The 54,549-nt window shown below is 56.5% G+C and carries 69 protein-coding genes, 1 pseudogene and 1 other annotated feature; of the genes and pseudogenes, 1 reads left to right on the forward strand and 69 read right to left on the reverse strand.

The annotated features are described in order from the left end of the window. From RWM61_RS06635 to RWM61_RS06950, 64 genes and pseudogenes are all read right to left on the reverse strand, one after another. Window positions 1–259, reverse strand: a pseudogene (locus RWM61_RS06635) (MRP family ATP-binding protein); the annotation flags it as partial. Window positions 260–352: 93 nt separating this feature from the next. Beyond that, window positions 353–1,117, reverse strand: a complete 765-nt coding sequence (gene cwlD / locus RWM61_RS06640) for an N-acetylmuramoyl-L-alanine amidase CwlD (protein ID WP_313998751.1) — start codon at window positions 1,115–1,117, stop codon at window positions 353–355. 101 nt (window positions 1,118–1,218) lie between these two features. Further along, window positions 1,219–2,382 (reverse strand): sulfate adenylyltransferase, encoded by a 1,164-nt coding sequence (sat, locus tag RWM61_RS06645; protein ID WP_313998753.1) that lies wholly within the window; start codon window positions 2,380–2,382, stop codon window positions 1,219–1,221. Window positions 2,383–2,430: 48 nt separating this feature from the next. Continuing rightward, window positions 2,431–3,123: a phosphoadenylyl-sulfate reductase gene (locus RWM61_RS06650; protein ID WP_313998755.1), complete on the reverse strand. Its 693-nt coding sequence runs from the start codon at window positions 3,121–3,123 to the stop codon at window positions 2,431–2,433. Between the two features lie 223 nt (window positions 3,124–3,346). Continuing rightward, window positions 3,347–3,739, reverse strand: a complete 393-nt coding sequence (rpsI, locus tag RWM61_RS06655) for a 30S ribosomal protein S9 (RefSeq protein ID WP_036580115.1) — start codon at window positions 3,737–3,739, stop codon at window positions 3,347–3,349. An 18-nt stretch (window positions 3,740–3,757) separates the two neighbouring features. Continuing rightward, the gene (gene rplM / locus RWM61_RS06660; protein ID WP_313998760.1) at window positions 3,758–4,195 is read right to left on the reverse strand and encodes a 50S ribosomal protein L13; all 438 of its coding nucleotides are present in this window, start codon (window positions 4,193–4,195) and stop codon (window positions 3,758–3,760) included. 315 nt (window positions 4,196–4,510) lie between these two features. After that, a complete protein-coding gene (gene truA / locus RWM61_RS06665) occupies window positions 4,511–5,299 on the reverse strand; it encodes a tRNA pseudouridine(38-40) synthase TruA (RefSeq protein ID WP_313998762.1) in 789 nt (262 codons plus the stop codon). Window positions 5,300–5,529: 230 nt separating this feature from the next. Beyond that, complete coding sequence (gene rplQ, locus RWM61_RS06670) at window positions 5,530–5,895, reverse strand: 50S ribosomal protein L17 (RefSeq protein WP_087570332.1); 366 nt, start codon at window positions 5,893–5,895, stop codon at window positions 5,530–5,532. A 57-nt stretch (window positions 5,896–5,952) separates the two neighbouring features. Continuing rightward, the gene (locus RWM61_RS06675) at window positions 5,953–6,897 is read right to left on the reverse strand and encodes a DNA-directed RNA polymerase subunit alpha (RefSeq protein WP_036580109.1); all 945 of its coding nucleotides are present in this window, start codon (window positions 6,895–6,897) and stop codon (window positions 5,953–5,955) included. 161 nt (window positions 6,898–7,058) lie between these two features. Further along, window positions 7,059–7,454 (reverse strand): 30S ribosomal protein S11, encoded by a 396-nt coding sequence (gene rpsK, locus RWM61_RS06680; protein WP_313998767.1) that lies wholly within the window; start codon window positions 7,452–7,454, stop codon window positions 7,059–7,061. A 19-nt stretch (window positions 7,455–7,473) separates the two neighbouring features. Further along, entirely contained in the window at window positions 7,474–7,842 is a 369-nt protein-coding gene (rpsM, locus tag RWM61_RS06685) for a 30S ribosomal protein S13 (protein ID WP_313998770.1), read from the reverse strand. Window positions 7,843–7,865: 23 nt separating this feature from the next. After that, the gene (gene rpmJ, locus RWM61_RS06690) at window positions 7,866–7,979 is read right to left on the reverse strand and encodes a 50S ribosomal protein L36 (protein WP_003333770.1); all 114 of its coding nucleotides are present in this window, start codon (window positions 7,977–7,979) and stop codon (window positions 7,866–7,868) included. 42 nt (window positions 7,980–8,021) lie between these two features. Continuing rightward, entirely contained in the window at window positions 8,022–8,237 is a 216-nt protein-coding gene (gene infA, locus RWM61_RS06695) for a translation initiation factor IF-1 (RefSeq protein WP_035121186.1), read from the reverse strand. 2 nt (window positions 8,238–8,239) lie between these two features. Beyond that, window positions 8,240–8,521, reverse strand: coding sequence for a KOW domain-containing RNA-binding protein (locus RWM61_RS06700; RefSeq protein WP_313998784.1), 282 nt, complete (start codon window positions 8,519–8,521; stop codon window positions 8,240–8,242). 16 nt (window positions 8,522–8,537) lie between these two features. After that, a complete protein-coding gene (gene map / locus RWM61_RS06705) occupies window positions 8,538–9,293 on the reverse strand; it encodes a type I methionyl aminopeptidase (protein ID WP_313998786.1) in 756 nt (251 codons plus the stop codon). Next, window positions 9,290–9,943 (reverse strand): adenylate kinase, encoded by a 654-nt coding sequence (locus RWM61_RS06710; protein ID WP_313998788.1) that lies wholly within the window; start codon window positions 9,941–9,943, stop codon window positions 9,290–9,292. Before RWM61_RS06710 ends, map begins: the two co-directional genes overlap by 4 nt. Window positions 9,944–10,031: 88 nt before the next feature. Continuing rightward, window positions 10,032–11,327 (reverse strand): preprotein translocase subunit SecY, encoded by a 1,296-nt coding sequence (gene secY / locus RWM61_RS06715; protein WP_313998790.1) that lies wholly within the window; start codon window positions 11,325–11,327, stop codon window positions 10,032–10,034. After that, window positions 11,328–11,768, reverse strand: coding sequence for a 50S ribosomal protein L15 (gene rplO, locus RWM61_RS06720; RefSeq protein ID WP_313998792.1), 441 nt, complete (start codon window positions 11,766–11,768; stop codon window positions 11,328–11,330). A gap of 50 nt (window positions 11,769–11,818) precedes the next feature. Then, on the reverse strand, window positions 11,819–12,004 hold the full coding sequence (rpmD, locus tag RWM61_RS06725) for a 50S ribosomal protein L30 (RefSeq protein WP_313998795.1): 186 nt from the start codon (window positions 12,002–12,004) through the stop codon (window positions 11,819–11,821). 13 nt (window positions 12,005–12,017) lie between these two features. Then, a complete protein-coding gene (gene rpsE, locus RWM61_RS06730; protein ID WP_313998797.1) occupies window positions 12,018–12,515 on the reverse strand; it encodes a 30S ribosomal protein S5 in 498 nt (165 codons plus the stop codon). A 30-nt stretch (window positions 12,516–12,545) separates the two neighbouring features. Then, complete coding sequence (gene rplR, locus RWM61_RS06735) at window positions 12,546–12,914, reverse strand: 50S ribosomal protein L18 (protein WP_313998800.1); 369 nt, start codon at window positions 12,912–12,914, stop codon at window positions 12,546–12,548. A 91-nt stretch (window positions 12,915–13,005) separates the two neighbouring features. Then, a complete protein-coding gene (rplF, locus tag RWM61_RS06740; RefSeq protein WP_313998802.1) occupies window positions 13,006–13,548 on the reverse strand; it encodes a 50S ribosomal protein L6 in 543 nt (180 codons plus the stop codon). Window positions 13,549–13,578: 30 nt separating this feature from the next. Then, entirely contained in the window at window positions 13,579–13,977 is a 399-nt protein-coding gene (gene rpsH, locus RWM61_RS06745) for a 30S ribosomal protein S8 (RefSeq protein WP_313998804.1), read from the reverse strand. A 31-nt stretch (window positions 13,978–14,008) separates the two neighbouring features. After that, entirely contained in the window at window positions 14,009–14,194 is a 186-nt protein-coding gene (locus tag RWM61_RS06750) for a type Z 30S ribosomal protein S14 (RefSeq protein ID WP_013312154.1), read from the reverse strand. 25 nt (window positions 14,195–14,219) lie between these two features. Further along, entirely contained in the window at window positions 14,220–14,762 is a 543-nt protein-coding gene (gene rplE, locus RWM61_RS06755) for a 50S ribosomal protein L5 (protein WP_313998807.1), read from the reverse strand. Between the two features lie 31 nt (window positions 14,763–14,793). Next, window positions 14,794–15,147, reverse strand: coding sequence for a 50S ribosomal protein L24 (gene rplX, locus RWM61_RS06760; protein WP_313998809.1), 354 nt, complete (start codon window positions 15,145–15,147; stop codon window positions 14,794–14,796). A gap of 115 nt (window positions 15,148–15,262) precedes the next feature. Beyond that, a complete protein-coding gene (rplN, locus tag RWM61_RS06765) occupies window positions 15,263–15,631 on the reverse strand; it encodes a 50S ribosomal protein L14 (RefSeq protein ID WP_036580063.1) in 369 nt (122 codons plus the stop codon). A gap of 43 nt (window positions 15,632–15,674) precedes the next feature. Then, the gene (gene rpsQ, locus RWM61_RS06770; protein ID WP_313998812.1) at window positions 15,675–15,938 is read right to left on the reverse strand and encodes a 30S ribosomal protein S17; all 264 of its coding nucleotides are present in this window, start codon (window positions 15,936–15,938) and stop codon (window positions 15,675–15,677) included. A gap of 53 nt (window positions 15,939–15,991) precedes the next feature. Then, the gene (rpmC, locus tag RWM61_RS06775) at window positions 15,992–16,192 is read right to left on the reverse strand and encodes a 50S ribosomal protein L29 (protein ID WP_313998814.1); all 201 of its coding nucleotides are present in this window, start codon (window positions 16,190–16,192) and stop codon (window positions 15,992–15,994) included. Continuing rightward, window positions 16,182–16,616, reverse strand: a complete 435-nt coding sequence (gene rplP, locus RWM61_RS06780; RefSeq protein ID WP_313998816.1) for a 50S ribosomal protein L16 — start codon at window positions 16,614–16,616, stop codon at window positions 16,182–16,184. Before rplP ends, rpmC begins: the two co-directional genes overlap by 11 nt. 2 nt (window positions 16,617–16,618) lie before the next feature. Further along, the gene (rpsC, locus tag RWM61_RS06785; RefSeq protein WP_313998818.1) at window positions 16,619–17,284 is read right to left on the reverse strand and encodes a 30S ribosomal protein S3; all 666 of its coding nucleotides are present in this window, start codon (window positions 17,282–17,284) and stop codon (window positions 16,619–16,621) included. Between the two features lie 13 nt (window positions 17,285–17,297). Then, entirely contained in the window at window positions 17,298–17,633 is a 336-nt protein-coding gene (rplV, locus tag RWM61_RS06790; RefSeq protein ID WP_313998820.1) for a 50S ribosomal protein L22, read from the reverse strand. A gap of 46 nt (window positions 17,634–17,679) precedes the next feature. Further along, a complete protein-coding gene (gene rpsS / locus RWM61_RS06795) occupies window positions 17,680–17,961 on the reverse strand; it encodes a 30S ribosomal protein S19 (protein WP_313998822.1) in 282 nt (93 codons plus the stop codon). 54 nt (window positions 17,962–18,015) lie between these two features. Further along, window positions 18,016–18,846: a 50S ribosomal protein L2 gene (gene rplB / locus RWM61_RS06800; RefSeq protein WP_313998824.1), complete on the reverse strand. Its 831-nt coding sequence runs from the start codon at window positions 18,844–18,846 to the stop codon at window positions 18,016–18,018. Window positions 18,847–18,863: 17 nt separating this feature from the next. Further along, the gene (gene rplW, locus RWM61_RS06805; protein ID WP_313998827.1) at window positions 18,864–19,157 is read right to left on the reverse strand and encodes a 50S ribosomal protein L23; all 294 of its coding nucleotides are present in this window, start codon (window positions 19,155–19,157) and stop codon (window positions 18,864–18,866) included. Continuing rightward, window positions 19,157–19,780: a 50S ribosomal protein L4 gene (gene rplD / locus RWM61_RS06810; RefSeq protein WP_313998829.1), complete on the reverse strand. Its 624-nt coding sequence runs from the start codon at window positions 19,778–19,780 to the stop codon at window positions 19,157–19,159. Before rplD ends, rplW begins: the two co-directional genes overlap by 1 nt. A 26-nt stretch (window positions 19,781–19,806) precedes the next feature. Then, entirely contained in the window at window positions 19,807–20,430 is a 624-nt protein-coding gene (rplC, locus tag RWM61_RS06815; RefSeq protein WP_313998831.1) for a 50S ribosomal protein L3, read from the reverse strand. A gap of 43 nt (window positions 20,431–20,473) precedes the next feature. Then, on the reverse strand, window positions 20,474–20,782 hold the full coding sequence (gene rpsJ / locus RWM61_RS06820) for a 30S ribosomal protein S10 (RefSeq protein WP_006212922.1): 309 nt from the start codon (window positions 20,780–20,782) through the stop codon (window positions 20,474–20,476). A 436-nt stretch (window positions 20,783–21,218) separates the two neighbouring features. After that, window positions 21,219–21,449 (reverse strand): hypothetical protein, encoded by a 231-nt coding sequence (locus RWM61_RS06825; RefSeq protein ID WP_313998836.1) that lies wholly within the window; start codon window positions 21,447–21,449, stop codon window positions 21,219–21,221. A 735-nt stretch (window positions 21,450–22,184) separates the two neighbouring features. Beyond that, window positions 22,185–23,375 (reverse strand): elongation factor Tu, encoded by a 1,191-nt coding sequence (gene tuf / locus RWM61_RS06830; protein ID WP_313998838.1) that lies wholly within the window; start codon window positions 23,373–23,375, stop codon window positions 22,185–22,187. Window positions 23,376–23,496: 121 nt separating this feature from the next. Then, window positions 23,497–25,572 carry an elongation factor G gene (gene fusA, locus RWM61_RS06835; protein ID WP_313998840.1) on the reverse strand — a complete coding sequence of 692 codons (2,076 nt, stop codon included), beginning with the start codon at window positions 25,570–25,572 and terminating at the stop codon, window positions 23,497–23,499. Window positions 25,573–25,600: 28 nt separating this feature from the next. Continuing rightward, window positions 25,601–26,071 (reverse strand): 30S ribosomal protein S7, encoded by a 471-nt coding sequence (gene rpsG, locus RWM61_RS06840; protein ID WP_313998842.1) that lies wholly within the window; start codon window positions 26,069–26,071, stop codon window positions 25,601–25,603. Between the two features lie 44 nt (window positions 26,072–26,115). Next, the gene (gene rpsL / locus RWM61_RS06845; RefSeq protein ID WP_313998844.1) at window positions 26,116–26,538 is read right to left on the reverse strand and encodes a 30S ribosomal protein S12; all 423 of its coding nucleotides are present in this window, start codon (window positions 26,536–26,538) and stop codon (window positions 26,116–26,118) included. Window positions 26,539–26,676: 138 nt separating this feature from the next. After that, entirely contained in the window at window positions 26,677–26,907 is a 231-nt protein-coding gene (locus RWM61_RS06850; protein ID WP_313998846.1) for a ribosomal L7Ae/L30e/S12e/Gadd45 family protein, read from the reverse strand. Between the two features lie 279 nt (window positions 26,908–27,186). Next, a complete protein-coding gene (rpoC, locus tag RWM61_RS06855) occupies window positions 27,187–30,804 on the reverse strand; it encodes a DNA-directed RNA polymerase subunit beta' (protein ID WP_313998848.1) in 3,618 nt (1,205 codons plus the stop codon). A gap of 121 nt (window positions 30,805–30,925) precedes the next feature. Next, entirely contained in the window at window positions 30,926–34,471 is a 3,546-nt protein-coding gene (rpoB, locus tag RWM61_RS06860; RefSeq protein WP_313998850.1) for a DNA-directed RNA polymerase subunit beta, read from the reverse strand. A gap of 586 nt (window positions 34,472–35,057) precedes the next feature. Continuing rightward, window positions 35,058–35,675 (reverse strand): class I SAM-dependent methyltransferase, encoded by a 618-nt coding sequence (locus tag RWM61_RS06865; RefSeq protein WP_313998852.1) that lies wholly within the window; start codon window positions 35,673–35,675, stop codon window positions 35,058–35,060. 96 nt (window positions 35,676–35,771) lie between these two features. Continuing rightward, the gene (gene rplL / locus RWM61_RS06870; RefSeq protein WP_313998854.1) at window positions 35,772–36,137 is read right to left on the reverse strand and encodes a 50S ribosomal protein L7/L12; all 366 of its coding nucleotides are present in this window, start codon (window positions 36,135–36,137) and stop codon (window positions 35,772–35,774) included. 65 nt (window positions 36,138–36,202) lie between these two features. Beyond that, window positions 36,203–36,706 (reverse strand): 50S ribosomal protein L10, encoded by a 504-nt coding sequence (rplJ, locus tag RWM61_RS06875; protein WP_313998856.1) that lies wholly within the window; start codon window positions 36,704–36,706, stop codon window positions 36,203–36,205. A gap of 59 nt (window positions 36,707–36,765) precedes the next feature. Beyond that, window positions 36,766–36,925: a sequence feature (ribosomal protein L10 leader region), on the reverse strand. Between the two features lie 14 nt (window positions 36,926–36,939). Next, a complete protein-coding gene (gene rplA, locus RWM61_RS06880; protein WP_313998859.1) occupies window positions 36,940–37,632 on the reverse strand; it encodes a 50S ribosomal protein L1 in 693 nt (230 codons plus the stop codon). Between the two features lie 119 nt (window positions 37,633–37,751). Continuing rightward, window positions 37,752–38,177 (reverse strand): 50S ribosomal protein L11, encoded by a 426-nt coding sequence (gene rplK, locus RWM61_RS06885; protein WP_313998861.1) that lies wholly within the window; start codon window positions 38,175–38,177, stop codon window positions 37,752–37,754. Window positions 38,178–38,299: 122 nt separating this feature from the next. After that, the gene (gene nusG, locus RWM61_RS06890; RefSeq protein ID WP_313998863.1) at window positions 38,300–38,833 is read right to left on the reverse strand and encodes a transcription termination/antitermination protein NusG; all 534 of its coding nucleotides are present in this window, start codon (window positions 38,831–38,833) and stop codon (window positions 38,300–38,302) included. A 22-nt stretch (window positions 38,834–38,855) separates the two neighbouring features. Then, window positions 38,856–39,065, reverse strand: a complete 210-nt coding sequence (gene secE / locus RWM61_RS06895) for a preprotein translocase subunit SecE (RefSeq protein ID WP_313998865.1) — start codon at window positions 39,063–39,065, stop codon at window positions 38,856–38,858. A 14-nt stretch (window positions 39,066–39,079) separates the two neighbouring features. Beyond that, window positions 39,080–39,229 (reverse strand): 50S ribosomal protein L33, encoded by a 150-nt coding sequence (rpmG, locus tag RWM61_RS06900; protein WP_081666981.1) that lies wholly within the window; start codon window positions 39,227–39,229, stop codon window positions 39,080–39,082. A gap of 494 nt (window positions 39,230–39,723) precedes the next feature. Then, a complete protein-coding gene (gene sigH / locus RWM61_RS06905) occupies window positions 39,724–40,374 on the reverse strand; it encodes an RNA polymerase sporulation sigma factor SigH (protein ID WP_313998869.1) in 651 nt (216 codons plus the stop codon). A 120-nt stretch (window positions 40,375–40,494) separates the two neighbouring features. Beyond that, complete coding sequence (locus RWM61_RS06910; protein WP_313998871.1) at window positions 40,495–41,025, reverse strand: NYN domain-containing protein; 531 nt, start codon at window positions 41,023–41,025, stop codon at window positions 40,495–40,497. A gap of 1 nt (window position 41,026) precedes the next feature. After that, complete coding sequence (gene rlmB / locus RWM61_RS06915; protein ID WP_313998873.1) at window positions 41,027–41,851, reverse strand: 23S rRNA (guanosine(2251)-2'-O)-methyltransferase RlmB; 825 nt, start codon at window positions 41,849–41,851, stop codon at window positions 41,027–41,029. Further along, window positions 41,844–42,314: a ribonuclease III domain-containing protein gene (locus RWM61_RS06920; RefSeq protein ID WP_313998874.1), complete on the reverse strand. Its 471-nt coding sequence runs from the start codon at window positions 42,312–42,314 to the stop codon at window positions 41,844–41,846. The genes rlmB and RWM61_RS06920 overlap by 8 nt, the downstream gene beginning before the upstream one ends. Next, window positions 42,311–43,765, reverse strand: coding sequence for a cysteine--tRNA ligase (gene cysS, locus RWM61_RS06925; RefSeq protein ID WP_313998922.1), 1,455 nt, complete (start codon window positions 43,763–43,765; stop codon window positions 42,311–42,313). Before cysS ends, RWM61_RS06920 begins: the two co-directional genes overlap by 4 nt. Then, window positions 43,759–44,436, reverse strand: a complete 678-nt coding sequence (gene cysE, locus RWM61_RS06930; RefSeq protein WP_313998876.1) for a serine O-acetyltransferase — start codon at window positions 44,434–44,436, stop codon at window positions 43,759–43,761. Before cysE ends, cysS begins: the two co-directional genes overlap by 7 nt. A gap of 496 nt (window positions 44,437–44,932) precedes the next feature. Then, window positions 44,933–46,396 (reverse strand): glutamate--tRNA ligase, encoded by a 1,464-nt coding sequence (gene gltX / locus RWM61_RS06935; RefSeq protein ID WP_313998878.1) that lies wholly within the window; start codon window positions 46,394–46,396, stop codon window positions 44,933–44,935. A gap of 29 nt (window positions 46,397–46,425) precedes the next feature. Then, complete coding sequence (gene ispF, locus RWM61_RS06940; RefSeq protein ID WP_313998880.1) at window positions 46,426–46,908, reverse strand: 2-C-methyl-D-erythritol 2,4-cyclodiphosphate synthase; 483 nt, start codon at window positions 46,906–46,908, stop codon at window positions 46,426–46,428. Window positions 46,909–46,928: 20 nt separating this feature from the next. Further along, entirely contained in the window at window positions 46,929–47,672 is a 744-nt protein-coding gene (gene ispD / locus RWM61_RS06945) for a 2-C-methyl-D-erythritol 4-phosphate cytidylyltransferase (protein ID WP_313998882.1), read from the reverse strand. Window positions 47,673–47,881: 209 nt separating this feature from the next. Then, window positions 47,882–48,979 carry a PIN/TRAM domain-containing protein gene (locus RWM61_RS06950; protein WP_313998884.1) on the reverse strand — a complete coding sequence of 366 codons (1,098 nt, stop codon included), beginning with the start codon at window positions 48,977–48,979 and terminating at the stop codon, window positions 47,882–47,884. Between the two features lie 158 nt (window positions 48,980–49,137). Here RWM61_RS06950 and RWM61_RS06955 point away from each other — a divergent pair, with 158 nt between their 5' ends. Then, window positions 49,138–49,533: a DUF1573 domain-containing protein gene (locus RWM61_RS06955; protein WP_313998886.1), complete on the forward strand. Its 396-nt coding sequence runs from the start codon at window positions 49,138–49,140 to the stop codon at window positions 49,531–49,533. Window positions 49,534–49,626: 93 nt separating this feature from the next. Here the strand turns inward: RWM61_RS06955 and pssA are convergent, their stop codons facing one another. From pssA to RWM61_RS06980, 5 genes are all read right to left on the reverse strand, one after another. After that, window positions 49,627–50,364: a CDP-diacylglycerol--serine O-phosphatidyltransferase gene (gene pssA / locus RWM61_RS06960; RefSeq protein WP_313998888.1), complete on the reverse strand. Its 738-nt coding sequence runs from the start codon at window positions 50,362–50,364 to the stop codon at window positions 49,627–49,629. A gap of 118 nt (window positions 50,365–50,482) precedes the next feature. Then, the gene (disA, locus tag RWM61_RS06965) at window positions 50,483–51,559 is read right to left on the reverse strand and encodes a DNA integrity scanning diadenylate cyclase DisA (protein WP_313998890.1); all 1,077 of its coding nucleotides are present in this window, start codon (window positions 51,557–51,559) and stop codon (window positions 50,483–50,485) included. A gap of 12 nt (window positions 51,560–51,571) precedes the next feature. Next, window positions 51,572–52,939 (reverse strand): DNA repair protein RadA, encoded by a 1,368-nt coding sequence (gene radA / locus RWM61_RS06970; protein ID WP_313998892.1) that lies wholly within the window; start codon window positions 52,937–52,939, stop codon window positions 51,572–51,574. A gap of 301 nt (window positions 52,940–53,240) precedes the next feature. After that, window positions 53,241–53,753, reverse strand: coding sequence for a hypothetical protein (locus tag RWM61_RS06975; protein ID WP_313998894.1), 513 nt, complete (start codon window positions 53,751–53,753; stop codon window positions 53,241–53,243). A gap of 17 nt (window positions 53,754–53,770) precedes the next feature. After that, window positions 53,771–54,289: a hypothetical protein gene (locus RWM61_RS06980; protein WP_313998896.1), complete on the reverse strand. Its 519-nt coding sequence runs from the start codon at window positions 54,287–54,289 to the stop codon at window positions 53,771–53,773. Window positions 54,290–54,549 lie beyond the last annotated feature (260 nt).

Here is a 54,549-nt window from a genome sequence, read left to right on the forward strand (position 1 = left end):
CTGCCCCTGGCGCCGCCTGCGCGCCGTCGGCGGGCCGAAACCGCAGATGCACGGTTTCGGCTCCGCCCCGCATGAGCGCGGCGCGCAGCGCTTCCACGAGCCGGGCATCCTGCTGCCCGCTCGGGGTCAGGACCGTCATCGACACCTGACGGTCCTTCACAACGACGTCCCGGACCTGCACTCCGTCCGCGCCCGCCGACTCTCCGGACGACCCTTTCAACCGGCCGACCGCCTCCACCACTTGTTCACGCGTTAGCATAACCGCTCCACACCTCGTATCCGCTCGGGCGGTCATAGGGGCCGCCCGGTTGCTATGTATTTCTCGATCGCTTTATTATACCATATTGTCCGCTCAGGAGATATTCGGCCCCGGCAGCTTCTCTCCCGTAAAATAGCGCAATATGCCTTGGTAGATGGACGCCGCCACCTGACGCTGGTATTCCGTATCCGCCAGCAGCTGGGCCTCTCCCGGATTCGAGAGGAATCCGACTTCCACCAGCGCGGTAGGAATATTTTCGATTGCCTTCAGCATATAGACCGTGTTTACCTGATTGGCTGCACGTTTGGTATTCTCAAGATTGCGCTTGATTTCCTCCTGAATGAGCGAGGCGAGCAGCAGATTATCCGGATGGTTCGGGTAATAGAACGTTTGGGCCCCGGACCAGCGCGGCGACGGAATGCTGTTCATATGGATGCTCAGCACGACATCCGGAGCTTGCTGCCGTATATTGTCCACCCGCCGGAGCAAATCTTCCGTTTTCCGCCGGCTGAGCGCCTTCGTCCCTTCTTCCGCCAAATCCCGGTCATCCTCCCGGGTCATGACGACAAGCGCGCCCGCTTGCTGCAAATAATCCCGCAGATGGAGGGCGATTGCGAGATTCAGATCCTTTTCCACGTCTCCCTGCTTGCTTACCGCGCCGCCGTCCACCCCGCCGTGGCCGGCATCCAGGTAGATCGTTTTTCCCGACAGCGGCAGCGTCCAGTATGTCCATGTGCGCGAAGTCGGGTCCTGCGCCAGCATGAACGACAGCAGCAGTAAGATCGCCATGCCTAAACCAAGGCGGAGAGCTCCTTTATAATTGATCCAGACGATGATCCGATTTCTGATCCGGCGCATGAAAAAACCACCCCGATCCCCTATGTGTCCGGGCGCGGGCTTGCGGGAAGCCGGCGTCCTATACACTATATGGGACGAGGTGGTGTTTTATGAGCGGCGCGTCACCCGACGGGCTGCTCCGACATGCCTTCAATGAGAATTTTGGCCACTTCCGGACGTGAAAACTCCGGCGGCGGGCAGACGCCGTCGCGCAGCAGCGCGCGAACCTTCGTACCGGACAAGGTCAGATGATCCTCCTTGCCGTGCGGACACGTCTTGCTGGAAGCCATATTGCCGCACTTCGTGCAAAAAAAGCTGTGCTCGAAGTAGAGCGGCGTAATGCCGAGCTCTTCCGGCTTGAACGACTTCAGCAGATCCTGCGCTTCATAAGTGCCGTAGTAGTCGCCTACGCCGGCATGGTCGCGGCCGACGATGAAGTGTGTGCAGCCGTAGTTTTTGCGGACCATCGCGTGGAAAATCGCTTCGCGCGGGCCGGCATAACGCATAGCGGCCGGGAACACGCCGAGGAAGACGCGGTCCTGCGGATAATAGTTCTCCAGCAGCGCCAGATAGCTTTTCATGCGGACATTCGCCGGAACGTCGTCCGACTTCGTTTCGCCCACGAGCGGATTAAGGAAAAGCGCGTCGACGATCTCCATCGCGCATTTCTGAATGTACTCATGCGCCCGGTGAACCGGGTTGCGGGTCTGAAAGCCCACTACAGTATTCCAGCCCTTCTCCGCGAACAGCCGGCGGGTCTCCGACGGATCGAAGTAAAACTCCTGGAACTTGTCCGGCTGCGGGCGGTTCAGCACGGTAACCGCGCCGCCGACGTATGTCGAAGACCGTTCCATCAGCTTCGCGACGCCCGGATGCTCGAGCTCGTCGGTCTTGAATACGCGGATCGCTTCATGGTTTTGATCGACGGTGTAAATATCTTCGATATCGATGACGCCGTAGATCACACCGTTCTCGCCTACAAGTGCGGCGCGTTCGCCCGCGTTCAGTTCGGCCGCCTTGTTCGGCTCAACCGCGAGCGTAATCGGAATGCTCCATACCAGGCCGTTCGCCAGACGCATGTTATCGACGACCGACGTATAATCGGCCTTCGTCATAAACCCGGTCAATGGTGAGAATGCGCCGACACCGATCAGATCGAGGTCGGAAATCGTCCAGGCGTTAACGGCAATGCTCTTCAGCTTCGATGCTTCGGCAAGCAGCGCTTCCCGTTCACCGCCGGCTGCGATCCGGTTCACCAGTACGCCGCCGTGTGGTTGGATACTCATGTTGCGTAAACCTCCTGTAATATCGAGCCCTGTCGGCCCGGTGGTCGATTATTTATGCAAGCCGCATTCCGTTTTGTCGGATCCTGCCCAACGTCCCGCACGCGGGTCTTCACCCGGCATAACCTGGCGGGTGCAATACTCGCAGCCGATACTTGGGAAATAGTTGTCGTGCAGCGGATTGTAGATGACGTCATTGGCGCGGATGTATTCCCACACCTGCTCGGAGGTCCAGCTTGCGATCGGGTTGAACTTGATCAGGCCGAACTTGGTGTCGTATTCCACCTTCTTCGCGTTGGCGCGGGTCGGCGCCTGATCGCGGCGGATACCGGTGATCCAGGCGTCGTACTTGGACAAAATTTGCGTCAGCGGCGCAACCTTGCGGATGTTGCAGCAAGCGTTCGGGTCGGATTTCCACAGTTCTTCACCGTGACGGGCCGCTTGCTCTTCCGGCGTAAGCGCCGGCTTGACCTGAACGAATTTCATGCCGTACCGCTGCTCCAGACGGTCGCGCGTCTCATAGGTTTCCTTGAAGTGAAAGTCGGTGTCCAAGTAGAAAATGTCCGTCTTCGGGCTGATCTTCTGAAGCATATCGACAAGGACGACATCCTCCGCGCCGAAGCTGCACGCGAACGTCATGTTCGGGAACGTCTCAACCGCGTAACGGAGAATATCTTCCGGGCTGGCGTTTTCAAGCTCTGCAGCTTTTTGGCTGACAAGCGCTTCTTTCTCAAACAGATTCATTTCAACGACCTCCGTGATTAATTCCTAGTAAAATGATATGCATTAAACTAATTATACGACTTTCGTCCCGATAACTCAACGATAACCTTACGCCGGTTCCGCAAAAACCGCCCTTGCGGAAGGCTGGGCTCTTTATTGTATTCGAATCGGGTTCCATGGGCTTCACGTTGCCGCAAAAAAATACCTTCTCCACGCTTGGCGGAGAAGGTATCGGGTGCGAATATTAGCGCTTCGAGAACTGCGGCGCGCGGCGTGCCGCTTTCAAGCCGTATTTCTTGCGTTCCTTCATCCGCGGGTCGCGTGTCAGGAAGCCTGCGCGCTTGAGCGCCGGACGGAATTCCGGATCGGCCTTCAGCAGAGCGCGGGAAATGCCGTGGCGGATGGCGCCGGCTTGACCCGTCGTGCCGCCGCCGTTCGCCAGTACGATGATGTCGTACTTCGTCAGCGTGTCGGTCAGAGCGAGCGGTTGCTTCACGATCAGTTTCAGCGTTTCGTGGCCGAAATATTCGTTAAGATCGCGCTTGTTTACAATAATTCGTCCTTCACCCGGTACGAGGCGCACGCGCGCTACCGAGTGTTTACGACGACCTGTTCCATAGTATTGGACTTGTGCCATGAAATGGTCCTCCCTTTCTTAACCTCGAAGCTCGTACACTTCTGGATTTTGTGCCTGGTGCGGATGCTCCGGACCGGCGTAGACTTTCAGCTTCAGCTTCATCTTCTCGCCCAGGCGGTTCTTCGGCAGCATGCCGTGGATCGCGAACTCCAGAACGCGCTCAGGGAACTTCTTCAGCATGTCGCCGGCGGAAGTGACCTTCAGGCCGCCCGGATACATGGAATGACGGTAGTACTTCTTGTCGGACAGCTTCTTGCCCGTCAGGACGATTTTCTCGGCGTTGACGATGACGACGAAGTCGCCGGTGTCAACGTGAGGCGTGAATTGCGGTTTGTGCTTGCCGCGGATCAGAGCGGCGGCTTCGCTGGCCAGACGGCCGAGCGTCTTGCCTTCCGCATCGATGACGAACCATTTGCGTTCGACTTCGTTCGGCTTGGCCATAAACGTTGTACGCATGGGATATCCTCCTTCATTCTTTCGCACATTTCACATGTATGGAAACGTCTTGTTCAAGGTTCATATTCGTTGTCAACGTTGCGTGGCGTTCCGCTAAGCACGGAGCGTTCGGCAACTTATAAAGCTTTGCCAAGTTCGGCGATCTTAGTCGGGGCTGTGGGAGAGCCACTAAGAAAGCACAAGTTATATTCTACTATATTCTCACTTGCTCCGCAAGTAAAAGTTACGATCAAATACAGGTGCGGGCTCCGGGGCTCGGAAGCGTTTCATCAGCCTGCAAATCCACAGCCTTCACCTGCTTCGGCCGGCCGACATTTACGAACGACCGCGAGCGGCGGAATCGTTATCCAGAGAGGATTGATAAGGCTCGGGATACCGGACCTCCCACAGCGCAAGACCGTGCGCCTCTGCGCGGGGACCGGCTTTCGAGCGGTCTTTCGCGGCCAGCACCGGCCCCATCGCGCCGGGCGGCCATTTGCCTTCCCCGACCCACAGCAGCGTGCCCATCACGATACGAACCATGTTGTACAGAAAACCGCTGCCGGTCATAAACATGTGGATCTCGTTCCCGTCACATTCGATCCGAACATCATAGATCGTGCGCACATGGCTCTTCTTCGTGGAGCCCGCCGAAGTGAACGACGAGAAATCGTGCTCACCCAGCAGATACCGGATCCCCTCGCGCATCGCCTCAACATCCAGCGGGTTATAATGATGGTATCGAAACCTCCGGTTGAATACATTCGGATGCCTGCCGGTACTGATTGAATATCGGTATGTCTTCCTGACCGCCGATTTGCGCGAGCTGAACTCCGGCGGCATCTCATGGGCGCTGCGGACGACGATGTCCTGGGGAAGCCGGCTGTTCATGGCGACCGCCCATCGCTCGATCGGGATCGGGGAGGAGCTGCGAAAGTTGATCACTTGGCCGTAGGCATGCACGCCGGCGTCGGTGCGCCCGGAGCCGTCGATCTTGACGTTCTCACCGCTCAGCTTCCTTATGGCCTTCTCAAGCTCATCCTGAACGGTCAAGCCGCTAGGCTGCGACTGAAACCCGTGATACGCCCCGCCGTCATAGCTCACCACCATCGCAATATTCCGCACCTTATCTCCCCCTCCCTCAGCCTCTCCACTTCCTTAACGCCCTTAACCGCTTACTCCCTTAAACTAAAATAGCATAAATCCTAAACGCTATTCATCTGCTCATACCATAACGCGAACACAACAACAGGCGGAGAACGATACATGCAGCATAGCTTGAAGATTCCAACCTTTCTTTTCCAGAAACAAAGAAAAAAAGGTGGCCTGCGCCACCCTTTCTCTTCCCGTTTCAACTACGCACGGTCCACCAGTTCCAAATAAACCATAGGCGCCGAGTCTCCGCGACGGGGGCCCAGCTTCAGGATCCGCGTGTATCCGCCCGCACGTTCCGAGTAGCGGGTGGCCAATTCGGAGAACAGCTTCTGGATTGCGTCCTGCTCGCCGTCAACCGTCTCGCGGCGAACGAATGCCGCAACTTGACGGCGCGCGTGAAGGTCTCCCTTCTTCGCTTTCGTGATCAGCTTCTCCGCAATCGAACGAACTTCCTTCGCTTTCGCTTCGGTCGTCTGGATGCGCTCATACAGGAAAAGGTCGGTGACCAGGTCGCGGAACAATGCTTTCCGCGCGCTTGCGTCACGTCCCAGCTTTTGATATGCCATGTGTTTCCCCTCCTTCTAAAGGACTTGCATTCATTGTTGTCCGGTCGGCGGTCAAGCCTAGTCTTCCATCCGGAGGCCCAAACCGAGCTCTTCCAGCTTCTCCTGAACTTCCTCCAAAGATTTGCGGCCCAGGTTGCGGACCTTCATCATATCTTCTTCGGTTTTCGTGATCAGCTCTTGAACGGTGTTGATGCCTGCGCGTTTCAGACAGTTGTAGGAACGAACGGAAAGATCGAGCTCCTCGATCGTCATCTCGAGCACTTTCTCTTTCTTGTCTTCCTCTTTCTCCACCATGATCTCGGCGTCCTTCGCCTCGTCGGTCAGGCCGACGAACAGGTCCAGATGCGAGTTCAGGATTTTCGCGCCGAGGCTCACCGCTTCTTCCGGGCGGATGCTGCCGTCGGTCCATACTTCAAGCGTCAGCTTGTCATAGTTCGTCACTTGTCCCACGCGTGTATTCTCCACGCTGTAATTCACGCGGGTAATCGGCGTGTAGATCGAATCGACAGGCAGAACGCCGATCGGCTGATCCTCGCGTTTGTTACGGTCTGCTTGCACATAACCGCGCCCGCGGTTCGCAAACACCCGCATATGAAGCCGGGCGCCGGAGGCGAGCGTCGCAATATGAAGATCCGGGTTGAGAATTTCGACATCGCTGTCCGCGCGAATGTCGCCGGCCGTTACCGCGCCGTCGCCCTCCGCATCGATTTCCAACACCTTTTCCTCGTCGGAATGAATTTTCAACGAGAGGCTCTTCAGGTTCAGGATGATTTCGGTCACGTCCTCGTAGACGCCGGGAATCGTCGAGAACTCATGAAGAACGCCGTCGATTTGCACCGAGGTGACGGCCGCGCCTGGCAGCGACGACAAAAGAATTCTGCGCAGCGAGTTGCCGAGCGTCGTGCCATAGCCGCGTTCAAGCGGTTCTACCACGAAACGTCCGTATGTGCCCTCGTCGCTCAGCTCTACGGTTTCGATTTTCGGCTTTTCGATCTCAATCACTAAAAGTACCCTCCTTCAAACGTCGCTCCGTTCATACCGATCATCGGCAGCATGCCGTTTCAGTATCTACACCGTTCATACGGCCAAAAACATGTAGTATGCCTAACCTTCACAACCATTATTCACAAGTTGCAGATATTTGATACCACACGCGTTTTGAACTATACGCGGCGACGTTTCGGCGGACGGCATCCGTTGTGCGGAACCGGCGTGACGTCTTTAATCAGGTTAACTTCAAGACCGGCCGCCTGAAGGGAACGGATCGCGGCTTCGCGGCCTGCGCCCGGTCCTTTAACCATAACTTCGACCGTTCTCATGCCGTGTTCCATAGCCGCTTTCGCCGCCGATTCCGCTGCCATCTGAGCGGCGAACGGCGTGCTTTTCCGGGAGCCTTTGAAGCCCAGGTTGCCGGAGGAAGCCCACGAGATCGCGTTGCCGTGCGGATCGGTGATCGTTACGATCGTGTTGTTGAACGTCGAGCGGATGTGCGCGACGCCGGTCTCGATATTTTTCCGGTCGCGGCGTTTGGTACGTACGACTTTTTTCGGTTTAGCCATTTTCAGTTATCCCCCCTTATTACTTCTTCTTGTTCGCTACAGTCCGACGAGGACCTTTACGGGTCCGGGCGTTCGTCTTGGTGCGTTGACCGCGAACGGGCAAGCCGCGACGATGACGGACTCCACGGTAGCAGCCGATCTCAATCAACCGCTTAATATTCAGCGAGATTTCGCGACGCAGGTCGCCTTCCACTTTGACGGATTTATCAATGTTTTCGCGAAGGCGGCTGACTTCATCTTCCGTCAGGTCGCGCACGCGGGTATTTTCGTTGATGTCGGTCTCCGTGAGGATTTTCTGGGCTGTCGTTTTACCGATACCGAAAATGTACGTCAGGGCGATTACTACGCGCTTGTCACGCGGCAAGTCTACACCAGCTATACGTGCCATGGTTCGTCTATCCCTCCTTCTTCTTATCCTTGTTTTTGTTTGTGTTTCGGATTTTCACAAATCACCATCACATTGCCTTTGCGGCGAATGACTTTGCATTTCTCGCAAATCGGCTTAACCGAAGGTCTGACCTTCATTGTGATTACCTCCCGAATACTTCGTCGGCAGTCCTCGCCGGACTACTTCCGATAAGTGATACGACCTCTTGTCAGATCGTAAGGCGACAACTGGATAACCACTTTATCTCCCGTCAGGATGCGGATAAAGTGCATTCTGAGCTTGCCGGATACGTGGGCCAGAATTTGATGTCCGTTCTCCAGTTCCACCTTGAACATGGCGTTCGGCAACGGTTCAATAACCGTACCTTCAACTTCGATTACATCTTCTTTAGCCACCGTCATTCTCCTTTCCGCTCGTTATACTTCTGAATCGCAAAGCGCAGCTTGGCGTTGGTCACCCGACCGGTTTCCCGCATGCTGTCGGCCACTTCGGAGCTGACGGCGGGCAGAAGCTCCAGATGGAGCAGGTTCTTCTTCTTCGGATCGTCGAACCGGTGTTTGTTCCCATCGGCGATGAGTACGAAACGGTCGTCTTCGATGCCGATGATCACCGCGCAGCCGCCCCGGTCCTTGCCTCTCAGCACCTTGACCAGCCGGCCCCATTCCGGAAAAGCTTCCATGCCGTCACCACCCCGTTTATGTCGCGGAAGAGCGGGTTAAAATCTCAAGCCCATTCTCCGTAACGGCGACGGTATGCTCGAAATGCGCGCACCATGTGCCGTCGACGGTAACGACCGTCCAATTATCCTGCAGCGTGCGGACGTACCGCTCGCCGAGCACAACCATCGGCTCGATGGCCAGCACCATGCCGGGCTTCAGCCGGGGGCCGCGGTCCGGTACGCCGTAGTTCGGAATTTGCGGTTCTTCATGGAGGCTTGCGCCGATTCCATGGCCGACATATTCGCGAACGATCGACATCCCCGCTTGCTCCACCGCCTGCTGAATTGCGTGAGAAATGGTATACAGCCGCACATCCGGCTTTACGAGCTCGAGTCCCGCATAGAGCGACTTCTCCGTCACCTCGAGCAATCGGCGGGCATCCTCGGATATCCGGCCGACCCCGTAGGTCCAGGCTGAATCGCCGTGATAGCCGTTATACTGGGCGCCGATGTCGACACTGATGATATCGCCCTCGTTCAGAACCCGCGGTCCGGGTATGCCGTGCACCAATTCATCGTTAACAGAAGCACATATACTTGCTGGAAATTGATTGTAGCCTTTGAAGGAAGGTACGGCTCCCTGGCTGCGAATATAATCCTCGGCGATCTTGTCGAGTTCCCCCGTCGTCACGCCGGGCTTGATCGCCCGCGCCAGCAGCCGATGCGTATCCGCCACGATGCGTCCGGCTTCCCTCATGAAACCCAGTTCCGCTTCGGACTTGCAGATAATCATTCGGACTGCCCTTTCAAATAAGATACGATATCCGAGGTTACCGTATCGATTTCCTTCTCGCCGTCCACTTCGCGCAGCAGACCTTTGCCTTCGTAATACGCAAGAAGAGGCGCCGTCTTGGAAATATATTCGTCCAGACGCGTGCCGACCTTCTCTTCCGTGTCGTCGGAGCGCTGATACAGCTCTCCGCCGCACTTGTCGCATACGCCTTCCTGTTTCGGCGGATTAAAGAGCACGTGATACGTCGAACCGCATGCTTTGCAGATCCGGCGTCCCGTCAAACGGGCAAGCAGCAGGCTGCGATCGACCTTCAGGTTGATGACGTGGTCGATTCGGCGTCCCATTTCGGCCAGCATGCCGTCGAGCGCTTCGGCTTGCGCCAGTGTCCGCGGAAAGCCGTCGAGCAGGAAGCCCTTCTCGCAGTCGTCCTGCAGCAGCCGGTCGCGAACGATTCCGTTCGTCACGTCGTCGGGAACGAGCAGCCCTTGGTCAACGTACTCTTTCGCCTTTTGACCGAGCGGCGTGCCTTGCTTCATCGCAAGGCGGAATGCGTCGCCGGTCGAAATGTGCGGAACTCCGAACGTATCCACGATGCGTTCGGCTTGCGTGCCCTTGCCGGCGCCCGGAGGCCCCATAAAAAGGATGTTCATGCGTCGCTCCTCACTTTAAGCACAATAGGCCCGGACGGGCTTCACGCTCCTACGCGCGGAAATCGCCGGCCCGCTTGCGAACCTATCGTTATTTATTGATAAACCCTTTGTAGTGACGTTTGATCAACTGGCTTTCGATCTGCTTCATCGTGTCGAGCGCGACGCCGATAACGATCAGGAGCGACGTTCCGCCCAACTGAACCGAGCGTGGCAAGCCGGCAATGGCGCCGAATATGACCGGCAGAACCGAGATGATCGCCAGGAACAGCGCACCGGAAAGCGTGATCCGGGACATAACGCGCGTGATGTAGGAGGAAGTCGGCTTGCCCGGACGGATGCCCGGAATGTAACCGCCGTTCTTCTTCATTTGATCCGCCATTTGCACCGGGTTGATTTGAACGAAAGTATAGAAGAAGGTGAATGCGATGATCAAGATCACGTACAACACCATGCCGAGCGGCTGGTCGTAATACATGTTATTGATGATCCAATTCGCCCATGCCTTATCCGCCCAAAACTGTGCGATCGTAATCGGAAAAAAGAGCAGCGAAACCGCGAAAATGACCGGGATAACGCCTGCGCCGTTCACCTTCAGCGGAATGTGCGTCGATTGACCGCCGTACATCTTCCGGCCGACGACGCGCTTGGCGTATTGAACCGGAATTTTGCGGATGCCCTGTTGCACGAAAATGACACCCACGATAATCGCGACGATCGCAACGACGATCGCGATCACTTTCAGAATGCTGATAAACAATTGATCCGGGTTGTCAACAAACTCCGTCGCGTAGATCGTGCGGATATGCGTAGGGATGGAAGCCACGATCCCGGCGAAAATGATGATCGAGATGCCGTTTCCGATGCCGCGCTCGGTAATTTGTTCACCGAGCCACATCAGGAAGGCGGTGCCGGCCGTCAGGACGATGGCAATCATCGCATACGTGCCGAAGCTCGGATTGATGACCATCTGGTAAGTGTTGTTGAATCCGATCGAGGTGGCGAACGCCTGGATCAGACCGAGTACGACCGTGCCGTACCGCGTGATCTGCGCCAGCTTGCGTTTCCCGTTCTCGCCTTCCTTCGCCCATTCCGCAAACTTCGGAATAACGTCCATGCTGAGCAGCTGAACGATGATCGATGCCGTGATATACGGCATGATCCCGAGCGCGAAGATCGAGAATTGGAAGAGCGCGCCGCCGGAGAACGTATTGAGCAAGCCGAACAGGTCCGCGCCTTGCGCGTTGATATCCTCGAATCTCGATTTGTCGATGTTCGGTGCCGGAACGAACGAACCTACGCGGTACACAAGCAGGATGAACAGCGTGAACAGAATACGTCTGCGAAGATCATCCACTTTCCAGATGTTGGACAAGGTCTTGAACAATTAGATCACCTCGGTTTTACCGCCGGCAGCCTGGATTTTCTCTACCGCAGATTGAGAGAACTTGTTAGCTTTGACCGTGATGCCCACCGTAATATCGCCGTTACCGAGAATCTTGATACCGGCTTGCGGGTTTTTCACCAGGCCCTGCTCCATCAGAAGCTCCGGCGTTACTTCCGTACCGGCTGCAAAGCCGTTCAGATCTTCGATGTTGACGACGGCATATTCCTTGCGGAACGGATTGTTGAAGCCGCGCTTCGGAAGACGGCGGTACAGCGGGTTCTGACCGCCCTCGAAGCCCGGACGAACACCGCCGCCGGAACGGGCGTTTTGGCCTTTATGCCCTTTGCCGGCCGTTTTGCCGTTGCCGCTGCCGATACCGCGGCCTTTGCGCTTCACGTCCTTACGGGACCCCTCAGCAGGCTTAAGCTCATGCAATTTCATCGTTCGTAGCACCTCCTTGTAGATTTTGCCTTCTTGTCTATGACAGGCAGTCAGCCTTGCACTTCTTCAACTTTGACCAGATGGCTGACATGGTTCACCATGCCGCGGATGGCCGGGCTGTCGTTCTGGACAACCGATTGGTGAAGCTTGCGCAAGCCGAGCGCTTGAACGGTCGCGCGCTGCTTCTCGTTACGGCCGATCAGGCTGCGAACGAGGGTGATTTGCAATTTTGCCATCGAATTCGCCTCCTTAACCGAGCAGCTCTTCTACGGTTTTTCCACGCAGTTTGGCTACGTCCTCGGCGCGTTTCAGGCGGGAAAGGCCTTCGAGCGTCGCGTTAACCATGTTCATGGAATTAGAAGAACCGAGAGATTTCGTCAAAATGTCGCCTACGCCTGCCAGCTCGAGCACGGCGCGAACAGGACCGCCGGCGATAACGCCCGTACCTTCGGATGCAGGCTTCAGCAGAACTTCGCCGGCGCCGAAATGACCGAGCACTAGGTGCGGAATCGTCGTGCCGACAAGCGGAACGTGGATCAGGTTTTTCTTCGCGTCGTCGATGCCCTTACGGATGGCGTCCGGCACCTCGGAAGCTTTGCCGATCCCTGCGCCAACCCAGCCTTTGCCGTCGCCGACGACGACCAGCGCGCTGAAGCTGAAACGGCGTCCGCCTTTAACAACCTTCGCTACGCGGTTGATCTGAACTACTTTTTCCGTCAGTTCTAACGTATTCGGATCTATACGCAAGTCGTAATACCTCCTTGTTCGATTTGTCGATTAAAACTCAAGACCGGCTTCGCGCGCCGCGTCCGCCAATGCCTGGATTCTGCCGTGGTACAGGTAACCTCCGCGGTCGAATACCACTTTGTCTACGCCTTTGGCTTTGGCGCGGGATGCGATCAGTTCGCCTACCTGGCGAGCCGCCTCCGTGCTGCCGCCGTTGCCGACTTTGCCGGCCAGCTCTTTATCCACAGTGGACGCGGATGCGATCGTTACGCCTTGCACGTCGTCGATCAACTGAGCGTAGATGTGCTTCGAGGAACGGTATACGGACAAACGCGGCCGCGCGACCGTACCGTTGATTTTCTTACGGACTCGCAAGTGTCTTTTCAGACGCGCTTTGTTCTTGTCGCCCTTTGTAATCATAGCTCGGTACACTCCTTTCCTACAATGCGGTCATGCCGCTGGTAACGACGGGTTAAGCCGCCGTTTCACGTAAAGGCCTTTCAGGCCGTTATTATTTCTTCTTGCCTGCTTTACCTTCTTTGCGAAGGATCCGCTCGCCTTCGTACTTGATGCCTTTGCCTTTATACGGCTCAGGTTCGCGTACGGAACGGATTTTGGCTGCCGTAGCGCCGACAAGCTCCTTGTCGATGCCGCGGACAATGATTTTCGTGTTCGAAGGAACTTCGAACTCGATGCCCTTATCGGGAACGATCTCAACCGGGTGGGAGTAGCCTACGTTCAGAACTACCTTCTCGCCGGTCTTGTTCGCCCGGTAACCGACGCCGACGAGCTCCAGGTTTTTGCTGAAGCCTTCCGTTACGCCGCTCACCATGTTGGCAACAACGCTCCGGGTCGTTCCGTGCAGGGAACGGTGCAGTTTATTGTCGGAAGGACGCTCGATCGTGATTTCGTTCTCTGCGACAACGACTTTCATGTCCTTGTGCAGCTCACGGGACAGCGTGCCTTTCGGGCCTTTAACGGTAATCAAGCTGTTATCCAGGGTAATGTTTACGCCATTCGGCACCTGGATCGGTTTACGGCCAATACGGGACATTGTGACACCTCCAATCTTCTTTCGGTTGAATTACCAGACGTAGCAGACGACTTCGCCGCCGGCTTTGGCTTGACGGGCAGCTTTGTCGGTCATAATTCCTTTGGATGTGGAAATGATCGCGATTCCCAGACCGCCCAGTACGCGCGGAACCTCGGTCGATTTCGTGTACACGCGAAGTCCCGGTTTGCTGATGCGCTTCAGGCCGGTGATGACGCGCTCGTTGTTCGGGCCGTATTTCAGGAAAATACGGATAATCCCTTGCTTGCTGTCCTCGATATATTCGGCATCGCGGATGAAGCCCTCGCTTTTCAGAATCTCGGCGATTTGCTTCTTCATTTTCGAAGCGGGCAGTTCCACGGTTTCATGACGCACGGTGTTCGCGTTGCGAATGCGGGTCAACATATCTGCTACAGGATCAGACATAACCATTCTCGAAAACCTCCTTCCCGTACTCGGCTGATTACCAGCTTGCTTTTTTGACGCCAGGAATCTGGCCTTTGTATGCTAATTCGCGGAAACAAATCCGGCAAATCTTGAACTTTTGCAGAACGGAGTGCGGACGGCCGCAACGCTCGCAGCGCGTATAAGCGCGCACTTTAAACTTCGGCGTACGTTGCTGCTTCACTTTCATCGAAGTTTTTGCCACTTGGTTTACACCTCCTAGAAGTGGATTACTTCGCGAACGGCATACCCAATTGGGTCAGCAGCTCACGAGCTTCTTCGTCCGATTTTGCCGTCGTGACGATGACGACGTCCATACCGCGCGCTTTATCGACTTTATCGTATTCGATCTCCGGGAAAATCAGCTGTTCCTTCAGGCCCAACGTGTAATTGCCGCGGCCGTCGAACGCTTTCGTGCTCACGCCGCGGAAGTCGCGGACGCGCGGAAGCGCGATGTTGAACAGCTTGTCGAGGAAGTAGTACATGCGCTCGCCGCGCAGCGTGACTTTTACCCCGATCGGCATATTTTCGCGAAGCTTGAAGCCGGCGATCGATTTCTTCGCGCGCGTGATAACCGGTTTTTGACCGACGATTTGCTGAAGCTCGTCAACCGCTACGTCGAGCACTTTGGAGTTGGCAACCGCTTCGCCGACACCCATGTTGATAACGACCTTCTCGATCTTCGGTACTTGCATAACCGTCGTATAGTTAAACTTCTGCATCAGAGCAGGCGTGATTTCGTTCAGAAAACGATCTTTCATTCTTGCTGCCATGAATCATGGACCTCCTTTCCGTCAACCTCAATTAGTTGATCACTTCGCCGGATTTCTTCGCGATCCGGACTTTGCTGCCGTTCTCGAGCACTTTGTAACCGACGCGGGTCGGCTTGCCGCTCTTCGGATCGATGTGCATGACGTTTGATACGTGAATCGGAGCTTCCTGCTCGATAATGCCGCCTTGCGGATTCTGCTGGGACGGACGCGTATGCTTCTTGACCATGTTCACGCCTTCGATCAGGACGCGGTTCTGGCGGGGATAAGCGGCGATAACGCGGCCTTTTTTCCCTTTGTCCTTGCCCGTGATGACGATGACGTTATCGTCCTTCTTCACGTGCAGCTTATTGTTGTGCGATTCCAGCACTTTTTTCAGCCTTGGCATTCGTTACACCTCACTTCGACTGCAAATTGGGCTAATTCTTGTTCTTTCTATCGGGGCCCCCGCAAAGTACTCGGACTAAGCTTCAACGCTTGGCTTCACTTTGTGGGGAACTCTTTTAGATAACTTCCGGTGCGAGCGATACGATTTTCATGAAATCCTTATCGCGCAGCTCGCGGGCAACCGGTCCGAAAATACGCGTGCCGCGCGGGCTCTTGTCCTCTTTTACGACTACAGCCGCATTTTCGTCGAACGAGATATAGGAACCGTCCTTCCGGCGAACCGAACGGCGCGTACGAACGATAACGGCTTTGACTACGTCGCCTTTTTTGACAACGCCACCGGGTGTTGCGGATTTTACGGAACAAACGATCAGATCGCCGATGTGGCCGACGCGACGTCCCGTTCCGCCCAGCACGCGAATGCACATCAGTTCCTTCGCTCCGGAGTTGTCGGCTACAGCCAGACGTGTAAAGGGTTGAATCATGGTAACGTCCTCCTTTCGGAAAAATGCTTAAGATTCAAAGGTATTACAGGATGATCGCTTCTTCGACGATTTCGACCAGACGGAAGCGTTTGTCCTTGGAAAGCGGACGAGTCTCCATTATTTTCACAATGTCGCCGATCTTGGCTTGATTGTTCTCGTCATGCGCCTTGAATTTCTTCGTGTACTTGATGCGCTTGTGGTAAAGGTCATGCTTTTTGTACGTTTCGACGGCGACTACGATCGTTTTTTCCATCTTGTCGCTGACGACTTTGCCGATTTGAACTTTGCGTGCGTTGCGTTCGCTCATGTTCTTCCTCCTTCCTTAAAAGAAGCGGTATTCATCTGATTGAGGGACTTCAATCAGCTCGTAATCCCCAGTTCGCGTTCACGAATGACGGTCTTGGCCCGAGCAATTTCTTTCCGCACGTCACGAATCCGGGTCGGATTGTCCAGCTGGCCGGTAGCCAGTTGGAAACGAAGGTTGAAAAGCTCTTCCTTGAAGCCTGCGATTTTCTGTTCGATCTCAGCAGTGGTCAGGTTGCGGAATTCACTAGCCTTCATTTGCTTCACCACCCACTTCTTCGCGTTTCACGAACTTCGTCTTGACCGGCAGCTTGTGAGCCGCAAGACGCATAGCTTCGCGTGCGATTTCCTCGGATACGCCGGCGAGCTCGAACATGATCTTGCCCGGCTTGACGACGGCAACCCACTTCTCTACGTTACCTTTACCGCTACCCATCCGCACCTCGAGAGGCTTCTGCGTGATCGGCTTGGCAGGGAAAATTTTTATCCAAACTTTACCGCCCCGCTTGATGTAGCGGGTCATGGCAATACGGGCAGCCTCGATCTGGCGGTTCGTGATCCATGCCGGCTCAAGAGCTTGAAGGCCGTATTCGCCGAAAACCACTTCCGTACCGCCTTTGGCGCGGCCTCTCATGTTGCCGCGCTGCTGTTTGCGGTGTTTGACGCGTTTTGGTACCAACATGATTAGTTGCCTCCTTCCTGGACGGCAGCTTTCTTCTTGGTCGGAAGCACTTCACCGCGGTAGATCCATACTTTTACGCCGATGCGGCCGTAAGTCGTATGAGCTTCCGCCGTGCCGTAGTCGATGTCGGCACGCAGCGTATGCAGAGGAACCGTACCTTCGCTGTAGCCTTCGGAGCGTGCGATTTCCGCACCGCCGAGACGGCCGCTAACGCCGGTCTTGATCCCTTTCGCGCCTGCGCGCATCGTCCGTTGGATCGCCTGCTTCATGGCGCGACGGAACGATATGCGGCGTTCAAGCTGCTGAGCGATGCTTTCCGCTACGAGAATAGCGTCCAGATCTGCTTGTTTGATTTCGGAAATGTTGATGTGCACTTTTTTGCCGCCGGTGATTTTCGCCAGCTCCGTACGCAGGTTTTCCACTTCGGAACCGCCCTTGCCGATGACCATGCCCGGCTTCGCGGTATGGATCGTGACGTTCACGCGGTTCGTCGCGCGCTCGATCTCGATGCGGGAAACGGCTGCGTCTTTCAATTTATTTTTCAGGTATTCACGAACTTTCACGTCTTCCAGAAGAAGATCGCCGAAGTCTTTGCCGGCATACCATTTCGATTCCCAATCCCGGATGATGCCGATACGAAGACCGACGGGATTTACCTTTTGACCCACACGTTTTCCCTCCTTATTTTTCGGATACCACCAGAGTGATGTGGCTGGTTCGCTTGTTGATCCGGCTGGCACGTCCCATTGCACGCGGGCGGAAACGTTTCATCGTTGGACCCTGGTTCACGTAAACCTGAGATACGACCAACTTATTGACGTCCAGTTGGAAGTTATGCTCTGCGTTTGCGATGGCCGAGTTGAGCAGCTTCTCCACGATCGGGGATGCCGATTTCGGCGTGTGGCGCAGGATGGCGATCGCCTCGCCGACTTGCTTGCCGCGGATCAAATCCACAACCAGCTGCGCTTTCCGAGGAGCGACTCGAACGTGGTTGACGCTGGCTTTTGCTTGTTGCATAGGTTGAACCTCCTCTCATACGTGTAAAAACCGCCTGCGGCGATTATTATCTTCTGCCGGTTTTCTTCTCGGCGTCGGTGTGGCCTTTGTACGTGCGCGTCGGCGCGAATTCGCCGAGCTTGTGTCCGACCATGTCTTCCGTCACATACACCGGCACGTGCTTGCGGCCGTCATAAACGGCAAACGTGTGACCGATGAATTGCGGGAAAATGGTGGAACGGCGGGACCACGTTTTGATCACGACCTTCTTGTTCGCCGTGTTCAAGTCCTCAACCTTCTTGAGCAGGTAACCGTCGATGAACGGTCCCTTCTTCAGACTGCGACCCATGGGTGTTCCTCCCTTCGTCTCAACCGGATAGCCCTTCGGCAATCCGGTCGTTTATTATTTCGTGCGGCGACGAATAATATATTGGCTGGAAGCCTTTTTCTTCTTGCGCGTTTTGTATCCGAGCGTCGGCTTGCCCCAAGGCGACATCGGCGATTTGCGGCCGATCGGTGCGCGGCCTTCGCCGCCGCCGTGCGGGTGGTCGTTCGGGTTCATGACGACACCGCGAACTTCCGGACGTTTGCCGAGCCAACGGTTACGACCAGCTTTACCGATCTTCACGAGCTCATGGTCCTCGTTGCCTACGGAACCGATCGTTGCGCGGCAAGTCTTCAAGACACGGCGCATTTCGCCGGAAGTCAGGCGGATGACGGCGTAAGCTTCTTCTTTACCGAGCAGTTGTGCTTCCGTACCGGCTGCGCGAACCAATTGGCCGCCCTTGCCGGGCTTCAGCTCGATGTTGTGGATAACCGTACCTACCGGAATGTTCTCCAGCGGCAGCGCGTTGCCGATCTTGATGTCGGCTGCAGGACCGGACATGATCTGATCGCCGACCTTCAAGCCCTTCGGCGCGATGATGTATCGCTTCTCGCCGTCCGCATAGTGGATAAGCGCGATGTTCGACGTACGGTTCGGATCGTATTCGATGGTGGCAACGTTACCGGCGATTCCGTCCTTGTTGCGCTTGAAGTCGATAATGCGGTATTTGCGCTTGTGTCCGCCGCCATGGTGGCGAACCGTAATTTTACCTTGGTTGTTGCGGCCGGCTTTCTTGAACAGCGGCGCAAGCAGCGATTTCTCCGGCGTGCTCGTCGTGATCTCTTCGAAAGTCGAGACCGACATCGCACGGCGTGCCGGAGAAGTCGGTTTATACTTCTTAATTGGCACTTGGTTTCCCTCCTTACTTATACGGATGCTTCGAAGAATTCGAGTTCTTTGCTGTCGGCGCTGAGCTGAACGATCGCTTTTTTCCATTCGGACGTGTAGCCCGAGTGGCGGCCGTAGCGCTTCGGCTTGGCCGGCATGCGCAGCGTGTTGACGCTGACGACTTTCACTTTGAAGATCTGCTCTACGGCGGATTTGATTTCCGTTTTGGTTGCGCGGAGATCAACTTCGAACACGTAACGCTTGTTAACCATAAATTCGCTCGTTTGTTCCGTGATGACCGGGCGCTTGATAATATCGCGTGGATCCTTCATTACGCAAGCACCTCCTGTACTTTCTCGACCGCTTCTTTCGTGATGATCAGCTTGTCGTAAAGCATAACATCCAGAACATTGATGCCGTCTGCAGCGACGATTTTGATTCCCGGAATGTTACGGGCGGATTTCGCCACGTTATCTTCATAATTGGCCGTTACAATCAGCGCCTTGCGGGCAACTTTAAGATTGTTCAGGTAACCGGCGAACTCTTTCGTCTTGGGAGCGTTCAGCGCCAGTTGATCCAATACGATGATTTCGTTATCGATCACTTTCGAAGACAGTGCGGATCTGATCGCCAAGCGGCGAACTTTCTTCGGCAGTTTGAAGCCGTAGGTGCGCGGAGTCGGTCCGAATACCGTACCGCCGCCTACCCATTGCGGTGCCCGGATGCTGCCTTGACGAGCGCGGCCCGTGCCCTTTTGCTTCCAAGGCTTCCGGCCTCCGCCGCGTACTTCGGAGCGTCCTTTCGTCTTGTGCGTACCGCGGCGCTCTGCAGCTTGCTGAAGCAGAACGGCGCTATGCAGGACGTGAACGTTAGGCTCGATACCGAACACCGTGTCATTCAGTTCGATATCGCCTACTTGCGAGCCGCTCACATTGAATACTGCTACTTTTGGCATTTCATGTTCCTCCTTTCTGTAAAGGTTTATTTTTTCACCGTCGATTTGATTTTCACGAAGCTGTTTTTCGGACCCGGAATGGATCCCTTCACGAGCAGCACGTTCCGCTCGGCGTCCACGCGGACGATTTCGAGGTTCTGGATCGTGATCGTTTCGTGGCCCATGTGGCCCGGCAGATGCTTGCCCTTCGGCACGCGGTTCGCCTGGATGGAACCCATCGAACCCGGTCCGCGGTGGTAGCGCGAGCCGTGGGACATGGGACCCGTGCTTTGTCCCCAACGCTTGATGACGCCGGCAAAGCCTTTGCCTTTGGAAATACCCGTTACGTCAACATATTCGCCCTCCGCGAACAGGTCGGCTTTCAGTTGCTGGCCAACCTCGTATTCGCCGATGTTGATACCGCGAATTTCTTTAACGTAGCGCTTAGGAGCCGTGTTGGCTTTCTGCGCGTGGCCGATTTCCGGCTTGATCGCGCGCTTTTCTTTCTTATCGGCAAAACCGAGCTGAACGGCTTCGTACCCGTCGTTCGCCTGGTCTTTCTTTTGCAGGACGACGCAAGGACCGGCCTCGATGACCGTTACCGGCACCACATTGCCTTCGGCGGTAAATACTTGCGTCATGCCGAGCTTTTTACCTAAGATACCTTTCATGTTGACACCTCATTTCCTTTCACACATTAAGTAGTCGTTCGTCTTACAGTTTAATTTCGATATCTACACCGGATGGCAGATCCAGACGCATCAGCGCGTCAACCGTTTGCGGCGTAGGATTCACAATGTCGATCAAGCGCTTATGCGTGCGCATCTCGAATTGCTCACGGGAATCCTTGTACTTGTGCACCGCACGCAAAATCGTGATGATTTGCTTTTCCGTCGGAAGCGGAATCGGCCCGGATACGCCTGCACCGGAACGTTTTGCGGTTTCCACGATTTTCTCCGCGGATTGGTCAAGAACTCTGTGATCGTACGCTTTCAAGCGGATACGAATCTTTTGCTTTGCCATATAAGTCCCTCCTTCTATCGCCCAATTTAGTATCGGACATACTCCGCGAGAATACCCCGACAGCGTCCCCATTGGCACCTCATGGCAAAGGGGCCGGGTGTGTCGGCAACCTCTCGCATCATCGCAACGTCGCAGACCAACAGTCAATATTATATCGAAATGAATAGACGAATGCAACATGTTTTTATGCATACGGGGGAAGGGAATAATTATGCTCCATAATCCGTCCTTTGGGGCAGGCAAGGAGGCCGCCGAATCTCGGATCGGCGGCCTCTGTGTGCGGTCTCCGTTCTCAGTGTCTCCCTCGCGGATATGAACTAAACATTGCCAACCGCTTCTCGCATAAAATCCGCTTGATTGTGCCGCACCGTTCCTGGCGCAACAGCCGAGTTGAATTCTCCTTTCTCGATTCTTCCTCCTCGGATTTTTAAGCTGCTCAAGCATTAACAATATTGATTTCTTCTATAATTAAGCGCTGTTCTTCTCCAATTTCATGAACGGCGGCGGCGTTCCTTGAACAACCTGGCAATCCTTGATTGTATATTATCCAGCCAAAAGAACTTTTTTCGCTGATAGGCAAGTTTAAACTGGAAATCGTGCAGCGAAATTGACCACTATCCGCTGTGAAACGATATTCCGGCTGTTTTGGCTGCAGAGAATCCAACATAGCGAAGAAAGCCTAACTCCAAACCCGATTAACATTAGACAAAATCCAACACAGCCGCTCCGGTTACTCCCCGATCTGTCACCAACCCGCCGTTGGCCTGCAGCCATTCGTCCTCTCGTCGTCACGAACACGATCACAGCGGTCTTGACTTTGTCATCGAAGCCGGAGTCATCGGCTTTCGCTTCAGATGTTCCTAATATCAGGAATGCCAGTTAAAGAATCTACAGATTAATTCCCGTTCCTCCCCCACACTATATATAGAAGAAAATCCATTCCCTCTATATACTCGGATCCGACCTGAAGCAACGACTGGTCCCTTAAAAAAGGTAAGTCAGCAGGGCTTTTGCCTGCCGACCATTATAGTTGAGTCAGCCGGGGCGCGGCGGCTGACCCTTTGTTTTTTGGGTTTTGGTGCGGCTTTGGGCGCGCAAGGGGCGACGGAGGAGCGGAGGGAAAACGAACTGCCGGAAAGTTTACGGCCCGCCTTTGCGTTCGAGTTGCTACCTTGCGTCTAATCAGCGGCAACTCGAACGGAACAGCGGGTGGAGGCAGTCGTTTTCACGCAGCGACGACCCTATCGCCCCGCCCGAAGCATCTAAGCCGCACTGAACGAGCAGCGGGTGGAGGCAGTCGTTTTCACGCAGTGACGACCGTAACGCCCCGGCAAACAAGCAAGAAAGCCCCCACCGGAGTGAGGGCTTTCTTGCTATACCATGCGGCTAAAGCCGCGTCTGCTTATTTGGAGATCGATGCAACGGCGCCCGCGCCTACCGTACGGCCGCCTTCGCGGATAGCGAAACGCGTGCCTTCTTCGATAGCGATCGGAGCGATCAGCTCGACCGAAACGGTGATGTTGTCGCCGGGCATAACCATCTCGCTGCCTTCAGGCAGGTTGATGATACCCGTAACGTCCGTCGTCCGGAAGTAGAACTGCGGACGGTAACCCGTGAAGAACGGCTTGTGACGGCCACCCTCTTCTTTGGTCAGGACGTAGATTTGAGCGGAGAAGTTCGTGTGCGGCTTAACCGAACCCGGCTTCGCGATAACTTGACCGCGCTCGATGTCTTTACGCTCGACACCGCGCAGCAGTGCGCCGATGTTGTCGCCCGCTTGAGCGGAGTCAAGCAGTTTGCGGAACATTTCAACGCCCGTACACACGGATTTGCGTGTTTCTTCGGCCAGACCGATGATTTCGACCTCGTCGCCGACTTTTACCGTACCGCGCTCAACACGGCCCGTAGCAACCGTACCGCGGCCCGTGATCGTGAACACGTCCTCGACAGGCATCAGGAAAGGCTTGTCGGTGTCGCGCTCAGGCGTCGGGATGTAGGTGTCGATTTGCTCGAACAGTTCAACGATTTTGTCGGCCCAAGGACCGTCAGGGTTCTGCAGTGCCTCACGAGCCGCGCCGCGAATGATCGGCGTGTCGTCGCCCGGGAACTCGTACTCGTTCAGCAGGTCGCGAACTTCCATCTCAACCAGCTCAAGGAGCTCTTCGTCTTCAACCATATCGCATTTGTTCAGGAATACGACGATGTAAGGCACGCCTACCTGGCGGGAGAGCAGGATGTGCTCGCGCGTTTGCGGCATAGGGCCGTCGGCTGCGGATACAACCAGGATCGCGCCGTCCATTTGAGCTGCGCCGGTGATCATGTTTTTAACATAGTCGGCGTGGCCTGGGCAGTCAACGTGCGCATAGTGACGGTTAGGCGTTTCGTATTCAACGTGGGCGGTCGAGATCGTGATACCGCGCTCGCGCTCTTCCGGAGCTTTGTCGATTTGGTCGAATGCGACTGCGGCGCCGCCGTATTTTTTGGAGAGGACGGTGGTGATGGCTGCCGTTAGGGTCGTTTTGCCATGGTCGACGTGACCGATCGTACCGATGTTAACGTGCGGTTTGTTGCGTTCAAATTTAGCCTTAGCCATTGAACTGAATCCTCCTTAATATTAGAAAATAGTTATGTGTGGGCCGAGCGTGCACCACAAGTGTAATACGGCGCCCGGCCAAATGCAAACTTCTAAGCTATTATCCGAATGAGCAGGACGCTTAAGCGCCTTTGCTCTTCGAGATGATTTCCTCAGAGATCGACTTCGGAACTTCCTCGTAGTGAGACAGTTCCATTGCGAACACGCCGCGTCCTTGCGTACCGGAGCGGAGCGTCGTGGAGTAGCCGAACATCTCTGCCAGAGGCACCTTGGCACGGATGATTTGCGCGCCGGAGCGCGTGTCCGTACCTTCGATGCGGCCGCGGCGGGAGCTCAGCATACCCATTACGTCGCCGAAGTATTCCTCAGGAACGGTTACTTCAACCTTCATGATCGGCTCAAGCAGAACTGGATTACACTTGTCTTTCGCCGCTTTGAGCGCCATGGAGCCCGCGATCTTGAACGCCATCTCCGAGGAGTCGACGTCATGGTACGATCCGTCGACGATACGGGCTTTGATATCAACCAGCGGGAAGCCGGCAAGCACGCCGTTCTTCATCGACTCTTCGATACCGGCCTGTACAGCCGGAACGTATTCGCGCGGCACTACGCCGCCGACGATTTTGTTCTCGAAAACAAAACCTTGGCCCGGCTCTTGCGGTTCGAACTCGATCCATACGTGGCCGTATTGGCCGCGTCCGCCGGACTGGCGAACGAACTTGCCTTCGACCTTCGCAGGGGTCTTGAACGTCTCGCGGTAAGCAACCTGCGGCTTGCCGACGTTCGTCTCGACTTTGAACTCGCGAAGCATACGGTCGACGATAATCTCGAGGTGAAGCTCACCCATACCGGCGATGATCGTTTGGCCCGTCTCTTCGTCCGTATAAGCGCGGAACGTAGGATCTTCCTCAGACAGCTTGGAGAGAGCGGTACCCATTTTATCTTGGTCGGCCTTCGTTTTCGGCTCGATCGCGATTTGGATAACCGGCTCAGGGAAGTTCATGGATTCGAGAATAACCGGGTTCTTCTCGTCGCACAGCGTGTCGCCCGTGATCGTATCTTTCAGACCGACCGCAGCGGCAATGTCGCCGGAGTAGCACACGGAAATTTCTTGACGGCTGTTCGCATGCATCTGGAGAATACGGCCGATCCGCTCGCGCTTGCCTTTGGTGGCGTTAAGCACGTAGGAACCGGCTTCAATTACACCGGAGTACACGCGGAAGAACGTCAGCTTGCCGACGAAAGGATCCGTCATAATTTTGAAGGCGAGTGCCGAGAACGGCTGATCGTCCGCGGATTTGCGAACCGTTTCCGTACCGTCTTCGAGAACACCCTTGATATCCGGAACGTCGATCGGCGACGGAAGATAGTCGACGACCGCATCCAGCATCATTTGCACGCCTTTGTTGCGGTACGAGGAACCTGCGATAACCGGGAAAATCTTAACTTGTACGACGCCCTTACGCAGCGCCGCTTTCAATTCCTCAACGGAGATTTCTTCTCCCTCAAGGTATTTCATCGTCAGCTCTTCGTCCAATTCCGCTACCTTCTCGACAAGCTCATTGCGGAGCTCTTCGACCTGGTCCTTGTATTCGGCCGGGATTTCGATTTTCTCAGGCTCTTTGCCGAGGTCGTCTTTGTACACGTAAGCTACGCGTTCGACGAGATCGATAACGCCTTTGAAATCGTTCTCCGCGCCGATCGGCAATTGGATTGCCACGGCATTCGCTTGCAGACGCTCGCGCATGTCTTTGACGACATTCAGGAAGTCCGCACCGATGATGTCCATTTTGTTGACGTAGGCGATCCGCGGTACGCCGTACCGGTCAGCCTGGCGCCATACGGTTTCCGACTGCGGTTCAACGCCTTCCTTCGCGCTGAATACACCTACGGCCCCGTCCAATACGCGCAAGGAACGTTCGACTTCAACCGTGAAGTCGACGTGCCCCGGGGTGTCGATAATATTGATCCGGTGACCATTCCACTGGGCGGTCGTAGCGGCGGACGTAATCGTGATGCCGCGCTCCTGCTCCTGCTCCATCCAGTCCATCGTCGCGGCGCCTTCGTGCACCTCGCCGATTTTGTGGGTGCGGCCCGTGTAGAACAGGATCCGTTCCGTGGTGGTCGTCTTGCCGGCGTCAATATGCGCCATGATCCCGATATTGCGGGTATTTTTCAAGGAGAACTCTCTAGCCATGATTATGTCTCCTTTCGTCTCTTGGATCCTACCAGCGATAGTGAGCAAACGCCTTGTTGGCTTCCGCCATCTTGTGCGTGTCTTCGCGCTTCTTCACGGATGCGCCGGTGTTGTTCGATGCATCGATGATTTCAGCGGCCAGACGCTCTTCCATCGTCTTCTCGCCGCGGTTGCGCGAGTAGTTCACGAGCCAACGAAGTCCGAGCGACGTGCGGCGCTCCGGCTTCACTTCGATCGGCACCTGATAGTTCGCTCCGCCTACACGGCGGGCTTTCACTTCAAGCACCGGCATAATGTTCTTGATGGCGGCTTCGAAAACCTCCATCGGATCTTTACCCGTGCGCTCTTGAATCAGCTTGAATGCGTCATACAGCAGAGTTGCCGCTACGCCGCGTTTGCCGTCGATCATAACACGGTTGATCAGTCGGGTAACCAGCTTGCTGTTGTACACCGGATCCGGCAGTACGTCGCGCTTTGTTACAGGTCCTTTGCGTGGCATGAGGATGTCCCCCTTTCCTGGAGTTGCTTAATTATGAAAACCGATTACTTCTTGGCTGCTTTCGGACGCTTCGCGCCGTATTTGGAACGAGCTTGCTTGCGGTTGTTCACGCCTGCCGTATCGAGCGCGCCGCGGACGATATGGTAACGTACGCCCGGAAGGTCCTTGACCCGGCCGCCGCGAATCAGAACGACGCTATGCTCTTGCAGGTTGTGACCGATACCCGGAATGTAAGCCGTAACCTCTACGCGGTTCGTCAAACGAACACGGGCGTATTTCCGCAGAGCGGAGTTCGGTTTCTTCGGAGTCATCGTGCCTACGCGGGTACAGACACCGCGCTTTTGCGGCGAGCTGATGTCGGTCGCTTCGCGTTTCAGGGCGTTGAAGCCTCTTTGGAGCGCCGGCGATTTCGATTTGACGACTTTCGCTTGGCGGCCTTTACGAACGAGCTGGTTGATTGTTGGCATGCTGCCACCTCCTTCCCAAAATTAATACTTTCACTTGCCGTTGTTTCAAGCCCACAGATCCAGGTGGTTCATAAAGAAACAAACGAAAGTTTCTGCCGTCGCCCCATCCGGAGATATTCGGCAAAAACAAGAAGTTCTTTATTGTTCGTCAGGGATTAGTGCGGCCATGGCCGCACCGACGTCGATTCCGCAGGTTTCCCCCAGAAGCTCCATCGTTTCGATCCATGTTATCGTGACGCCCGCTCGATCGCAAAGCTCCACAATTTTGCCCGTAATCCTCGGATCTGCATCTCTGGCGACGAGTACCTGCTTCGCAATGCCTTGCTCAACCGTCTTCGTCGTTTGCTTCGTGCCGATCTTGTAAGGCATGGAACCTCATCCTCTCGAACAAGTCGAACAAGCACAGGGACCAGCCTTGCAGGCACACTACGACATAATAGCATTTCCGCAGGACCGTGTCAAGGCGGATCGCCAAGCGGATCGCAAAGCAAAACGCAAATGTTTCGTAAAAGAAAATCCCTCTATTCATAGAGAGAAAACGCGCCGGAGACTGGACGCTGGCGTCCGCTCCGGCTCCGCTTTTTCCCCTGAAAGTCTCTGTCTCTTTCCGCTATGCGAAGCAGCCGGTTAACACGTCTCCAACGCTTGTTACGATTCGACGGTCACCGTCTCCAGCGCTTCTTCCGTCTCGAGCTCTTCTTCCTGGCCGACGAACCTGATGCTCCGGTAACGGTTCATGCCCGTACCCGCCGGAATGAGCTTGCCGATGATGACATTCTCCTTCAGGCCGAGCAATTGGTCGACCTTTCCTTTGATCGCCGCGTCGGTAAGAACGCGAGTCGTCTCCTGGAAGGAAGCGGCCGACAGGAACGAATCGGTTTCGAGCGACGCTTTGGTGATCCCGAGCAGAACCGGCTTGGCGACCGCCGGCTCTTGCCCGGACAGGATCGCTTCGCGGTTGGCCGCTTCGTATTCGTGAATGTCCACGAATGCGCCGGGCAGCAGCGTCGTGTCGCCGGCATCGACGATCCGGATTTTGCGGAGCATCTGCTTGATCATGACCTCGACGTGCTTGTCGTTGATCTCAACGCCCTGGTTCCGGTAAACGCGCTGCACTTCCTGCAGGATATAGTTCTGAACGCCGCGGATGCCCTTGATGCGCAGCATTTCTTTCGGGTCGATCGAGCCGTCCGTCAGCTCGTCGCCGGCTTCGATGTGCTGCCCCGGCGTTACGCGGATACGCGAGCCGTAAGTAACCGTATAGACCTTCGACTCGGCTTCGCCCTTGACTTCGATCTCGCGGCGGTCCTTGGCGTCGCGGATCTCCTGGATGACGCCGTCCAGCTCGGAAATCGTCGCTTGGCCTTTCGGATTCCGGGCTTCGAAAAGCTCCTGGATCCGCGGAAGACCTTGCGTGATATCGTCGCCGGCAACGCCGCCGGTGTGGAACGTACGCATCGTGAGCTGGGTTCCCGGCTCGCCGATCGACTGAGCGGCGATGATGCCGACCGCTTCGCCGATTTCCACAAACTTGCCCGTCGCCAGATTGCGGCCGTAGCAAATTTTGCAGACGCCGTGGCGCGCACGGCAGCTCAGCACGGAGCGGATTTGCAGCTTCTCGATGCCCGCGTCGATGATCGCGTCCGCCTTGCCCGAATCGATCAGCTCGTTGCGGTTGACGATCGTCTCGCCCGTTTGCGGGTGGCGGATCGTCTCGAAGGAGTAGCGGCCCTCGATCCGGTCGTACAGATCCTCGATAACTTCTTTGCCGTCGTGGATCTTCGTCACGGTGATGCCTTTGTCGGTGCCGCAATCATCCTCGCGGACGATAACGTCCTGCGCCACGTCGACGAGACGGCGGGTCAGATAACCCGAGTCGGCGGTCCGGAGCGCCGTATCGGCAAGACCTTTCCGAGCGCCGTGCGTCGAGATGAAGTATTCCAGGACCGTCAGTCCTTCGCGGAAGTTCGACTTGATCGGAAGCTCGAAAATCCGTCCGGAAGGCGTCGCCATCAGGCCGCGCATCCCGCCCAGCTGCGTGATTTGCGATTTGTTGCCCCGCGCTTTGGAGTCGACCATGAGCATGATGGAGTTGTAGCGGTCCATCGATTTCATGAGCACGTCCGTGATCTTGTCCTTCGTCTGGCCCCAAATTTCGATAACGCGGTCATACCGTTCTTCGTCGGTGATCAAGCCGCGGCGGTACTGGTTCGTCACGACCTTGATTTTCTCTTCGGACTCTTGAAGGATGGCTTTCTTCTCGTCCGGAACGATAACGTCGGATACGGCGATCGTGATGCCTGCTTTGGTCGAATACGTGAAGCCGAGCTGTTTGATTTTGTCCAGAATAACGGACGTGCGCGTCGTGTGGTATTGGCGGAAGCATTCGGCGATGATCATGCCGAGGTATTCCTTGCCCACCGCGCCCGCAACCGGCATCTCGTTCATGTACGCATGAATGTCGGTGCCTTTTTTGGTAATGAAATATTTATCCGGCGTGCCTTTCAGCAGGTTGGCTTTGGTCGCCTCGTTGATGTACGGGAACGTGTCCGGGAATATTTCGTTGAAAATAACCTTGCCGACCGTCGTCACGACCAGCGAGTTCTGCTGCTCCTCCGTGAACGTCTTCTTGTTCAGCACGCGCGCCGGAATGGCGATCCGTGCATGCAAGGAGCACAGACCCCGCTGGTAAGCGGAGATGGCTTCGTTAACCGTTCCGAAAATGGAGCCGCTGCCCTTTGCGTCGTTGTTGTCCATCGTCAGATAGAAGCTGCCGAGAACCATATCCTGCGAAGGCGTTACGACAGGCTTGCCGTCCTTCGGGTTCAAAATGTTGCCCGACGCCAGCATGAGCAGGCGGGCTTCGGCTTGCGCTTCAGCCGAGAGCGGCACGTGCACGGCCATCTGGTCGCCGTCGAAGTCGGCGTTGTACGCCGTACAGACGAGCGGATGAAGCTTGATGGCGCGGCCTTCGACGAGCGTGGGCTCGAACGCCTGGATACCGAGACGGTGAAGCGTAGGGGCACGGTTCAGCAGAACCGGGTGCTCCTTGATGACTTCCTCGAGCACGTCCCATACTTCCGGGCTGACGCGTTCGACTTTGCGCTTCGCGCTCTTGATGTTATGGGCAAGGCCCTTGTTGACCAATTCTTTCATGACGAACGGCTTGAACAGCTCGAGCGCCATTTCCTTCGGCAGACCGCATTGATACATCTTGAGGCTCGGTCCTACGACGATAACGGAACGGCCGGAGTAATCGACACGCTTGCCGAGCAGGTTCTGCCGGAAGCGGCCTTGCTTGCCCTTCAGCATATGGCTGAGCGATTTCAACGGCCGGTTGCCCGGACCCGTTACCGGACGTCCGCGGCGGCCGTTGTCGATCAGCGCATCGACGGCTTCCTGCAGCATCCGCTTCTCGTTCTGTACGATAATGTCCGGCGCGCCCAGATCGAGCAGACGCTTCAGACGGTTGTTCCGGTTGATGACGCGGCGGTACAGGTCGTTCAGGTCCGACGTTGCGAAACGGCCGCCGTCCAGCTGCACCATCGGGCGAAGCTCCGGCGGAATGACCGGCAGCACGTCGAGTATCATCCACTCCGGCTCGTTGCCGGAGTTGCGGAACGCTTCGATCACCTCGAGACGCTTGATCGCGCGGTTGCGCCGTTGTCCTTGCGCCGTGCGCAGCTCTTCCTTCAGCTGGTCAAGCTCTTTCTCCACGTCGATGTCCTGAAGCAGCTTTTTGACCGCTTCGGCTCCCATGCCGGCCTGGAAGCCGTAGCCGTACTTCTCGCGGTAGCTGCGGTATTCCTTCTCGGACAGCAGCTGCTTTTTCTCAAGCGGCGTATCGCCGGGGTCGGTTACGACATAGGATGCAAAGTAGATGATCTCTTCAAGCGAACGCGGCGACATATCCAGCGCCAATCCCATCCGGCTCGGGATCCCTTTGAAATACCAAATGTGCGAAACCGGAGCCGCCAGCTCGATGTGGCCCATCCGTTCGCGGCGAACCTTCGCGCGCGTCACTTCGACGCCGCAGCGGTCGCAGACGACGCCTTTGTAGCGGACGCGCTTGTACTTGCCGCAATGGCACTCCCAGTCCTTCTGCGGCCCGAAAATTTTCTCGCAGAACAAGCCTTCCTTCTCGGGCTTGAGCGTCCGGTAGTTGATCGTCTCCGGCTTCTTCACTTCGCCGCGCGACCACGACCGGATTTTATCCGGTGAGGCCAAACCGATCTTCATGTACTCGAAGTTGTTTACATCCAACAAGGAGCAACCCTCCTTAAGTCTCTGTCAATGCAAGGCGTAGTGAATGGACGAGCCGAAGGAGCCGCGCAGCGCGGTCTCCTTCGGCATCCCCCTATATCCGTATCGCGCGCGGCGGGAACAATTACTCGACTCCCACTTCGGCGCCTTCCAGATTCAGGTTGAGCTTGTCGCTCGAACCGTCGTCCTCATCGTCCATTTCCTTCATTTCGATCTCTTCTTCGTCGGCGGTCAGGATCTTGACGTCCATACCCAAGCTCTGAAGCTCTTTGATCAATACCTTGAACGATTCGGGAACGCCCGGTTCAGGCACGTTCTCGCCTTTGACGATCGATTCGTACGTTTTCACCCGTCCGACGACGTCGTCGGATTTCACGGTCAGAATCTCCTGGAGCGTGTAGGCGGCGCCGTAAGCTTCAAGCGCCCAAACCTCCATCTCCCCGAAACGCTGTCCGCCGAACTGCGCTTTACCGCCGAGCGGCTGCTGCGTAACGAGCGAGTAGGGTCCAGTGGAGCGGGCATGAATCTTGTCGTCGACCATGTGCGCCAGCTTGATCATATACATGACGCCGACCGTTACTTCGCGCTCGAAAGACTCGCCGGTACGACCGTCGTACAGTACGGTCTTGCCGTTGCGCTGCATGCCGGCCTCTTCCATCGCATTGAATACGTCATCCTCCCGCGCGCCGTCGAATACCGGCGTAGCCGCATGGATGCCGAGACGCTTGCACGCCATGCCGAGGTGGACTTCAAGCACCTGGCCGATGTTCATCCGGGAAGGAACGCCGAGCGGGTTCAGCACGACTTCAACAGGCGTGCCGTCCGGAAGGAACGGCATATCCTCCTCGGGCATGATGCGGGCGATAACGCCCTTGTTGCCGTGGCGTCCAGCCATCTTGTCGCCTTCGGAAATTTTCCGCTTCTGGGCGATGTACACGCGAACCAATTGGTTCACGCCTGGCGGCAGCTCATCGCCGTTCTCGCGCGTGAACACCTTCACGTCGACGACGATGCCGTCCGTGCCGTGCGGAACACGAAGCGAGGTGTCGCGGACTTCACGCGCCTTCTCGCCGAAAATCGCGTGCAGCAGCCGCTCTTCCGCCGTAAGCTCGGTTACGCCCTTCGGCGTCACTTTGCCGACGAGGATATCTCCGGCGCCGATTTCCGCGCCGACGCGGATAATGCCGCGCTCGTCGAGATTTTTGAGCGCTTCTTCGCCGACGTTCGGGATGTCGCGCGTGATTTCTTCCGGTCCGAGCTTCGTATCGCGCGCTTCGGACTCGTATTCTTCGATATGAATCGAGGTGTACACATCTTCCTTAACGAGCTTTTCGCTCAGCAGGATGGCGTCCTCGTAGTTGTAGCCTTCCCACGTCATGAACGCAACGACGACGTTGCGTCCGAGCGCCAGCTCGCCCCTCTCGGTCGAAGGACCGTCGGCAAGAATGGTGCCCTTCGTGACAAATTCGTTCTTGCGCACGATCGGACGCTGGTTGATGCACGTGCCCTGGTTCGAACGCATGAACTTGTGAAGCTTATGCTTGATCAGGTCGCCCGTCACCTGCTTGCCGTCGATCGTCTCGACGCGGCGCAGCCAAATCTCGTTGGCGGTGACGCGCTCGATGATTCCGTCATGCTTCGCAACGATACATACGCCGGAATCCTTGGCCGCTTTGTGCTCCATGCCGGTGCCGACAAGCGGCGATTTCGGAATGAGGAGCGGTACGGCCTGCCGCTGCATGTTCGAACCCATAAGCGCGCGGTTGGAGTCGTCGTTCTCAAGGAACGGGATGAGCGCCGTGGCCACGGATACGACCTGCTTCGGCGAAACGTCCATATAGTCGACGCGGTCCCTGGGCATCGTCAGGATGTTGTCGGCCTGTTTGTTGTAGCGGGAAATGATCATCTCGTCCGCGAATTTGCCTTCCTCGGTAAGGACGGCGTTCGCTTGGGCGATGATGTAATTGTCTTCCTCATCGGCCGTCATATAATCGATCTGCTCGGTCACGACACCCGACTTCGGATCAATCCAGCGGTATGGCGCTTCAATGAAGCCATATTCGTTGATCCGGGCAAATGTGGACAGCGAGTTGATCAAACCGATGTTCGGACCTTCCGGCGTCTCGATCGGACACATCCGTCCGTAGTGGGACGGATGGACGTCCCGAACCTCGAAGCCCGCGCGCTCGCGCGTCAAACCGCCGGGTCCGAGAGCGGACAGACGGCGCTTGTGCGTCAATTCGGCCAGCGGGTTCGTCTGGTCCATGAACTGCGACAGCTGCGAGCTGCCAAAGAACTCCTTGATCGAGGCGATAACCGGACGTATATTGATAAGCGCCTGCGGCGTAATGGCGTTGGCGTCCTGGATCGACATCCGTTCGCGGACAACGCGTTCCATGCGCGACAAGCCGATCCGGAACTGGTTCTGAAGCAGCTCGCCGACCGAACGCAGACGGCGGTTGCCGAGGTGGTCGATGTCGTCGGTGCTTCCTACGCCTTGCAGCAGGTTAAGAAAATAATTGATGGAAGCGATAATGTCGGCGGGCGTAATGTGCTTCACCGACTTATCGATCACGCCGTTGGCGATCAGCTTGATCACCTTGCCGTCTTCATTGGGCGCGAATACGTTGATCGTTTGCAGAGGTATACTATCGGCATCCAGCACGCCGTTCGCAACGTGGTACGTCTTGAACGCCACGTTCTTCTCGAGGTGAGGCATGATCTCGTCCAGCAGACGGCGGTCGACCATCTGCCCGGCTTCCGCGATAATCTCGCCCGTGCTCGGATCGACGAGCGTTTCGGCCAAACGCTGGTTGAACAAGCGGTTCTTGATATGCAGCTTCTTGTTGATTTTATAGCGGCCCACGTTCGCCAGATCGTAGCGCTTCGGGTCGAAAAAACGGGCGACGAGCAAGCTCTTCGCGTTATCGAGCGTCGGCGGCTCGCCCGGACGGAGCCGCTCGTAAATTTCAATGAGCGCCTTCTCCGTGGAGTCGGTGTTGTCTTTGTCCAGCGTGTTGCGGATATACTCGTCATGTCCGAGCAGATCCATAATCTCCGCATCCGTGCCGAATCCGAGCGCGCGAAGAAGCACCGTCACCGGAATTTTCCGGGTGCGGTCGATGCGCACATAAACGATGTCCTTGGCGTCGGTTTCCAGCTCCAGCCATGCGCCGCGGTTGGGAATGACCGTCGCGGTGTATGTTTTCTTGCCGTTCTTGTCGACTTTCGTGCTGAAGTAAACGCTGGGGGATCGAACCAATTGGCTGACGATTACCCGTTCAGCGCCGTTGATAATGAACGTTCCCGTGTCGGTCATCAGCGGGAAGTCGCCCATGAACACTTCCTGTTCCTTTACTTCACCGGTCTCCTTGTTGATCAACCGCACTTTCACGCGCAGCGGAGCGGCATACGTGACGTCGCGCTCTTTGGACTCGTCGACCGAATACTTCGGTTCGCCGAGACTGTAATCGATAAATTCGAGCGACAGATTGCCCGTAAAATCCGAGATCGGAGAAATGTCCTGAAACAGTTCAAGAAGATCCCGTTCCAGAAACTTTTCGTACGATTTCTGTTGGATTTCGATCAGATTCGGTACTTCGAGCACCTCGTTGATCCGGGCGTAGCTTCTACGCGTGCGTCGGCCATACTGAACAAGTTGTCCTGCCAACTTAACCTCACCCCTCATGTCTGACTCACAGCTTTTCGAATGCTCCAACGAGAAAATTTCTATATGAAGCGATCGAAGATGAGCGGCCGCGTTTAGCGGCGGTTTATCGCGAAAAGGAAAGTTTTCTTCCACCTTTGTGCTTTAGTGAAGGCAAACTTTCCTTTATCGTGAGAAAAACTTCCCTCGAAGTCATTCGGTGACGATCGACCTCCAGGATTGCGGAGAAATCTACTTCGGTAGCAGGGAAGGCTTTATCGCCAATCGAGAAAGCATTAGGCTTTTTGCCAACGCAAAAACGTGCTTTCTGATAGGGTTAAGAAGAGCCCTTATCGAACGGATTCGAAAAAGAGCGTGTTTCCCGGGCCGGCACCGTCTTTGCTGGACAGCGCGGCTCGAAGCCGTTAAACTCCAGATATCATGTAAGTTTCGCCCAAAAGCTAAATATTATACGTCAATCGACAATTTCTTATACGTTTCCGGCTCGAAAATTGTTCTTGACATTTTAGCAAACTAAAGAGTTTGTGGGCTATTTTAATACTGACATTTTACAATGATACCACAACGAGAAAATCAAGTCAACAAATCTTTACTGATTTGTCTGACTTTCTTTTACCGCCCTTAAGATGCGATAACCTTTATCTTTTCCCAGCTCCCGGACGTTGCCGAAAACCTCTTCCAGCTTCGCGGCGGCGGACGGCGCGCCTTGTTTTTTCTGAATCACGACCCACATGGAGCCGCCGGGTTTGAGCAGCGCGTACCCTTCCTCGAAAATGCGGTGCACCACCGGTTTACCGGCACGGATCGGCGGGTTCGTCAGGATTGCATCGAATCCCCGGCCTTCCAACGCCTCAAACAAATCGCTTTGCAGCACGGTGACCCGCTCGCTCAATCCGTTCAGTGCTGCGTTGTCCCGCGCTAGCTGTACGGCCCGCTCGTTAATGTCGATCATCGTCACATGCCCGCTCGGCACAACCGCGGCAGCCGCAAGCCCGATGGGTCCGTAGCCGCAGCCGACGTCCAGCACGCTCGCGTCCTCCGGCAGCTCCATCGTCTCGATCAACACCCGGCTTCCGTAATCGACGCCGGTTTTGGAGAACACGCCGGAATCCGTCGTAAAACGGAGTGTCCTGCCGCGCAGCACCGCTTCGTGAATTTTTTTGTCGCTGCCGGCAATCGGCGTCCGGCTATAGTAATGATCCGTCATGATTGCACCCCCTCCAATCATCTTTCCCCGGTCACAGACTAAAACAAACCCCTTGAAGACAATGTCTTCAAGGGGTTTGCGGCTATGAAACGAAGCTTACTTCACTTCTACGGAAGCGCCTGCTTCTTCGAGTTTCGCTTTGAGGGCGTCCGCTTCTTCTTTGCCGATCTTCTCTTTCAACGCTTTCGGTGCGTTGTCGACCAGGTCTTTCGCTTCTTTCAGGCCGAGACCCGTAATTTCGCGAACGACTTTGATAACGTTGATTTTGGACGCGCCTGCGCTCGTCAGGATGACGTCGAATTCGGATTGCTCTTCCACTTCGGCAGCTCCGGCGCCGCCGGCCACCATTGCTACAGGAGCTGCAGCCGTTACGCCGAATTCTTCCTCGATTGCTTTTACCAGATCGTTCAGTTCAAGAACGTTCATGCCTTTGATGGCTTCCAAGATTTGCTCTTTAGACATGGTGATACCTCCATATGGATATTAGTTTTTTGTTGTGCCCTTATTGGGCGGTGCTGAAACGACAATTATGCCTGCTGCTCTTTCTGTTCACCGACTGCTTTAACCGCAAGCGCGAAGTTGCGCATTGGGGCCTGCAGGACGCTGAGCAACATGGAGAGCAAACCTTCGCGGGACGGAAGATCCGCCAACGCTTTGATTTGTTCGAAACCGACGACCTGTCCTTCGACAACGCCGCCTTTAATTTTCAGGGCGTCGTTCTTTTTTGCGAAATCGTTCAGGATTTTCGCGGGAGCAACGGCGTCCTCTTTGCTGAATGCAATTGCGGTCGGACCGCTAAGCACTTCATCCAGCTGCGATAATTCCGCGCTGGCCGTAGCACGGCGCACCAAGGAGTTTTTCAACACCTGGAACTCGATGCCGGCAGCACGGAGCTGCTTGCGCAGTTCGGTTACTTGCGCAACGTTCAGGCCGCGATAGTCGGCTACGACCGTAGACGAGCTCTCGCGAAGCTTCGTTGCAATTTCCGTAACGGACTGCTGTTTCTCTTGAATGATCTTGGCGTTTGCCATACTGTACACCTCCCGTTTGGGTAATCTTGCACGCCGTTCAATCGACGGTATCCTTGACCTTGATGCATGAGAAAGGCCTTCGCATAGACTGCGAAGGCCATGATCGCAATGCCGCCTCGCCGGAAGGTTCGGGCGCGACGTTCGCGTGTATCATAACACCTCGGTAGGAAATTAAGCCTTGCCGGCACCTACTGTCTACGGTATGCGTATTCGAATGTTGGGCTGCGTTTCTCTTAACGGAACACAGCGGCGTTAACCGTTGCGCCGGGTCCCATCGTCGAGGAAACCGCGATGTTCTTCAGGTAAACCCCTTTGGCTGCGGCCGGCTTCGCCCGAACGAGCGCGTCGATGAGAGCCTTAAGGTTCTCATTCAGCTTCTCGGAGTCGAACGATACTTTGCCGATCGGCGCATGGATTTGACCTGCCCGGTCGAGACGGTACTCGATTTTACCCGCCTTGATCTCTTGCACGGCTTTCGTCACGTCGAACGTAACGGTGCCGGCTTTCGGGTTAGGCATCAAGCCTTTGCCGCCGAGAATACGGCCGAGCTTACCGACTTCCGCCATCATGTCCGGCGTAGCCACGCAAACGTCGAACTCGAACCAGCCTTGTTGGATTTTGTTGATGACATCCGCATCGCCGACATAATCCGCTCCGGCTGCTTCCGCTTCCTTCGCCTTGTCGCCTTTGGCGAATACGAGGACGCGCTTCGTCTTGCCGGTACCGTGCGGCAGTACAACCACACCGCGCACCGCCTGGTCTTGCTTCTTCGGGTCTACACCCAGGCGAACGGCAACCTCGACGGACTCGTCGAACTTGGCCGCAGCCGCTTTCTTCACGAGCTCGATCGCCTGGAGCGGCTCGTAAACCGCATCGCGGTCGATGACCTTGACGGCTTCCTGATATTTCTTGCCGCGTTTTGCCATGTTTATTCTCCTCCTTTGTGGTGTTAGCGGAAAATCCCCTTGCGGATGATCCTCCCACGCGCGGAACGCTGTCCGCTTGCCGGATCGGCTCCGGCGCGGCGCCGCTTGAGCGGCGTCGATCAGTCTACGATCGTTACGCCCATCGAACGGGCGGTGCCTTCGACCATGCGCATTGCAGCCTCAACGGTTGCAGCGTTCAGGTCAACCATCTTCTGCTCCGCGATTTCGCGAACCTTGTCGCGCTTCACGGTAGCGACTTTCTTCTTGTTCGGTTCACCGGACCCTTTCTCGATACCGGCCGCGACGCGGAGCAATACTGCCGCCGGCGGCGTCTTGGTTTCGAACGTAAAGGAACGGTCCTCGAATACGGAAATGACAACCGGAATGATCAGACCTGCCTGATCGGCCGTGCGCGCGTTGAATTCTTTACAGAACGCCATAATGTTGACGCCGGCTTGACCGAGTGCGGGACCGATCGGCGGAGCCGGGTTGGCTTTGCCTGCCGGTACTTGAAGCTTGACCATCTTGATGACTTTCTTTGCCATGTGCACACCTCCTTGCCCTAGTTTCGATTCGCGTCCTCGCGAACCGGAAACGACATCGAGCCCTCCGCCTCACGAGCGGCGCGCCTTGCGGACGGCCGACGCGGCTTGCGGAAAACCGGACGTCATATCTTCTCCACTTGCGCGTAATCCAGCTCAACCGGGGTTTCCCTGCCGAACATGTTGACATGAACCTTGAGCTTGCTCTTGTCGAACAAAACCTCTTCCACGGTGCCGACAAAGTTGGCGAAAGGCCCGACTTTGACGCGAACGGTTTCCTTGAGATCGAACTCTATCTTCGGCTTGGGCTCTTCCATGCCCATATGCTTCAGAATCTGTTCGACTTCCTCCGGCAGCAAAGCCGTCGGTTTCGATCCGGAGCCTGTCGAGCCCACAAAGCCCGTCACGCCCGGCGTGTTGCGCACGACGTACCAGGAATCGTCGGTCTGAATCATTTCCACCAGGACGTAGCCGGGGTAAACTTTGCGCATGACGGTCTTTTTCTTCCCGTCCTTGTTTACCACTTCTTCCTCCATCGGGACGAGCACGCGGAAAATCTTGTCCTCCATGCCCATCGATTCGACGCGCTTCTCCAGGTTCGCCTTTACTTTGTTCTCATACCCCGAATAGGTATGGACAACGTACCATCTTTTTTCCATAACAGCCACCTTTGGACCCTTCTTAAACGATCAGTTCGATCAACGATGAGATCCCGATGTCAAGAAGCCAGAAGTAAATCGTCACAAGCGCGATCGTCACGAGTACGACAATCGTATAGCTTGTCAATTCCTTACGGCTTGGCCAGCGGACTTTCTTCAACTCCGCCCAGCTGTCGGCAAAGAAGGCGAACGACGACCCGAAGCCCTGCTTCATTCTAGCCAAAAATGTCACGTCTACACCTCCAGTTATCTCGTCTCGCGATGAGGAGTATGCTCGTTGCAAAACTTGCAAAACTTCTTCATCTCGATGCGGTCGGGGTGATTCCGTTTGTTCTTGTTGGTCGTGTAGTTGCGCTGCTTGCAATTCGTGCACGCCAGAGTGATGATAACCCGCATTGAAAATCCACCTCCCGAACTATAAAGCCGATTAAGTCTTTATATCGAACCGTACAACGGTCCCTCACCCGGGCGCAACGGCTTTGACCGTCCAACGTACGGCCAGGCCGTATCGCGGAAACATGTGTTCAAAAAAAATAACCGCTCGCATTTACAGGGCTACCTAAAACACTTTATCACAACGCTATATGCGTGTCAACGAAAATAAACCGCTCCGCCGCTCGGAAAGATCGGGCCGCGACGCGGTTCCGGCCGCCCCTTGACATGGGATTCAACGTCCATTATCACCCGGTTTGCCGGTCTGTAACCCTTTCAAGGCGAAAAAACTGCATATCCACACAATTAATAGTCTACTGCGGAGTGAAACAAACCGCTTTACCGCTTCTCCTGCACCGATACACAGAGACACAATAAAAAAAACCCCTTGCGTCGGCAAAGAGTTCGGTTGGTATTCGCAATCGATAGTAAAATAAAAATTCCGCCCGTATAGCCGCTTATCCGCCGACGTTCCGTATTTCCAGATAGCGTTCAAGCTTGCGCTTCACCCGCTGCAACGCGTTGTCGATCGACTTGACGTGACGGTCCAGATCGACCGCGATCTCCTGGTAGGAGCGGCCGTCCAAATACAGCATCAGCACCTTGCGTTCCAGGTCGCTTAAAATCTCGGACATCTTGTCTTCAAGACCGATAAACTCTTCCTGGTTGATGATCAGTTCCTCCGGATCGGAAACGCGCGAGCCGCAGATCACGTCCAGCAGCGTCCTGTCGGAGTCTTCATCGTAAATGGGCTTGTCCAAAGAAACGTAGGAATTAAGAGGAATGTGCTTCTGGCGGGTGGCGGTCTTGATCGCGGTGATGATCTGCCGCGTGATGCACAGCTCCGCGAACGCCTTGAACGAGGCCAGCTTGTCTCCCTTGAAATCGCGGATCGACTTATACAGACCGATCATGCCTTCCTGGACGATATCCTCGCGGTCCGCGCCGATCAAAAAATAGGAACGCGCCTTGGCGCGTACGAAATTCTTATATTTGTTGATCAAATACTCCAGCGCTTCCCCGTCGCCATCGCGCACCGCTTCCACAACGTCTTCGTCCGTTCGGCAGTCATATTCGTGCATTCTCGGTTCTTTGAGGTCGATGCTCACGAACTATCCCTCCGGCCTGCAAGGCGTACTCTATTCAACTCTATGAAACATAGAGCTAGTATACATTATGTAACCTGACACCGTCAATAACGCCTTTGTCCGGGAACCCCCCGGCGGTTTTCATTCGCGGTTTCCCCGGCGCAGCCTTTCCAGCTTCGTTCTGACGTCCAGGCTCAGCACCCCGTCCAGCGGGTTTCGCTTGCCGGGCGGCCGGACCGCCGCCGAACGCTCGATCGCTTTGCGGTTCTGCTCGATGTCGATCAGCAGCTCGCGGGCCGACAGCCTGAGCGCCCCTTTGCCGAAGGCCACATGCTGCTCGACGAGGTCGGAGGTCGCAACGTAGATGTTGCGCCCCCGCTTCGCCAATTCGGCGACGAGCCTTTCGATGCATTCGTCGGCCGTTTCTTTTTCCTTGGTGTAGATGACCGTAAGCTTGTACTGGCGATACGTGGCTCCGAGCCCAGGCACCCGGTGGGCATCGAACACGACATATACCTTAAGCCCCGAGTACCCTTGGTAATCGGCCAGCTTGTCCAGCAGCCGGTCTCTCGCTTCCTCGAAATCCACGTCCTTGAGCCTCTCCAGCTCGGGCCAAGCGCCGATCATATTATAGCCGTCAACGAGCAGCACATCGCCCGGTCCCCCGGCCATATCAGCCCTTGCGCCGCGCGCCGGCGCCGCCTTCGCCGGCCGCCGCCGAACGCGAGGCGTTCAGCCGCTGGCGGACAACCTCGTACATGAGAACGCCGGCCGCGACCGAGGCGTTCAGCGAATTCAGGCGGCCCGCCATCGGCAGCCTGACGAGAAAATCGCATTTCTCGCGGATGAGCCTGCCGATCCCTTTGCCCTCGTTGCCGATCACGACGGCGAGCGGCATGTTGAAATTCGCGCGGTATACCTCGTCGGCGTCATTCACATCGGTGCCCGCGATCCAGATGCCGCGTTCCTTCAGCCGGTCGATCGTCTGGGCCAAATTCGTCACCCGCGCGACCGGCACGTATTCGACCGCGCCGGCCGACGTCTTGGAGACGGCAGCCGTCAAGCCGGCGGAGCGGCGCTTCGGAATAATGACGCCGTGCACGCCGGTGCATTCCGCGGTCCGCAGGATGGAGCCGAGATTGTGCGGGTCTTCGATTTCATCGAGCAGCAGCAGAAAAGGCTCCTCGCCCTTCGCTTCGGCCGCGGCGATCAGCTCGTCGACCTCGAAATACCGGTAGGCGGCTGCCTGCGCGACGACGCCTTGATGGGGAACGCCTTGCGCGAGCTGGTCCAGCTTGCGCTTGTCCGCCGACTGGACGATGATGCCGAGGCGTTTCGCCTCGGCATAGATCGGCTGCGTCAAGCCGCGCTGCGCCCCTTCGGCGATCCATATCTTGTTGATTTGCCTGCCCGCCCGCAGCGCCTCCATGACGGGATGCTTGCCGGCGATCCATTCCGCTTGCCCTTCCTCGCCGTTCCGTTCATCACGGTCAGTCAATGCCCTCATCCTCCTTGCGTTCCGGTAAAGCCGGCCGGTCTGCGCCCTGCCCGAAGGCGACTCCGAGAAGCACGTTCAACCGGTCCAATCTTCCCGTGTAATATAAATAGCCGACCAGGCATTCCAGCGCCGTCGCCTGCCGGTAATCCCGATGATCCGCGTTTTTCGGCGGCGCGCCGGACTTGGCGTTGCGTCCCCGGCGCACGATGTCGCTCTCCTCTTCGGACAGCAGCGGCATCCACCGCTCCAGCAGTTCTCTCTGCGCCCGCGCCGACACGAAACGGGTCGCGCTGCGGTGAAGGTGATCGGACTTATGGTTCGGCAGAGAAACCAGATACTGCCGCACGAACAGCTCGAACACGGCGTCTCCGACATAAGCCAATATGACCGGATTGATCAAGTTCGGCGGCTTGGCGGGCGGGTGAAGGTAGAACGTCCCCGTCGTCCCCATCGTTCCCGTCATTTGCGCCGCCACCGGATGCCCTGCGGCGTATCCTCAAGCAGGATGCCCTGTGAGGCCAGCAGATCGCGGAGCTCGTCGGCCCTGGCCCAATTTTTCGCCTTGCGCGCTTCATTCCGCTCCTCAATAAGACGATCGATCTGTTCATCCCGAAGCCCTTGTTCCGCGCCGCCGCCGGGCAAGAAGCCAAGCACGCCGTCGAAGTACGCGATGAGGCCAATGAACGTCCGCAGCGCCGCTCCTTCCGCGATTTCCCGCTTCAAGTAATGATTCGCTTCGCTTACCAGATCGAACATGGCCGTCACCGCGTCCGGCGTGTTGAAGTCGTCGCTCATCTTCGCATGGAACCGTTCGCGGATCTCCGTCAACCGCGCGTCGAGCTCGGCGTCGCCTGTCCGCAGCTCGCCTGCCGGAGAGAACGCCGCAACGCCATCCCCTTTGTCGGCGAGCGACCCCAACGCCTTCAGCCGGTGCTCGAGGTTGAGCGCGCAATTCGCGATCCGTTCGACGCTGTTCTCCGCCTGTGCGATCGTCTCCTCGCTGAAGTTAAGCGGACTGCGGTAATGCGTCGAGAGCATGAAGTAGCGCACCGCGGCCGGCTTCGTCCTTTTCAACAGCTCCTGGACGGTAATGCCGTTGCCGAGCGACTTCGACATTTTCTCATTGTTGATATGAATATATCCGTTGTGCAGCCAATAGCGCGCGAGCGGCTTGCCGGTCAGCGACTCCGATTGCGCCACCTCGCACTCATGGTGCGGGAACTGCAGGTCGTGCCCGCCTCCGTGGATATCCAGCGTGTCGCCCAAATATTTGCGGGCCATCGCCGAGCATTCGATATGCCACCCCGGCCGGCCGGGGCCCCACGGGCTGTCCCAGAAAATCTCGCCGGGCTTCGCGCTTTTCCAAAGCACGAAATCCTGCGGATTTTCCTTTTTCTCGCCGACCTCAATCCGGATGCCGAACTGCAGCTCCTCTAGATTCTGGTGCGAAAGCTTGCCGTACTCCTCGAACCGGCTTGTGCGGAAGTACACGTCCCCGCCGCTCTCATAAGCGAAGTGCTTCGCGATCAGCCCTTCGATAAACGAGATGATGTCGCCGATATGATCCGTTACGCGCGGATTCAGCGTCGCCTTGCGCACACCGAGCGCCTCGATATCGTCATTAAAAGCGGCGATGAAGCGGTCGGCCACTTCCGGCACGGTCGTCCCAAGCTGCTCGGCCTTGCGGATCAGCTTGTCGTCGACATCCGTAAAGTTGACGATATACGTCACTTCATAGCCGGCCGTCTCCAGATAACGGCGCACGACGTCGAAGAAGATCACCGGCCGGGCGTTTCCGATGTGGATATAATCGTAGACGGTCGGTCCGCAGACATACATTTTCACTTTGCCCGCCTCAAGAGGTTCGAACGCCTCCTTAGCGCGCGTTAGGGTATTATACATGCGTATCATGATTCCGCCTCGCCTCCGTCGCCTATGCTGTTCTTCTTCTGTCTTGCAAGCTCCGCCTTCAATTCGTGGATTTCCTTGTACATCGACCGGAACATCTCGAGTACCGGGTCGGGCAGCTGCGTGTGGTCCAGCCTGTGCCTGTCTCCGCTGACGCGCTCGCCGTTGGTCTTGACGATTTTGCCCGGGATGCCGACAACCGTGCTGTTCGGCGGAACCTCGCGCACAACGACCGAATTGGCGCCGATATTCGAATTATCCCCGACTTTGAACGATCCCAACACTTTCGCGCCCGAACCGATGACGACGTTGTTGCCGATGGTCGGATGGCGCTTTCCCTTTTCCTTACCCGTGCCGCCCAGCGTGACACCCTGATAAATGACGACATCATCGCCGATTTCGCACGTTTCCCCGATGACGACCCCCATGCCGTGATCGATGAAAAGCCGGTCGCCGATCGTCGCGCCGGGATGAATCTCAATACCCGTCATGAAACGGCTCGCCTGCGAAATGATGCGCGCCAGCGTAAAAAACCGCCGTTTGTACAGCATATGCGCGATGCGATGGGCCCATATGGCGTGCAGGCCGGAATAAGTGAACACAACCTCGAACCTGCTCCGCGCCGCCGGGTCATTCTCGAAAACAGCCTGTATATCGGAGCGTATGTGACGAAACATCGGCAACCCCCTCTCTCTCTCTCAGCCCAAAAAATAAAGCCTCTGCAGCCGAAGCTGCAGAGGCGTGTATACCGCGGTCCCACTCTGCCCGGAAGACGGAAACCGCCTTCCCACTCTTGCGTTGATAACGGGCACGACCCGTTGCCGCCTACACCTTGCGACGGCCGCGGCGCCTGAGCAAGCTAACAGGCGCGTCCGGCGGTCGGGCCGGTTCGGGGCAAGGCTCCCAGGCGCATGTTCGGTTTCCGGGACCCGGACGACTTCCACCCTGGCCGAGAGCGCCGCCAACTTCAAGCGCCTCCGCATGCCGGTCGTCCTCTCTGCAGAATCCTGCGGGAAACGTACTTTTCCTGTTCCAAGCCTTTGCACATGTAACAGACGAATCTGGTTTATTGACAGTATACAACTTAGGGCCGCCGCCTGACAACCATAAGCGCCGGAAACCGTGCTCCCTGCGCGCAAGCGGAGGCAGGCTCGGAGCAGTACGGGCCGCTGTTTACAGCCGCGCCTCCACCCGCTCGGCCACCTTCCGCTTGCCCAGCAGCGCGATCGTCCGGTTCAAATCCGGCCCGTGCGTCTGTCCGGTCACCGCCGCGCGGATCGGCATGAACAGCTGCTTGCCCTTGAAGCCGGTTTGCTGCTGCACGCCTTTGACGATTGCCTTTACCGCTTCGTCGGTGAACGCGTCTTCCGGGCAGCCGTCCGCCGCGGCCAGGAAAGCGCGCAGCACCGCCGGCACCTGCTCCTCGGCCAGCACGGCGGCCGCCTCCTCCTCGTCCTCGACCGAGTCGCGGAAAAACAGCTCGGTCAGCGGCACGATGTCCGCCGCGAACCGCAGCTTGTCCTGATACAGCGCGACCAGCTCGGTCACCCATGCATGGCGGGCCGCATCCAGCTCGTCCGGCACGCGCCCCGCCCGCCTCAGGTGCGGAAGGCACAGACCCACCACGCGCTGCACGTCGGCTTTTTTCATATATTCATTGTTCATCCAGGCCAGCTTCTGCGTGTCGAACACCGCCGGACTTTTGCTCAGGCGAGCCGCATCGAACACGCCGATCAGCTCCTCGCGGGTGAAGATCTCCTGCTCGCCCTCCGGCGACCAGCCGAGCAGGGCGATGAAGTTGAACATCGCTTCCGGCAAATAACCGAGCGCGTCGTACTGCTCGATGAACTGGATGATCGATTCGTCCCGCTTGCTCAGCTTCTTCCGGTTCTCGTTGACGATCAGCGTCATATGGCCGAACGCCGGCGGCTCCCAGCCGTGCGCCTCGTACACCATCAGCTGGCGGGGCGTGTTGGAGATATGGTCCTCGCCGCGCAGCACATGGCTGATTCTCATCAGGTGGTCGTCCAGCGCGACGGCGTAGTTGTACGTCGGGATGCCGTCCTTCTTCACAATGACGAAGTCGCCGATGCCGTCCGACTCAAAGCTGATCGTCCCCTTGACCATGTCGTCGAACGTATAGGTTTTTCCCTCCGGCACGCGGAAGCGCACGCTCGGCACCCGGCCCTCCGCCTCAAAAGCCTGCTGCTCCTCGGCCGTCAGATGACGGCAGCGGCCCGAATAGCGCGGCATTTCGCCCCGGGCGGACTGCTCTTCCCGCTCTCGCTCCAGTTCCTCCTCCGTGCAATAGCAGCGGTAAGCCAGTCCCTTGTCCAGCAGCTCCCGCCAATGCCCGCGGTAAATGTCGAGACGCTCGGTCTGCCGGTAAGGGCCGCAGCCGCCGCCGATATCCACGCTTTCGTCCCAGTCGATGCCGAGCCACTTCAAATAGGTCAACTGGCTCTCCTCGCCGCCCGCGATATTGCGCTTCAGGTCCGTATCCTCGATCCGGATAATGAAGGCGCCGCCCTGACTGCGCGCGTATAAATAATTGAACAAGGCCGTTCTCGCATTGCCGATATGCAAATGTCCCGTCGGCGATGGCGCATAGCGGACACGCACGTCGTTCGTCGTCATGAATCGCAACCTCCCGTCAATTGTAAAGCCTATCGTTCATCCCGCACCAGACAGACCACCGACTGCGCCGCGATCCCTTCGCCCCGGCCGGGAAAACCGAGCCGCTCGGTCGTCGTCGCCTTCACGTTCACCCGGTCGGGCTCCGCCTCGAGCACACGCGCGATAATCGCGGCCATCTGCGGAATGTAGGGCGCCATTTTCGGCTGCTGGGCAATGATCGTCGAGTCGACGTTCCCCAGCCTGTAGCCCCGTTCCTTAGCCAAAGCCCAGACATGCCCGAGCAGCTGCACGCTGTCCGCGTCCTTGAAGGCGGGGTCCGTGTCCGGAAAATGTTTCCCGATGTCGCCGAGCGCCAGCGCGCCCAGCACGGCGTCCGCCACGGCGTGCAGCAGCACATCCGCGTCGGAGTGGCCCAGCAGCCCTTTCCCGTAGGGGATCGTCACGCCGCCGATCACGCACGGCCGCCCTTCCTTCAACTGATGCACGTCAAACCCTTGTCCGATTCGGATCATGTCGTCCCGTTCTCCCTTTCTCACAGAGCCCCGCCGGACGTCCCGCCGCCGCGGCCGGCAAGCAGAAACGCCGCGTAAGGCAAGTCGTCCGGCGTCGTTATTTTGATATTGGTATAATCGCCCGCCGCTACCGCCACCGGATGGCCGTACCGCTCCACGACCATCGCGTCGTCGGTGCCGACGAAGCCTTCCCGCTCCGCGCGGCTGTGGCATTGCTCGAGCAGGTCGCGGCGAAACGCCTGCGGCGTCTGAATCGCCCACAGGCTGCGCCGGTCGGGGGTCGACTCAATGATGCCCGCCGCGTCGACCTTCTTGATCGTATCCTTGACCGGCACCGCCAGTACGGCCGCCCCATGGCGGTATGCGGCCTCCATGCAGCGCCGCACCGATTCCGGCGTAACCAGCGGCCGCACACCGTCATGCACCATCACCCACGGGGTGCGCGCCGCCGCCAGTCCGAGCCTGACCGAGTGCTGTCGCTCGCCGCCGCCGGGGACGACCGCCGCCACTTTCCGCAGCCCATGCTCGGCGGCGAGGCGGCGGCAGCGTTCCACATCCCCGGCTTCCGTCACCAGCACGATGTCGCGAATCTCGCTCATGCCGTCAAACACGGCAAGCGTATGCGCCAGGATCGGCTTGTTCAGCAGCGGCAAGTACTGCTTGCTTTCCGCCGCGCCCATACGCGTGCCGCGTCCCGCGGCAACGATGACGGCGCTCCACTGCGTACCGGCCCCGCCCGCCGGTTCTCCCTTTGCTTCGTTCATCCTCAACCTGCCTCGCTGCCCGATAGAATATTCCTATCATACACCAGCCATTCCGCACTGTTCAATAAGCGGCTGCCGGCCGCTCCGCCACAAGCCGCAGCTGACGCAGAGCCGCAGACTCCCGGAAGCGGCAGAAGGCGCCGGCCGCCCGCCGGCGGATTCGTTCATCCGCGGAGCGGGCGGCAGGCGCCGCCTTGCTTCCCTTATGCTCACTGCGCCTTCTCCAGCAGCTTCGGCTTGGCGAAAATCATCCGGCCCGCCGATGTCTGGAGCACGCTCGTGACAAGCACCTCCATGGTCGTGCCGATGAAATCCCGTCCGCCTTCCACCACGATCATCGTACCGTCGTCCAGATAGGCGACGCCTTGGCCGTGCTCCTTGCCGTCCTTGATCACCTGCACGACGATTTCCTCGCCCGGCAGCACGACCGGCTTGACCGCGTTGGCCAGATCGTTGATGTTCAGGACCGACACGCCCTGCAGCTCGCACACCTTGTTCAGGTTGAAGTCGTTCGTCACGACCTTTCCGCGCAAAGCCTTGGCCAGCTTGACCAGCTTGCTGTCCACCTCGCCGATTTCCTCAAAGTCGCCTTCGTAGATCAGTACCTTGACGTCGAGCTCCTTCTGAATTTTGTTCAGAATGTCGAGACCGCGCCGGCCGCGGTTGCGCTTCAGCAAATCGGAAGAGTCCGCAATGTGCTGCAATTCCTCAAGGACAAACTCGGGAATAACCAAGGTGCCTTCAATAAAGCCCGTTTTGCAAATGTCCGCAATGCGGCCGTCGATGATGACGCTCGTATCCAAAATTTTATGTTCCTCGAACCCGCGGCCGGTTTCCTCCGCGGCCTGCGGATTGCGTGCCGTCCAGAACGCCTGTGCCGCGCCGGCCAGTTCCTCTTTTTTGCCGAGCCCGATCCGCAGACCCATATAACCGAAAAATAACGTCAACGCAGCCGGCAGCATCACACCCGCTCCGCTCAAACCGGCGACCGCCGGATACAGCAGCGCGGATACCGCCAAACCGGTCAGCAGCCCGATGCTCCCCGCCGCCAAATCGCCGGTCGGCACGGAAGCCGCCCATTCCGCCCCCTCCTGCATCCGCCGGATGATCGTTCCCGCCAATATCGTCGCCACGGCCAAGCCGCCTAGCGCGCCCAACCCGACGTTCGTGTAGTACGCGCCCGATTGGCGCATCGCGCCGAAAGCCGCGTCGGTCCAGACGGCGCCGGCGTTCATCCAGCCATGCACGAAATCGCCGGCCATTCCGCCTGCGATCAGGCCCAGCAATTGTATAAGTCGTTTGACCATTTCGTTCACCTCCATTACCATTATGCGCCGATTTGGGACGAGTTAACCGTGGAAGGAACATTTAAACAGCCGGTCAGGTGAGAAAATCTTTTTTGTAAATCGGCCCCGGCATGTTCTATAATGATGGAGAAAGCAAATCACGAAATGAGGTGGAATGGATGAGCGCCTTAACGCTGGACCAGTTTCAGCAGCAGGTATCGGAGTTGCTGCTTCGCCATCGCAGTTTGCTGGACGTCATGACCAAATTCGGGCAAGCGGGAGCTTCCGTCAACCGAGCGGTGTCCAAGGCCGTAACCGAATGCGGGTGCATCGAGGTCAACGCGCGGAAGCAGGATTATCCCGACGAGCTCGATATCGAGCAAGTCAAAATCAAGCTGGATCACCACACGAGCGGCCGTTTGTGCGAGAATTGCAAGGACGTGCTGCGAACCGAGCTCGGCAAAAGCCTGTTCTACATGTCCGCCCTCAGTAATTTGCTGGACATCAAGCTGGAGGATGTCATTGAACAGGAGTCCAAGAAGTGCTCGACGCTCGGCATTTTCAATTTAACCTGACCGACATCATGCGAATAGATCCGATGAAAAAGAGGCTTCCCGCCGTCACGCCACGTGACGAAGGGGAAGCCTCATTTGATTCGAAACGGAACCCTATGCGCTGTGCTCCGATTTCGCGTCGGCGGCCGCTTTCGCCTGCCGGCGCTTGCGCGCTTTGGAAACGCGCCGATCAACGTTTTTTTTTAAGCCGTACAGCGCGTAAAGCACCAGGGGAACGAACAGGATTTTGGAAAGATGCTGAGGGAACAGGACGCCGAGCACGACGGCGACGCCGACGACGATCGGAATGACCCACATGGCGCCCTTCGGGATGCCCACTTTCTTGAAGTTCGGATATTTGATGTTGCTGACCATCAGGAAGGACAGGACAATCATGCTGCTCAGCAGCACCGCGGCGGGAATCTCTTTGTAGAACAGCGCCAGCGTGCTCGCCACGCCGCCGGCGGCCGGAATCGGCAGGCCGATAAAATAGCCCGGGGTGCCCGCTATCACATTGAACCGGGCCAGCCTCAGCGCTCCGCAGATCGGGAAGATGGCGGTCACGATCCAGGCCGCGGCCGGATTAAGCTCTTGAAACGCGACGACATACATGATGAAGGCCGGCGCCACGCCGAACGAGATGACGTCCGACAAGGAATCCAGTTCTTTGCCGAAATCGCTTTGCGCGTTCAAGGCCCGCGCGACTCGTCCGTCGACCCCGTCGAGCAGCATCGCGATGATCACCATCATGGCGGCAAGCTCAGGCCGTTCATTAAATACGAGAATGATGGCAATGATCCCCAGGAACAGGTTGCCGATCGTAAACAGACTCGGTATCGATTTCGTGATCATCTGCTCCACCTCATCTTTACTATACCCCAATCGCGCAGCAGGAGCGATTCTGACTTGGTTTACGGCGTGGAATTTTTAGGGGATATCCATTCTTACACATCTTATTATCATATGAAAATTATATTTGCCTGTCAATGAACACCTGCTCCTGAATCCGCTTGAGCCCTTCCTTGATGGCACGGGCCCGTACCTCCCCGATCCCGTCCACCTCGTCCAGCTCCTCGATCGTCGCCATGACGATATGCGGCAGATGCCCGAACCGTTCAACCAGGTTGTTCATGATGATGATCGGAAGCCGCGGTATCTTGTTCAGCAGCCTGTAGCCGCGCGGCAGCACCGGTTCCTCGGACATCGCGCCGGAGTTCGGGTAACCGAGCAGGCGGATGACGATGCCGGCGTCCAGCAGCTCCTCAGATGTCAGTTTCTTGAGCCCCGCGCGGATTTCCCTGATTTTATCGTCATGATTATCTTTCACATAATCCTTCAGCAGAAACCATGCGTCTTCTTCCACGCCGCCGACAAGCTCCTCCATCTGCATGCTGATCAGACGCCCTTCGGTGCCGAGCTCGTTGACGTAGCGCTTAATCTCCATTTTGATCCGCAGCACCCGCTCGAGCCGCTGAATGACGCCGGCCACCTCCTGCAGCGTAACCATCTCCTCGAATTCGGACGCCGACAGATTCGTGAAATCCTGGCTGAGCACAGCCTTGTATTTCTCAAGCGTCTGGATCGCCTGGTTCGCCTTCGTCAGGATGACCCCCATATCCTTGAGCGAATAACGCAGGCTGCCCTGGTACAGCGTGATGATGTTGCGGCGCTGCGATATCGAGACGACCAGCTTGCCCGTCTGTTTCGCCACCCGCTCCGCGGTGCGGTGCCGGATGCCCGTCTCGATGGACGGAATGGAGCTGTCGGGAATGAGCTGGGTGTTCGCGTACAAGATTCTGCGCAAATCCTCGCTTAGAATAATCGCGCCGTCCATCTTGGCCAACTCATACAAATAGTTGGGCGAAAAATCGCAGTTGATCGAAAAGCCGCCGTCCACCACTTCCATCACCTCGGGGCTGTATCCGACGACAAGGAGCGCTCCCGTCTTGGCGCGCAGAACGTTCTCAAGCCCTTCGCGGAACGGGGTGCCCGGCGCGATCAGCTGCAGCAGCTGGTTCATGATTTCTTGCTGGTTCGTTTCCTTCATCGATGGCTCCCCCTATCCGAGCGCCGCCCGCAACGCTTCCGCCACCGTGCCGACGCCGATCATTTCGATGCCGCCCGGCGGCTTCCAGCCTTTCAAGCTTCTGTCCGGCATAATGACTCGCTTAAACCCGAGCTTCTCCGCTTCCTTCACGCGCTGCTCCGCCCGCGACACGCCCCTTACTTCACCGGTCAGTCCCACCTCGCCGAAAAACACGTCGTAAGGGCGGGTAGGCGCATCGCGGAAGCTGGAGGCTAGGCTCACAGCCGCCGCCAGGTCGACGGCCGGTTCGTCCAGCTTGACGCCCCCGGCCACGTTCACATAGGCGTCCTGGTTCTGCAGGAACATGCCCATCCGCTTCTCCAGCACCGCGATGATGAGCGCCATCCGGTGATGGTCGATGCCGGCCGACATCCGCCGCGGCGACGGAAAATTCGTGGCGGCCACCAGCGCCTGCAGCTCGACCAGCACCGGTCGCGTGCCTTCCATGCTGGCTACCACGGTGGAACCCGACACGCCGAGCGGCCGTTCCGACAGGAACAGCTCCGACGGGTTATCCACCTCGCGAAGCCCGTCCTCTCCCATCTCGAAAATGCCGATCTCGTTCGTTGAGCCGAACCGGTTCTTGACGGCCCGAAGCAGCCGGTACGAATGGTGGCGTTCCCCTTCAAAATAAAGCACGCAGTCGACCATATGCTCCAGCAGCCGCGGCCCGGCGATCGCGCCTTCCTTCGTAACGTGCCCGACAAGCACGGTCGCAATTCCCTTTACTTTGGCGATCCGCATGAAGTACGCCGTGCACTCGCGTACTTGCGAGACGCTCCCCGGCGCCGATTGAACCGACGGATCGAACACCGTCTGGATCGAGTCGATAACGAGAAAATCGGGCTGAACATGCTCGATCGCCTCGCCGATCGATTCGATGTTCGTCTCGCAGAGCACGTATAGCGTGTCGGTCAGCGCGCCGAGCCGATCGGCCCTCATTTTCGTCTGGCGTACCGATCCCTCGCCCGAAATGTATAATACCGTCAGCCCTTTGGCCGCCAGCGCGTGAGAGGTTTGCAGCAGCAGCGTCGACTTGCCGATGCCGGGATCGCCGCCTACCAGAATAAGCGATCCCGGCACCACGCCGCCGCCGAGCACCCGGTTCAGCTCGCGCATGCGCGTCTCGATGCGCGGCTCGCGTCCGCTCTCTATATGTATGATCGGCTGCGGTTTTTCTTTCGTGTGAATGAGCTGCGTACCGAGGCCGGCCGTGCGGACGGCGGTTTCCTTTTCCTCGACCATCGAGTTCCAGCCGCCGCATCCCGGGCACTTGCCGAGCCATTTCGCCGACTCCGTGCCGCATTCCGTGCAGATGAATTTGCTTTTTAGTTTGGCCATTCGGCGCTCCTTTTGTCCGTAAGCGTAATCAAAGAGATTTTACCATTATCGGCGCGGCGTTGAAAGCCCCGCTTGCCATCCAACGATACTAATTCACTCCCAATAATGATAAAATAATATCCCTATTGAGATGTGGCATACCATCCATGTGAATTGCCGGGATAAATAACGGCGCTAAACATCGGTAAACAGTGGAAAAAATGCACCCAGCAAACGGGTAATTTGGTAGTGTTGTCACTTCCATTTTTCCCACTCTTTGCGAAGGTGCATTTTATTCTTAATCTAATTTAAATTGGCCAACTTATTTAGTGTTCTTTACTTTCTTAACTTTTTCCTTAAATACAGTATCGAATTCATCGAGCGTGTATTCTCCTTCAATGCCCTCAATATCGACTTTAACTTTTTTATCTTTAACTTCTATTTGAGAACGTCCATCAGAAACCACATATTGATCTACAGTACTTCTGTAACTTAAAAACAGCAGATACGTCTTGTTTTTCTGTACACGATCTACAGACTGATAAAGTTTAATTTGCGGTCTGGATTCGTCACCATAAATTTTATTCCTGACTTGAAGAATTGCCTCTTGATGAGTACCTTCAGGATCAATTGCACCATCTTTAACTTCTTCTGTATTTACAACATCAACTACCGCAACCAAATCGGTTTTTCCATTAATCAATGCTTCGGCATCGTACATCGGAAAATCTGCTGATTGTGTCTGTGTGGAAGATTGCTGGATTTTTTCGCCGCAACCCGTCAATAGAGACAAGCCAGCGAATAAAGCTAAGAATATTGTTATCAACTTATTCATATGGATTTCCTCCCTTTTTAATTGCGCATGCTTTGTATATCGCTTATATCATGAGACTGAGGGGTCGTCATTGTTTTTCGATCCCTTGCGTAGCTCATGATGGATGTTGTTTTATATGCAGGAGTACCGGTCTCATCCAAATCGGCCAGGTATTGCGCATGACCAAACTCATGAGTAGAGGTACTCACGGAAGCGTTCCAAAGGTATCCTGGATAATCAGCGGAAAGCTTATCCTTATTAATTTTGATAGTGAAATAAGTATTGGGTTTACTGTATAAACCATACCAAGTTTCAAGGTAGCCAGAACGATAATAACACTTATTTCCTGACCCTGAATTTTGAGTCATTGTGGTCCCTACTGCAGTTTGCCAGTTTTGTGCCCCTTGATAACAAACTCCATTATCATTGTCAACACTTGCATAGCTCATAGAATATAAATTGTAACCAGACGCCCAGTAATGCGCCGAGGCGGCAACCGGGATTAGAAGTGAAGCAATGAGAAGTAAAGCACTAATTCTAAAACATGGCTTCTTCATTATTAAGGCTCCTTTCGAAATAAAATTTCATATTTCTTGACTTGGACGAACTGCATAAGTCATGCCACATCCAAAACCACTTTAATGGATCTAATTTCTGATTAACCTCCTTTCGCTATTTATCAGGACGTAGAAGATGTTGCGTGTTTTTCAGTCCCTTTGCATATAAGACAATTGGTAACGGAGAAAAGTTGTATAATTTCTAAAAAAAATTAATCTCTGATGGTCAAATCCCCGCAGCTTGCTGCGGGGAAATTTAT

Source organism: uncultured Paenibacillus sp., from assembly GCF_963515335.1.
Taxonomy (GTDB): domain Bacteria; phylum Bacillota; class Bacilli; order Paenibacillales; family Paenibacillaceae; genus Paenibacillus_I.

Excerpts from the sequence above, each read along its gene's own strand:
- rpsI (WP_036580115.1), bottom strand. The coding sequence starts at position 3,739 with ATGGCACAAGTCCAATACTATGGAACAGGTCGTCGTAAACACTCGGTA.
- nusG (WP_313998863.1), bottom strand. The coding sequence starts at position 38,833 with ATGGAAAAAAGATGGTACGTTGTCCATACCTATTCGGGGTATGAGAAC.
- rpsS (WP_313998822.1), bottom strand. The coding sequence starts at position 17,961 with ATGGGTCGCAGTCTGAAGAAGGGACCGTTCATCGACGGTTACCTGCTC.
- rpmG (WP_081666981.1), bottom strand. The coding sequence starts at position 39,229 with ATGCGGGTTATCATCACTCTGGCGTGCACGAATTGCAAGCAGCGCAAC.
- rplC (WP_313998831.1), bottom strand. The coding sequence starts at position 20,430 with ATGAAAGGTATCTTAGGTAAAAAGCTCGGCATGACGCAAGTATTTACC.
- rplP (WP_313998816.1), bottom strand. The coding sequence starts at position 16,616 with ATGTTGGTACCAAAACGCGTCAAACACCGCAAACAGCAGCGCGGCAAC.
- rplD (WP_313998829.1), bottom strand. The coding sequence starts at position 19,780 with ATGCCAAAAGTAGCAGTATTCAATGTGAGCGGCTCGCAAGTAGGCGAT.
- rplV (WP_313998820.1), bottom strand. The coding sequence starts at position 17,633 with ATGCAACAAGCAAAAGCCAGCGTCAACCACGTTCGAGTCGCTCCTCGG.
- fusA (WP_313998840.1), bottom strand. The coding sequence starts at position 25,572 with ATGGCTAGAGAGTTCTCCTTGAAAAATACCCGCAATATCGGGATCATG.
- RWM61_RS06955 (WP_313998886.1), top strand. The coding sequence starts at position 49,138 with ATGAGCGCCTTAACGCTGGACCAGTTTCAGCAGCAGGTATCGGAGTTG.
- rpmC (WP_313998814.1), bottom strand. The coding sequence starts at position 16,192 with ATGAAGGCTAGTGAATTCCGCAACCTGACCACTGCTGAGATCGAACAG.
- rpsG (WP_313998842.1), bottom strand. The coding sequence starts at position 26,071 with ATGCCACGCAAAGGACCTGTAACAAAGCGCGACGTACTGCCGGATCCG.
- rpmD (WP_313998795.1), bottom strand. The coding sequence starts at position 12,004 with ATGGCAAAATTGCAAATCACCCTCGTTCGCAGCCTGATCGGCCGTAAC.
- cysE (WP_313998876.1), bottom strand. The coding sequence starts at position 44,436 with ATGTTTCGTCACATACGCTCCGATATACAGGCTGTTTTCGAGAATGAC.
- RWM61_RS06710 (WP_313998788.1), bottom strand. The coding sequence starts at position 9,943 with ATGAACATCCTTTTTATGGGGCCTCCGGGCGCCGGCAAGGGCACGCAA.
- RWM61_RS06980 (WP_313998896.1), bottom strand. The coding sequence starts at position 54,289 with ATGAAGAAGCCATGTTTTAGAATTAGTGCTTTACTTCTCATTGCTTCA.
- RWM61_RS06650 (WP_313998755.1), bottom strand. The coding sequence starts at position 3,123 with ATGAATCTGTTTGAGAAAGAAGCGCTTGTCAGCCAAAAAGCTGCAGAG.
- RWM61_RS06950 (WP_313998884.1), bottom strand. The coding sequence starts at position 48,979 with ATGGTCAAACGACTTATACAATTGCTGGGCCTGATCGCAGGCGGAATG.
- rplE (WP_313998807.1), bottom strand. The coding sequence starts at position 14,762 with ATGGCAGCAAGAATGAAAGATCGTTTTCTGAACGAAATCACGCCTGCT.
- RWM61_RS06700 (WP_313998784.1), bottom strand. The coding sequence starts at position 8,521 with ATGGAAGCTTTTCCGGAATGGGGCCGGCTGGTCAAGGTGCTGAGAGGC.
- RWM61_RS06975 (WP_313998894.1), bottom strand. The coding sequence starts at position 53,753 with ATGAATAAGTTGATAACAATATTCTTAGCTTTATTCGCTGGCTTGTCT.
- ispD (WP_313998882.1), bottom strand. The coding sequence starts at position 47,672 with ATGAACGAAGCAAAGGGAGAACCGGCGGGCGGGGCCGGTACGCAGTGG.
- gltX (WP_313998878.1), bottom strand. The coding sequence starts at position 46,396 with ATGACGACGAACGACGTGCGTGTCCGCTATGCGCCATCGCCGACGGGA.
- rplR (WP_313998800.1), bottom strand. The coding sequence starts at position 12,914 with ATGATTACAAAGGGCGACAAGAACAAAGCGCGTCTGAAAAGACACTTG.
- RWM61_RS06910 (WP_313998871.1), bottom strand. The coding sequence starts at position 41,025 with ATGGCCGGGGGACCGGGCGATGTGCTGCTCGTTGACGGCTATAATATG.
- rplK (WP_313998861.1), bottom strand. The coding sequence starts at position 38,177 with ATGGCAAAGAAAGTCATCAAGATGGTCAAGCTTCAAGTACCGGCAGGC.
- rplN (WP_036580063.1), bottom strand. The coding sequence starts at position 15,631 with ATGATTCAACCCTTTACACGTCTGGCTGTAGCCGACAACTCCGGAGCG.
- sat (WP_313998753.1), bottom strand. The coding sequence starts at position 2,382 with ATGAGTATCCAACCACACGGCGGCGTACTGGTGAACCGGATCGCAGCC.
- cwlD (WP_313998751.1), bottom strand. The coding sequence starts at position 1,117 with ATGCGCCGGATCAGAAATCGGATCATCGTCTGGATCAATTATAAAGGA.
- rplF (WP_313998802.1), bottom strand. The coding sequence starts at position 13,548 with ATGTCCCGTATTGGCCGTAAACCGATCCAGGTGCCGAATGGCGTAAAC.
- rpmJ (WP_003333770.1), bottom strand. The coding sequence starts at position 7,979 with ATGAAGGTCAGACCTTCGGTTAAGCCGATTTGCGAGAAATGCAAAGTC.
- rpsM (WP_313998770.1), bottom strand. The coding sequence starts at position 7,842 with ATGGCACGTATAGCTGGTGTAGACTTGCCGCGTGACAAGCGCGTAGTA.
- RWM61_RS06865 (WP_313998852.1), bottom strand. The coding sequence starts at position 35,675 with ATGACGGATCATTACTATAGCCGGACGCCGATTGCCGGCAGCGACAAA.
- rplQ (WP_087570332.1), bottom strand. The coding sequence starts at position 5,895 with ATGGCATATCAAAAGCTGGGACGTGACGCAAGCGCGCGGAAAGCATTG.
- rpsQ (WP_313998812.1), bottom strand. The coding sequence starts at position 15,938 with ATGAGCGAACGCAACGCACGCAAAGTTCAAATCGGCAAAGTCGTCAGC.
- rplX (WP_313998809.1), bottom strand. The coding sequence starts at position 15,147 with ATGCCAAGGCTGAAAAAAGTGCTGGAATCGCACAACAATAAGCTGCAC.
- RWM61_RS06825 (WP_313998836.1), bottom strand. The coding sequence starts at position 21,449 with ATGTTGGATTCTCTGCAGCCAAAACAGCCGGAATATCGTTTCACAGCG.
- RWM61_RS06920 (WP_313998874.1), bottom strand. The coding sequence starts at position 42,314 with ATGACGGGAACGATGGGGACGACGGGGACGTTCTACCTTCACCCGCCC.
- radA (WP_313998892.1), bottom strand. The coding sequence starts at position 52,939 with ATGGCCAAACTAAAAAGCAAATTCATCTGCACGGAATGCGGCACGGAG.
- rpsK (WP_313998767.1), bottom strand. The coding sequence starts at position 7,454 with ATGGCTAAACCGAAAAAAGTCGTACGTACCAAACGCCGCGACCGGAAA.
- rplM (WP_313998760.1), bottom strand. The coding sequence starts at position 4,195 with ATGCGTACAACGTTTATGGCCAAGCCGAACGAAGTCGAACGCAAATGG.
- disA (WP_313998890.1), bottom strand. The coding sequence starts at position 51,559 with ATGAAGGAAACGAACCAGCAAGAAATCATGAACCAGCTGCTGCAGCTG.
- pssA (WP_313998888.1), bottom strand. The coding sequence starts at position 50,364 with ATGATCACGAAATCGATACCGAGTCTGTTTACGATCGGCAACCTGTTC.
- rplJ (WP_313998856.1), bottom strand. The coding sequence starts at position 36,706 with ATGGCAAACGCCAAGATCATTCAAGAGAAACAGCAGTCCGTTACGGAA.
- ispF (WP_313998880.1), bottom strand. The coding sequence starts at position 46,908 with ATGATCCGAATCGGACAAGGGTTTGACGTGCATCAGTTGAAGGAAGGG.
- rplA (WP_313998859.1), bottom strand. The coding sequence starts at position 37,632 with ATGGCAAAACGCGGCAAGAAATATCAGGAAGCCGTCAAGGTCATCGAC.
- rplW (WP_313998827.1), bottom strand. The coding sequence starts at position 19,157 with ATGAAGGATCCACGCGATATTATCAAGCGCCCGGTCATCACGGAACAA.
- map (WP_313998786.1), bottom strand. The coding sequence starts at position 9,293 with ATGATTATCTGCAAGTCCGAAGCGGAACTGGGTTTCATGAGGGAAGCC.
- rplL (WP_313998854.1), bottom strand. The coding sequence starts at position 36,137 with ATGTCTAAAGAGCAAATCTTGGAAGCCATCAAAGGCATGAACGTTCTT.
- RWM61_RS06850 (WP_313998846.1), bottom strand. The coding sequence starts at position 26,907 with ATGCCTTACAAGATCGGCACGAAGCAAACGACGAAGACGGTTGAGCAA.
- rplO (WP_313998792.1), bottom strand. The coding sequence starts at position 11,768 with ATGAAATTGCATGAGCTTAAGCCTGCTGAGGGGTCCCGTAAGGACGTG.
- rpsJ (WP_006212922.1), bottom strand. The coding sequence starts at position 20,782 with ATGGCAAAGCAAAAGATTCGTATCCGCTTGAAAGCGTACGATCACAGA.
- rpsH (WP_313998804.1), bottom strand. The coding sequence starts at position 13,977 with ATGGTTATGTCTGATCCTGTAGCAGATATGTTGACCCGCATTCGCAAC.
- tuf (WP_313998838.1), bottom strand. The coding sequence starts at position 23,375 with ATGGCTAAGGCTAAATTTGAACGCAACAAACCGCACGTTAACATCGGT.
- rpsL (WP_313998844.1), bottom strand. The coding sequence starts at position 26,538 with ATGCCAACAATCAACCAGCTCGTTCGTAAAGGCCGCCAAGCGAAAGTC.